Annotated in this window: 51 protein-coding genes, 1 pseudogene and 1 riboswitch (1 of these 53 only partly in view); of the genes and pseudogenes, 22 read left to right on the top strand and 30 right to left on the bottom strand. The window is 63.3% G+C overall.

Annotated features, from left to right (window positions below; genetic code table 11):
- Positions 1-567, top strand: partial view of a YajG family lipoprotein gene (locus tag ACT9T4_RS06860; protein ID WP_042555205.1) — the 3' portion only. It extends 18 nt beyond the left edge of the window; 567 of the gene's 585 nt are visible here — the last part of the coding sequence; its start codon lies off the left edge, out of view; the stop codon is at positions 565-567.
- Positions 568-640: 73 nt separating this feature from the next.
- Here ACT9T4_RS06860 and ACT9T4_RS06855 read toward each other — a convergent pair whose 3' ends face one another.
- A complete protein-coding gene (locus ACT9T4_RS06855; RefSeq protein ID WP_042555206.1) occupies positions 641-1,807 on the bottom strand; it encodes a 1-acyl-sn-glycerol-3-phosphate acyltransferase in 1,167 nt (388 codons plus the stop codon).
- A gap of 149 nt (positions 1,808-1,956) precedes the next feature.
- Between ACT9T4_RS06855 and ACT9T4_RS06850 the strand changes: the two genes are divergently transcribed.
- From ACT9T4_RS06850 to ACT9T4_RS06830, 5 genes are all read left to right on the top strand, one after another.
- Positions 1,957-2,139: a CPXCG motif-containing cysteine-rich protein gene (locus ACT9T4_RS06850; RefSeq protein ID WP_042555207.1), complete on the top strand. Its 183-nt coding sequence runs from the start codon at positions 1,957-1,959 to the stop codon at positions 2,137-2,139.
- Positions 2,139-2,399: a putative signal transducing protein gene (locus tag ACT9T4_RS06845; RefSeq protein ID WP_499116183.1), complete on the top strand. Its 261-nt coding sequence runs from the start codon at positions 2,139-2,141 to the stop codon at positions 2,397-2,399. Before ACT9T4_RS06850 ends, ACT9T4_RS06845 begins: the two co-directional genes overlap by 1 nt.
- A 37-nt stretch (positions 2,400-2,436) precedes the next feature.
- On the top strand, positions 2,437-3,054 hold the full coding sequence (locus ACT9T4_RS06840; protein ID WP_179537521.1) for an SOS response-associated peptidase: 618 nt from the start codon (positions 2,437-2,439) through the stop codon (positions 3,052-3,054).
- Positions 3,055-3,121: 67 nt separating this feature from the next.
- A complete protein-coding gene (locus tag ACT9T4_RS06835) occupies positions 3,122-3,937 on the top strand; it encodes a M48 family metallopeptidase (RefSeq protein WP_042555210.1) in 816 nt (271 codons plus the stop codon).
- Between the two features lie 60 nt (positions 3,938-3,997).
- Positions 3,998-4,996, top strand: a complete 999-nt coding sequence (locus ACT9T4_RS06830; protein WP_499116181.1) for an NAD-dependent epimerase/dehydratase family protein — start codon at positions 3,998-4,000, stop codon at positions 4,994-4,996.
- Positions 4,997-5,049: 53 nt separating this feature from the next.
- Here ACT9T4_RS06830 and ACT9T4_RS06825 read toward each other — a convergent pair whose 3' ends face one another.
- The 3 genes from ACT9T4_RS06825 to ACT9T4_RS06815 form a co-directional block, all read right to left on the bottom strand.
- The gene (locus ACT9T4_RS06825; protein ID WP_179540002.1) at positions 5,050-5,637 is read right to left on the bottom strand and encodes a TMEM165/GDT1 family protein; all 588 of its coding nucleotides are present in this window, start codon (positions 5,635-5,637) and stop codon (positions 5,050-5,052) included.
- Between the two features lie 90 nt (positions 5,638-5,727).
- A riboswitch (yybP-ykoY riboswitch) is annotated at positions 5,728-5,882 on the bottom strand.
- Between the two features lie 61 nt (positions 5,883-5,943).
- Complete coding sequence (locus ACT9T4_RS06820; RefSeq protein WP_042555213.1) at positions 5,944-6,942, bottom strand: methyltransferase; 999 nt, start codon at positions 6,940-6,942, stop codon at positions 5,944-5,946.
- 84 nt (positions 6,943-7,026) lie between these two features.
- Positions 7,027-7,992 carry a 2-hydroxyacid dehydrogenase gene (locus tag ACT9T4_RS06815; RefSeq protein ID WP_179537524.1) on the bottom strand — a complete coding sequence of 322 codons (966 nt, stop codon included), beginning with the start codon at positions 7,990-7,992 and terminating at the stop codon, positions 7,027-7,029.
- Positions 7,993-8,135: 143 nt separating this feature from the next.
- On the opposite strand from ACT9T4_RS06815, the gene ACT9T4_RS06810 reads away from it, so the two are divergent.
- Positions 8,136-8,765 (top strand): LysE family transporter, encoded by a 630-nt coding sequence (locus tag ACT9T4_RS06810; RefSeq protein ID WP_499116179.1) that lies wholly within the window; start codon positions 8,136-8,138, stop codon positions 8,763-8,765.
- Positions 8,766-8,797: 32 nt separating this feature from the next.
- On the opposite strand, the gene ACT9T4_RS06805 is transcribed toward ACT9T4_RS06810, so the two are convergent.
- Positions 8,798-9,973, bottom strand: a complete 1,176-nt coding sequence (locus ACT9T4_RS06805; RefSeq protein ID WP_499116177.1) for an acetyl-CoA C-acyltransferase — start codon at positions 9,971-9,973, stop codon at positions 8,798-8,800.
- A gap of 168 nt (positions 9,974-10,141) precedes the next feature.
- Between ACT9T4_RS06805 and ACT9T4_RS06800 the strand changes: the two genes are divergently transcribed.
- The 7 genes and pseudogenes from ACT9T4_RS06800 (at position 10,142) to ACT9T4_RS06770 (ending at position 21,360) form a co-directional block, all read left to right on the top strand.
- On the top strand, positions 10,142-11,824 hold the full coding sequence (locus ACT9T4_RS06800; protein ID WP_499116175.1) for a fatty acid--CoA ligase: 1,683 nt from the start codon (positions 10,142-10,144) through the stop codon (positions 11,822-11,824).
- A gap of 226 nt (positions 11,825-12,050) precedes the next feature.
- On the top strand, positions 12,051-14,021 hold the full coding sequence (locus ACT9T4_RS06795) for a DUF1302 domain-containing protein (RefSeq protein WP_042555218.1): 1,971 nt from the start codon (positions 12,051-12,053) through the stop codon (positions 14,019-14,021).
- A 28-nt stretch (positions 14,022-14,049) separates the two neighbouring features.
- Positions 14,050-15,417 (top strand): DUF1329 domain-containing protein, encoded by a 1,368-nt coding sequence (locus ACT9T4_RS06790; protein ID WP_179537528.1) that lies wholly within the window; start codon positions 14,050-14,052, stop codon positions 15,415-15,417.
- A gap of 213 nt (positions 15,418-15,630) precedes the next feature.
- A pseudogene (locus ACT9T4_RS06785) lies at positions 15,631-18,339 on the top strand (winged helix-turn-helix domain-containing protein).
- A 78-nt stretch (positions 18,340-18,417) separates the two neighbouring features.
- Positions 18,418-19,062, top strand: coding sequence for an MBL fold metallo-hydrolase (locus ACT9T4_RS06780; RefSeq protein ID WP_042555220.1), 645 nt, complete (start codon positions 18,418-18,420; stop codon positions 19,060-19,062).
- 126 nt (positions 19,063-19,188) lie between these two features.
- Positions 19,189-19,845, top strand: a complete 657-nt coding sequence (locus ACT9T4_RS06775; protein ID WP_042555221.1) for a YiaD family glycine zipper/OmpA-like lipoprotein — start codon at positions 19,189-19,191, stop codon at positions 19,843-19,845.
- A 192-nt stretch (positions 19,846-20,037) separates the two neighbouring features.
- A complete protein-coding gene (locus tag ACT9T4_RS06770; protein WP_231570200.1) occupies positions 20,038-21,360 on the top strand; it encodes a GGDEF domain-containing response regulator in 1,323 nt (440 codons plus the stop codon).
- A gap of 4 nt (positions 21,361-21,364) precedes the next feature.
- Here the strand turns inward: ACT9T4_RS06770 and yihG are convergent, their stop codons facing one another.
- The 4 genes from yihG to ACT9T4_RS06750 all read right to left on the bottom strand — a co-directional run bounded on the left by yihG (position 21,365) and on the right by ACT9T4_RS06750 (position 25,856).
- Positions 21,365-22,264, bottom strand: coding sequence for a 1-acylglycerol-3-phosphate O-acyltransferase, YihG family (gene yihG / locus ACT9T4_RS06765; RefSeq protein WP_499116171.1), 900 nt, complete (start codon positions 22,262-22,264; stop codon positions 21,365-21,367).
- A gap of 135 nt (positions 22,265-22,399) precedes the next feature.
- Entirely contained in the window at positions 22,400-24,493 is a 2,094-nt protein-coding gene (gene pta, locus ACT9T4_RS06760; protein WP_042555223.1) for a phosphate acetyltransferase, read from the bottom strand.
- A 13-nt stretch (positions 24,494-24,506) separates the two neighbouring features.
- Positions 24,507-25,691, bottom strand: a complete 1,185-nt coding sequence (locus ACT9T4_RS06755; RefSeq protein WP_042555224.1) for an acetate kinase — start codon at positions 25,689-25,691, stop codon at positions 24,507-24,509.
- On the bottom strand, positions 25,692-25,856 hold the full coding sequence (locus ACT9T4_RS06750) for a DUF3565 domain-containing protein (protein WP_413694640.1): 165 nt from the start codon (positions 25,854-25,856) through the stop codon (positions 25,692-25,694). It lies immediately after the preceding gene.
- A gap of 138 nt (positions 25,857-25,994) precedes the next feature.
- On the opposite strand from ACT9T4_RS06750, the gene ACT9T4_RS06745 reads away from it, so the two are divergent.
- Both ACT9T4_RS06745 and ACT9T4_RS06740 read left to right on the top strand, forming a co-directional pair.
- Positions 25,995-26,480, top strand: a complete 486-nt coding sequence (locus ACT9T4_RS06745; protein WP_042555353.1) for an FKBP-type peptidyl-prolyl cis-trans isomerase — start codon at positions 25,995-25,997, stop codon at positions 26,478-26,480.
- 137 nt (positions 26,481-26,617) lie between these two features.
- Entirely contained in the window at positions 26,618-27,100 is a 483-nt protein-coding gene (locus tag ACT9T4_RS06740; RefSeq protein WP_042555225.1) for a glutathione peroxidase, read from the top strand.
- A gap of 58 nt (positions 27,101-27,158) precedes the next feature.
- On the opposite strand, the gene ACT9T4_RS06735 is transcribed toward ACT9T4_RS06740, so the two are convergent.
- Together ACT9T4_RS06735 and cysZ are read right to left on the bottom strand one after the other, a co-directional pair.
- On the bottom strand, positions 27,159-28,364 hold the full coding sequence (locus ACT9T4_RS06735) for a glycosyltransferase family 4 protein (protein WP_499116170.1): 1,206 nt from the start codon (positions 28,362-28,364) through the stop codon (positions 27,159-27,161).
- A 39-nt stretch (positions 28,365-28,403) separates the two neighbouring features.
- Complete coding sequence (gene cysZ, locus ACT9T4_RS06730; protein WP_499116169.1) at positions 28,404-29,171, bottom strand: sulfate transporter CysZ; 768 nt, start codon at positions 29,169-29,171, stop codon at positions 28,404-28,406.
- A gap of 243 nt (positions 29,172-29,414) precedes the next feature.
- Here cysZ and trxB point away from each other — a divergent pair, with 243 nt between their 5' ends.
- A complete protein-coding gene (gene trxB / locus ACT9T4_RS06725; RefSeq protein WP_499116168.1) occupies positions 29,415-30,362 on the top strand; it encodes a thioredoxin-disulfide reductase in 948 nt (315 codons plus the stop codon).
- Between the two features lie 95 nt (positions 30,363-30,457).
- Here trxB and ACT9T4_RS06720 read toward each other — a convergent pair whose 3' ends face one another.
- The 5 genes from ACT9T4_RS06720 to metG all read right to left on the bottom strand — a co-directional run bounded on the left by ACT9T4_RS06720 (position 30,458) and on the right by metG (position 36,012).
- Positions 30,458-30,637 carry a PA3496 family putative envelope integrity protein gene (locus ACT9T4_RS06720; RefSeq protein ID WP_042555228.1) on the bottom strand — a complete coding sequence of 60 codons (180 nt, stop codon included), beginning with the start codon at positions 30,635-30,637 and terminating at the stop codon, positions 30,458-30,460.
- A gap of 107 nt (positions 30,638-30,744) precedes the next feature.
- The gene (gene nth / locus ACT9T4_RS06715; protein WP_042555229.1) at positions 30,745-31,383 is read right to left on the bottom strand and encodes an endonuclease III; all 639 of its coding nucleotides are present in this window, start codon (positions 31,381-31,383) and stop codon (positions 30,745-30,747) included.
- 31 nt (positions 31,384-31,414) lie between these two features.
- Positions 31,415-32,755, bottom strand: coding sequence for an RnfABCDGE type electron transport complex subunit B (locus ACT9T4_RS06710; protein WP_042555355.1), 1,341 nt, complete (start codon positions 32,753-32,755; stop codon positions 31,415-31,417).
- 166 nt (positions 32,756-32,921) lie between these two features.
- Positions 32,922-33,725: a DUF4349 domain-containing protein gene (locus ACT9T4_RS06705; RefSeq protein ID WP_042555230.1), complete on the bottom strand. Its 804-nt coding sequence runs from the start codon at positions 33,723-33,725 to the stop codon at positions 32,922-32,924.
- 244 nt (positions 33,726-33,969) lie between these two features.
- The gene (metG, locus tag ACT9T4_RS06700; protein WP_042555231.1) at positions 33,970-36,012 is read right to left on the bottom strand and encodes a methionine--tRNA ligase; all 2,043 of its coding nucleotides are present in this window, start codon (positions 36,010-36,012) and stop codon (positions 33,970-33,972) included.
- 152 nt (positions 36,013-36,164) lie between these two features.
- Here metG and ACT9T4_RS06695 point away from each other — a divergent pair, with 152 nt between their 5' ends.
- Both ACT9T4_RS06695 and apbC read left to right on the top strand, forming a co-directional pair.
- Positions 36,165-36,857, top strand: coding sequence for a YiaD family glycine zipper/OmpA-like lipoprotein (locus ACT9T4_RS06695; protein ID WP_499116166.1), 693 nt, complete (start codon positions 36,165-36,167; stop codon positions 36,855-36,857).
- A 94-nt stretch (positions 36,858-36,951) separates the two neighbouring features.
- On the top strand, positions 36,952-38,046 hold the full coding sequence (gene apbC, locus ACT9T4_RS06690; RefSeq protein ID WP_499116164.1) for an iron-sulfur cluster carrier protein ApbC: 1,095 nt from the start codon (positions 36,952-36,954) through the stop codon (positions 38,044-38,046).
- Between the two features lie 91 nt (positions 38,047-38,137).
- On the opposite strand, the gene ACT9T4_RS06685 is transcribed toward apbC, so the two are convergent.
- A complete protein-coding gene (locus ACT9T4_RS06685) occupies positions 38,138-38,347 on the bottom strand; it encodes a cold-shock protein (protein ID WP_042555234.1) in 210 nt (69 codons plus the stop codon).
- 328 nt (positions 38,348-38,675) lie between these two features.
- Here ACT9T4_RS06685 and dcd point away from each other — a divergent pair, with 328 nt between their 5' ends.
- The gene (gene dcd / locus ACT9T4_RS06680; RefSeq protein ID WP_042555235.1) at positions 38,676-39,242 is read left to right on the top strand and encodes a dCTP deaminase; all 567 of its coding nucleotides are present in this window, start codon (positions 38,676-38,678) and stop codon (positions 39,240-39,242) included.
- Positions 39,243-39,529: 287 nt separating this feature from the next.
- Positions 39,530-39,757 (top strand): hypothetical protein, encoded by a 228-nt coding sequence (locus ACT9T4_RS06675; protein WP_042555236.1) that lies wholly within the window; start codon positions 39,530-39,532, stop codon positions 39,755-39,757.
- Between the two features lie 18 nt (positions 39,758-39,775).
- Here ACT9T4_RS06675 and ACT9T4_RS06670 read toward each other — a convergent pair whose 3' ends face one another.
- The 11 genes from ACT9T4_RS06670 to ACT9T4_RS06620 all read right to left on the bottom strand — a co-directional run bounded on the left by ACT9T4_RS06670 (position 39,776) and on the right by ACT9T4_RS06620 (position 53,985).
- A complete protein-coding gene (locus tag ACT9T4_RS06670) occupies positions 39,776-40,630 on the bottom strand; it encodes an ABC transporter ATP-binding protein (RefSeq protein WP_499116161.1) in 855 nt (284 codons plus the stop codon).
- Positions 40,631-40,641: 11 nt separating this feature from the next.
- Complete coding sequence (gene ntrB / locus ACT9T4_RS06665) at positions 40,642-41,487, bottom strand: nitrate ABC transporter permease (RefSeq protein WP_042555238.1); 846 nt, start codon at positions 41,485-41,487, stop codon at positions 40,642-40,644.
- A gap of 15 nt (positions 41,488-41,502) precedes the next feature.
- A complete protein-coding gene (locus tag ACT9T4_RS06660; protein ID WP_179537538.1) occupies positions 41,503-42,834 on the bottom strand; it encodes a CmpA/NrtA family ABC transporter substrate-binding protein in 1,332 nt (443 codons plus the stop codon).
- 710 nt (positions 42,835-43,544) lie between these two features.
- The gene (locus ACT9T4_RS06655) at positions 43,545-44,852 is read right to left on the bottom strand and encodes a nitrate regulatory protein (RefSeq protein WP_042555240.1); all 1,308 of its coding nucleotides are present in this window, start codon (positions 44,850-44,852) and stop codon (positions 43,545-43,547) included.
- Between the two features lie 81 nt (positions 44,853-44,933).
- A complete protein-coding gene (gene cobA, locus ACT9T4_RS06650) occupies positions 44,934-45,680 on the bottom strand; it encodes a uroporphyrinogen-III C-methyltransferase (RefSeq protein WP_499116159.1) in 747 nt (248 codons plus the stop codon).
- A gap of 97 nt (positions 45,681-45,777) precedes the next feature.
- Complete coding sequence (locus ACT9T4_RS06645; RefSeq protein ID WP_499116158.1) at positions 45,778-48,531, bottom strand: nitrate reductase; 2,754 nt, start codon at positions 48,529-48,531, stop codon at positions 45,778-45,780.
- Positions 48,531-49,796, bottom strand: a complete 1,266-nt coding sequence (locus tag ACT9T4_RS06640) for an NAD(P)/FAD-dependent oxidoreductase (RefSeq protein ID WP_156152756.1) — start codon at positions 49,794-49,796, stop codon at positions 48,531-48,533. The genes ACT9T4_RS06645 and ACT9T4_RS06640 overlap by 1 nt, the downstream gene beginning before the upstream one ends.
- Positions 49,797-50,171: 375 nt before the next feature.
- Positions 50,172-52,703, bottom strand: coding sequence for a penicillin acylase family protein (locus tag ACT9T4_RS06635; RefSeq protein WP_499116156.1), 2,532 nt, complete (start codon positions 52,701-52,703; stop codon positions 50,172-50,174).
- Between the two features lie 129 nt (positions 52,704-52,832).
- A complete protein-coding gene (locus tag ACT9T4_RS06630; protein ID WP_499116155.1) occupies positions 52,833-53,285 on the bottom strand; it encodes a DUF2489 domain-containing protein in 453 nt (150 codons plus the stop codon).
- A complete protein-coding gene (locus tag ACT9T4_RS06625) occupies positions 53,275-53,481 on the bottom strand; it encodes an SEC-C metal-binding domain-containing protein (protein ID WP_042555245.1) in 207 nt (68 codons plus the stop codon). Before ACT9T4_RS06625 ends, ACT9T4_RS06630 begins: the two co-directional genes overlap by 11 nt.
- Before the next feature lie 6 nt (positions 53,482-53,487).
- Complete coding sequence (locus tag ACT9T4_RS06620; protein ID WP_042555246.1) at positions 53,488-53,985, bottom strand: LEA/WHy family protein; 498 nt, start codon at positions 53,983-53,985, stop codon at positions 53,488-53,490.
- A 276-nt stretch (positions 53,986-54,261) separates the two neighbouring features.
- On the opposite strand from ACT9T4_RS06620, the gene ACT9T4_RS06615 reads away from it, so the two are divergent.
- Positions 54,262-54,807: a hypothetical protein gene (locus ACT9T4_RS06615; protein ID WP_042555247.1), complete on the top strand. Its 546-nt coding sequence runs from the start codon at positions 54,262-54,264 to the stop codon at positions 54,805-54,807.
- Between the two features lie 8 nt (positions 54,808-54,815).
- On the opposite strand, the gene ACT9T4_RS06610 is transcribed toward ACT9T4_RS06615, so the two are convergent.
- Together ACT9T4_RS06610 and ACT9T4_RS06605 are read right to left on the bottom strand one after the other, a co-directional pair.
- Complete coding sequence (locus ACT9T4_RS06610) at positions 54,816-55,298, bottom strand: YchJ family protein (protein WP_042555248.1); 483 nt, start codon at positions 55,296-55,298, stop codon at positions 54,816-54,818.
- A 2-nt stretch (positions 55,299-55,300) separates the two neighbouring features.
- Positions 55,301-55,798 carry a DUF6231 family protein gene (locus ACT9T4_RS06605; RefSeq protein ID WP_042555249.1) on the bottom strand — a complete coding sequence of 166 codons (498 nt, stop codon included), beginning with the start codon at positions 55,796-55,798 and terminating at the stop codon, positions 55,301-55,303.
- Positions 55,799-55,936 lie beyond the last annotated feature (138 nt).

The raw sequence follows: 55,936 nt of genomic DNA, 5'->3' as shown, positions 1-55,936 counted from the left end.
GGTCTGGTTGCCGCTCTCAGTCTGGCTCTTGTCGGTTGTGCCCACAGCCCGCAGCAAATCAGCCCGCAACCCAAGCTCATCGGATCATTGACCCCCGTTGGCCAGGGCCAGCCCGTGGTCGTACGCGTCGTTGACGGCCGTCCATCCCCGGTTCTGGGGACCCGTGGCGGTCTTTACCCGGAAACCAGCGCCATCAGCGTCGCTGGCCAGGACGTACTGCCCAAGCTGCAGGCTCAAGCCGAAGCCGCAGTGCGTTTGCTGGGCTTCACGCCTTCGGCCAACGCCTATAACGCGCCGCAACTGACCCTGACCCTGGCCGAGCTGAAGTATCAGTCGCCCAAGGAAGGTCTGTACGTCACCGAAGCCGACATGACCGCCACCTTCCGCGCCGACGTGCAGAACAGCAATCGCCGTTACAGCGGCCGCTACGGTGCTTCTCTCAACCAGCGCTTCGGCATGGCGCCGAATCAGGAAACCAACACCAAGCTGGTCAGTGACGTGTTGAGCGATGCCCTGACCCGCACCTTCAAGGATCCGACGCTGTCGCAGATTCTCAGCGGTCAGTAGATCGATCACGCAGTACGAAGAAGCCCCGACATGTCGGGGCTTCTTCATTTCTGAGCTAGCAGATTCTGCGTTATCAGAGTGGCAGGCCAGCCTTGATGCGGTACTGGTTGCGCACCGGCATGGCGTACTGCTGCACCAGATAGGGCTGCTGCTCGCTCGGGCATTTGCCCAGGCGCTGTTGCCATTGCTCCCTGGCGGCGGCCAGCTCGGCGGCGTCGAACAGCGTCTCGGCCGCGGGAACATCGAGCTGTGCATCGCGCTCGTTCCACATCGCATACGCCAGGTAGTGCACGGGAAACAGGCGATAGCCGGTGAGGATGTGCGCATCGGTGATGGCGGCCAACTGCTTGGCGTCTTCGAAGCCGCTGGTTAGCGGGTCGCCGAAATGCACGTGTACGCGCCCTTTGTAGCCGGTGATGCCCAAGGCGATGCTCTTGTCGTCTTCACCCGGCTGTTTGGTGTAGCTGCCGGTCGTCGCACGGGTATAGAGCTCACGGGCCTTGGCGAGGTCGCAGGGATCATATTCATAGCTGATCGACACCGGAGTCAGCTTGAGGCTGCCGATGACCTCGGCGAACGGCTCGTCCTTGCGGCTCATGTGAAACATCTTGAGGATCGCCGAATCGGTACGGTCGTCGCCGTCTTTCGCGCGACCTTCGGCCTGGGCGATCCAGATCGATTCGCCGTCGTGGCGAATCGAGTGGCTGATATAGGCCGACAGCAATTGGTAGGCTGCCAGCTTCTCGCGGCGGCCGCTGATCGAGCGGTGTACGATGAAGCTCTTGTTCAGGCGCATCAGATCGCTGACGAAGGGCTTCTGCAGCAGGTTGTCGCCGATGGCGATACGTGGCGTCTGCAGCCCGGCGTGGTACACCGCGTAATTGACGAAGGCCGGATCCATGACGATGTCACGGTGGTTGGCCAGGAACAGATAGGCGCTGCCTGCCTTGAGGGTTTCCACCCCGGAGTAGGTCACGCCATCGGTGGCTTTCTCGACGGTGCGGTCGACGTAGGGCTCGATGGTGTCCTGCAGGGCTCTCACCGAATCGATGCCTCGCAACCGCGAACGCAGTCGGTGAGCTATAAGAGGTTTGAGCAGCCAGCCGAATGGCCCCGCAAGACGCGGGAAACGAAACTGGGTAAGGATGTCGAGGAACGCATCGTCGGCCAACAGGCGCGCCAGAACCGCTGGAATTTCCGCGTCGGCGTAGGGTCGGATGCTATCGAATTCGCCCATCATGATCTCTTGTGATTGTCGCTGCGATTGAGAGGTTGAGCGCCCCGTCGAGGAGAGCCGCCGCCGTTCGGGCCCGCGAGCACGACGACAGCCGACCCGAGAGGCAGCAATAGACCGCCCATTATACCCTGCAAGTCACATGGAGGCGCCCCATGCTGGAAACCCAGGACTATCAATGCCCGTATTGCGGTGAGCCGGTCGAGGCCGTGCTGGACCTGTCGGCCGGTGATCAGCAGTACATCGAGGACTGCCCAGTGTGCTGCCGGCCAATCGTGTTTTCGCTCAATACCGATGGTGTGGAGTGGCAACTGGACGTAAGGGGGGAGAATGACTGATGAAGCGGATCTACGAGCCCCAGGACCTTATGGAGGGTGAGTTGTTGAAAGGCATGCTCGCCAGCGAGGGCATTCAGGCGCATCTGGTCGGTAGCCACCTGGTTGGCGCGGTGGGCGAGCTGCCGGCCTGTGGTCTGCTGGGTATGCTGGTCGAGGATGATGATTGCGAGCGCGCCCGCCAGTTGATCGCCGAGTACAATGGTGCGCAACCGCTGCCCGGTGACGAGCCGGATAACTTCCAGGGTGTGTTGCTGTGCTGATGCAGCCGCGCGTCCCTCCCTCCTGATCGGGTCACCCATGAGTGGACGCTTCGCCCTGTTTCGCTGGACGCCTGCTTTTACGGCGCTGGCCGGTTTTCCCGCTGATCAACAGCCTCACTGGAATCTGGCGCCCGGCGCTCAGGTGCTCCTGCAGCGTGCCGATGGCGAGCAGCGTTCGCTGGCGCGGGCGCGCTGGGGGCTGACACCGCCCTGGCTCACCGACCTGTCGAAGACGCCAGCCCACGCGCGTGCCGAGACGCTGGTCGATCAGCCCATGTTTCGCGACGGCTTTCGCCTGCGGCGCGGGTTGATCCCGGCCAACGGTTTCTACGAGTGGCGCGGTGCCGCCCGCAAACGCCCCTACTGGTTGAGCGGCCAGGACTCGCTCCTTTACTTCGCGGCCATCTGGGAAGCCTATCCGGTCGACGGGCATGTCTACCTCAGCACTGCCATGGTCACTCAGGCCGCTGCCACGCTGCGTCGCCCGCTGATTCTGAATGCGCAGGATCAGCAGCGCTGGCTGGCTGCGGATACACCGCTGGAGGAGCTGAAGGCGCTGCTCGTCGGGGCACCGCAGCCCCTGCGGGAACGGGTATTGAGCAACCTGGTCAATGATCCGAAGCTCGACGGGCCGGAGTGTCTGACCCCCGCCTGACCGCTCGGCTTGCGAGCACCTCTAACAGCCCCTAGCATACGTCGCTCAGTTCTCAGGGAGATCCAGCATGAAATCGTCGTTGTCTTTCACCACTCTGGCAGCGGCATTGCTGTTGGCAGGATGCCAGGCCGTCAATACCACCAGCGGTGGAGCGGTCGGCGTCGAGCGCAAACAGTACATGTTCAGTGCGCTGTCGACCGATGAAGTCAACCAGATGTATGCCCAGTCCTATCAGGCAACGCTCAAGGAAGCCTCCACCAAGGGCGTGCTGGACAAGAACAGCGCGGATGCCAAGCGCCTGCAGCGTATCGCCGACCGGTTGATCAAGCAGGCGCCACTGTTCCGGCCCGATGCCGCTCAGTGGCAGTGGGAGGTCAACCTGATCGACAGCCCGGAACTGAACGCCAACTGCGGCCCGGGCGGCAAGATCATTTTTTACACCGGCATCATCCAGAAACTGAAACTCACCGATGACGAAATCGCCGCGGTAATGGGCCACGAAATCGCCCACGCCCTGCGCGAGCATGGCCGTGAGGCGATGTCCAAGGCCTATGGCGTGAACCTGGCCAAGCAGGGCGCCGCTGCGCTGTTGGGTGTGACACCGGACAAGATGGCCCTGGCCGATGCCGCGGTGAACTACGGCATGACCCTGCCCAACAGCCGCAGCAACGAGAACGAAGCCGACCTGATCGGTCTGGAGCTCTCGGCACGTGGCGGTTTCAACCCGAATGCGGCGGTTACCCTGTGGGAGAAAATGGCCAAGGCCAGCGAGGGTTCGCCACCTGAGTTCATGAGCACTCACCCCGCGTCTTCGAGCCGCATCGCATCCCTGCAGGCCGCCATTCCGAAGGTGATGCCGCTGTATCAGCAAGCGAAGAAGTGATCTGGACAGCGTGCGTGATCGTCCTGGGCTAGCCGTTTTTCGGCTGCGCGGGAGTCGTTCGTGAAAATTGCCGTCGTCGGCGCGTCGGGCCTGCTCGGTCATCACGCGGCGCGCGCGGTCAAGGCTGCCGGGCATCAGCTGGTACTGGTCCATCGTCTGTCTTCGCGCATCGAGCGCCTGGCCTATCTCGGTGCAGAATGCCGGGCAGCCGAGCTGCTCGATCAGCGGGCTCTGACCAGGGCCCTGCAGGGCGTAGACGGCGTGATTTTCTGCGCTGGCTATTATCCGCAGCGGCCCCGCCACTGGCAGGACGAGGTCGCCAGCGCGCTCGATCAGACCCAGCGTTTCTACAACGCCTGCCAGGCTGCCGAGGTGACGCGCAACGTCTACGTCGGCTCGGCCATCGCGCTGCCTCGGCACCCATCGGGGCAGCCTGGGCATGAGGGGCTGTTCTACGACGAAATGCCGCGCTCGCGTAATGCCTACCTTCTGTCCAAATGGGCGCTGGACCAGCAGGCCCGTGAGCAGGCGCGTGCCGGGCTGCCGGTGGTGATCGCGATTCCCGGCCTGTGTATCGGTGAGCTGGATGCCGGGCCAAGCAGCGGGCGGCTGATCACTGCCATCGACAGTGGCGAGATGCGCGGCTACGTGCCGGGTCAACGCAATCTGATCGATGCCAGCGAAGCGGGGCGTGGCTTGCTGTTGGCTCTGGAGCATGGCCGTGTGGGGGAACGCTACCTGATCACCGGCGAGAACATTCCGATGGCCGATCTGGTCGGGCGTATCGCCGAGCGGCTGGGTGTCGCCGTGCCGGCAGAGTTGTCACTGAACAAGGCCAACGGTCTGGCGGCATGGGGCAGGCTGCGTCATCGCCTCACCGGCGCCTGGCCGTGGCTCGATGAGACGGCCATCGCGCTGATGTCCGGAAGCCAGTTCCTCGACGGGCGCAAGGCCCGTGAAGAACTGGGTTTCGTTGCCCGCCAGTCGGTGGACGATACCTTGCAGCGCAGCATTCAGTGGTTCGCCGAGAACGGCTATCTGCGCCGTCGCCCGGCTTAGCGGCTGTTGACCTTTCGGCGCCGCCGCGGTGAAGCGTCAGCAGGCCTCGGCGATCACTTGCCGACGAGGCCGCTCAGCAGCAGTGCCTGATAGGCCGCATAGAGCGCCAGCGCCGCGAAGGCGGTGGCGGCCAGCCGACGGATCAGGGTGAGGGGCAGGCGATCAGCGGCGAAGTTGCCAGCCAGTACCACCGGCACGTTGGCGATCAGCATGCCCAGGGTGGTGCCGATGACCACCATGATGAAGTGTGGGTACTGGGCGGCGAGCATCACGGTGGCTACCTGGGTCTTGTCGCCCATTTCGGCCAGGAAGAAGGCGATCAGGGTGGTCAGGAATGGGCCGTAGCGTCTCAGGTTGGAGCTTTCGTCATCGTCGAGCTTGTCCGGAATCAGCGTCCACAGCGCCACGATGATGAACGAGGCGGCGAGTATCCAGCTGAGCAGCGCGGGCGAGAGCAGCCCCGCTACCCAGTTACCGACCGCGCCAGCCACCAGGTGGTTGGCCAGCGTGGCAACCACCATGCCCCAGATGATCGGCCACGGCCTGCGGAAGCGCGCGGCCAGCAGCAACGCGAGCAGCTGCGTCTTATCGCCGATTTCCGCCAGGGCGACGATCAGGGTGGGAACGAAAAGAGATTCCAGCATCAGGTTTCCTAAAGGGGCGGGTAGACACGGCTATGACACGTACAACCTTCCCGCCCCGGGTAAGGTGTTCGTGTCATAGGTCTTGTCAAACCCTGCGCGGCACTCGTGCTTGCTGTGGCCGAGTTGCGCAGACCCGTCTTGGCGGGTCTTGGGTCGCACGCACCATGGTCAACCGACCAAGTATGTTGATGCATGCCGGGCGAGCTGGCGCTCGCGGGAGACTACTCCCCTAGGACGCGCGCATTCTGCCCAAGTGGGGCGCTTTGGGCAAGGCCTGCGCCGTTGTGCCGCAGGCCCGATGCGTCAGCGGCTGAGCGCCTGGTAGATGCGGAAGCCCTCGGCATCGGCCAGGGTGTGGCAGGTGCCGATATGCTGTTCGATCAGGGGCGGGTATTTGAGGAAACGGTTGGCCACCAGGCGAATCTGCCCACCCTTGCGCAGATGCTTGCCGGCCTGGCGCAACAAGTCCTCGCTGGCCTGATAGTGGGTGTGCACGCCCTGGTGGAAGGGCGGGTTGCTGAGGATCGCGCTCAACTCCGAGGGCGCCGCGGCGATGCCATCACCGCTGATGACGTCGGCTTCCAGGCCGTTCGCGGCAAGGGTCAGGCGGCTGCTGGCGACGGCGAACGCATCGACGTCCAGCAGGGTGACGTGGCTGTGCGGATAGCGGCGCTTGAGCACCGCGCCGAGTACGCCGGCGCCACAGCCGAAGTCCAGCAGATGACCGCTCGGCAGCTCCCCCAGATGGTCGAGCAGCAGGGCGCTGCCGATATCCAGCCGGCCGTGACTGAACACGCCTGGAAGGGTGATCACCTCGAGCGGGCCGTCATCGAGCGGCAGTGTGTAGCGCTGCGCCAGTGCGCAGAGGTCCGGGGTGGCAGGGGCCTGATCCACGCGCACTTGCCAGAGCTGGCAATGACGTGCGCTGTCGAGCTTGCGCGGCGTGCCATAAGCGGCCATCTGTTTGGCCGCACGCTCGACACCTGCGCGCTTCTCACCGACCAGATAGAGCACGCCGCCTGGCAGGCGGGCCGCCAGAGCGTCGAGCAGGTAACCGGTCAGCTCGCGGGACTTGGGCAGAAACAGCACGGCAGAGTCGAAGCTGGCCTGCGGCGGGGCCACGCCAAACGAGCTGCGTTCGGCGAAGCGCGCTTCGAGTCGGCCGTGGTCGCCAGCGTGCCAACTCCAGCCAAGGGCGTGTGGCAGTTGTCCGAGCAGGTCGTCGGCCGGGAGCCCCGCGAGCAGCATCGGGCCGTTGAACAGCTCGGCCTGACGCAGCAGCACTTCACTTCGCGGATCCATGAGATCTCCCCCGGCAAAAGCGCGAAGGGTAGGGGCGCCAGCTTCAAGCTGCAAGCCCAAAGCCGACGGAGAACGGAAGAGCCCTCAGTTCACCTGACGTATTGCCTGGCCTGACAGAAAGCCTGCGGCATTTTCCGCCAGTTGCCCGACGATCCGCTGGCGCGCCTCGCGACTGCCCCAGGCGCTGTGCGGGGTGACGATCAGGCGAGGAATGTCGGCAGCCAGCAGCGGGTTGCCATCGCGGGGTGGTTCCTGGGTCAGCACATCGGTGGCCGCGCCGCCGAGCTTGCCGGCACGCAGGGCATCGGCCAGGGCCTGCTCGTCGATGAGGCCCCCACGCGCGGTATTGATCACGAAAGCGCCGGGCTTGAGCAGGCCCAGTTCGCGGGCGGTGATCAGGTTGCGGGTCTGCTCGGTCAGCGGGCAATGCAGGGTCAGTGCGTCGACCTGGGGCAGCAGCTCATCGAGCGGCAGGCGATCCGCCCGCGGTGGGCGGCCTGGCAGTTGCCCGTAGAGCACGCGCATGCCGAAGGCTTCGGCCAGCCGGGCGACGGCGCCCCCCAGTTCACCGTGGCCGAGCATACCCAGGGTCTTGCCTTCGAGCTCGACGATCGGGTGGTCGAGCAGGCAGAACATCGGCGATTGCTGCCAGCGACCGGCGCGGATGTCACGCTGGTACTCCGCCAGGCTGGTGGCCAGGGCGAGTAGCAGGGTGAGGGTGTGCTGCGCGACCGAGGGGGTGCCGTAGCCCTGGCAGTTGCAGACGGCGACGCCACGGCTGCGGGCGGCATCCAGGTCGACATTGTTGGTGCCGGTGGCGCTTACCAGTACCAGTTGGAGATCCGGGCAGGCGCCGAGCACCGAGGCGTCGATCACTGCCTTGTTGACGATGGCCACGCGGGCGCCCTGCAGTCGTTCGATGACCTGTTCCGAGGTACTCCGCTCGTGGAGCACCAGCTCGGCGAACTGCTCGTGCAGTGGAGTCATGTCCAGGTCGCCCAGATCGAGGGAGCGATAGTCGAGAAATACTGCGCGGCCGGTTTTACTCATCAGCTGTACCTTTCTGGCGTTCTTGTCGGGAGGTAAAGTGCAGCCTATCAGAACCTCTACGCCACTGGCGGCGGCTTGACCCGCGAGGGCCACGACCGGACCGCCGAGTGCCGAACACCGTTTGAAGCCGATGCGGAGCCGTTATGTACTGGATGGAATTCTTCACCGTTGCCCTGATCCACCTGCTGGCAGTGGCCAGCCCCGGGCCGGACTTCGCCATCGTGGTGCGCGAGAGCGTCGCGCACGGACGCCGCACGGGTGTGTTCTGCGCGCTGGGCGTGGGCATGGGGATCTTCGTTCACGTGGCATATTCGCTGCTGGGTATCGGCCTGATCGTTTCCCAGTCCATCGTACTGTTCAATGCCTTGAAGTGGCTGGCAGCCGCCTATCTGCTGTACATCGGCTTCAAGGCACTGCGCGCCAGGCCGGCCACTGCGGCTGCTGCCCGGAACCAGGCTCCAGCGCTTGCGCGCACGCGCCGCGGGGCCTTCGTCACGGGCTTCGTCACCAATGGCCTGAACCCCAAGGCAACGCTGTTCTTCCTGTCGCTGTTCACCTTGGTGATCAACCCCCACACGCCGCTGCTGGTTCAGGGCGGTTACGGCGTTTACCTGGCAGTGGCAACCGCATCGTGGTTCTGCCTGGTGGCCATGCTCTTCAGCCATCAGCGGGTGCGTGATGGTTTTGCCCGCATGGGGCACTGGTTCGATCGCCTGATGGGCGCGGTGCTGGTCGGCCTGGGTATCAAGCTGGCCTTCACCGAGCTGAAGTGAGGAGCACGGGAGTGCTCCTGCTTCACTGAGCGTCAGATGATTTCCACGGCGATTGCCGTCGCCTCGCCACCGCCAATGCACAGCGAGGCGATGCCACGCGTGCCGCCGGTCTGGCGCAGCGCGTTGATCAGCGTGATGATGATCCGCGAGCCGGTCGAACCCACCGGGTGACCCTGGGCGCAGGCGCCGCCGTATATGTTCACCTTGTCGTGATCGAGGCCGTGTTCGCGGATGGCCAGCATGCTGACCATGGCGAAGGCTTCGTTGATTTCGAACAGATCGACCTCATCCTTGTGCCAGCCGACCTTGCGCAGCAGGTTGCCGATGGCGCCGATCGGGGCAAGGGTGAACTCGCTGGGATCCTGGCTCTGCGTGGCGTGCGCGACGATTCGTGCCAACGGTTTGAGGCCGCGCGCCGTGGCCTGTTCGGCACTCATCAGCAGCAGCGCGCTGGCACCGTCGGAGATCGAACTGGCGTTGGCCGCGGTAATGCTGCCGTCCTTGCCAAAGGCTGGCTTAAGAGCAGGAATACGCTCGATCCTGGCACTCAGGGGCTGCTCGTCTTCACTCACCAGTACGTCGCCCTGGCGGGTGCTCAGGGTGACGGGCACGATCTCGTCGGCCAGCAGCCCTGTGGCCATGGCATGCTGCGCGCGGCGCAGCGATTCGATGGCATAGGCATCCATGGCTTCGCGGGTAATGCCATGGCTGTCTGCGGTTTCCTGAGCGAAAGAGCCCATCAGACGGCCCGTGCGGGCATCCTCCAGGCCATCGAAGAACATGTGGTCCTTGACCTCGCCATGGCCCATGCGCAGGCCTCCACGGGCCTTCGGCAGGAGGTACGGGGCGTTGGACATGCTTTCCATGCCGCCGGCGATCATCACCTCGTTGCTGCCAGCCTTGATCAGATCGTGGGCCAGCATCACGGCTTTCATGCCCGAGCCACAAAGCTTGTTGAGGGTGGTGCAGCCTGTGGCACTGGGCAGCCCGGCGGCCAGGGATGCCTGGCGGGCCGGCCCCTGCTTGAGCCCCGCGGGCAGAACGCAGCCCATGATCACTTCCTGCACATCGGCCGGCGCTATACCTGCCTTGGCTACCGCGGCGCGAATCGCCGCAGCCCCCAGTTCAACGGCGCTGAGTGTCGACAGGCTGCCCTGAAAACCACCCATGGGCGTACGAGCGCCGCTGACGATGACGATCTCTGACATGCTCTACCTCGTTCTAGTTGGTTATGGCGAAACCTGCATGGCGGTTCCAGCATGACGGCAGAATCATCCTTTCGGCTGATTGAACGGGCGCGCGCCCGCGCTACCGTCGGCCAGAGTGCCAAGACACTCAGGCTTCGCTACCAACAATAGTCCAGAACAGGTGAGCCCATGCTGCAGACCCGCATCATTCCTCCCGCTGCCAATGCCCATCAATACCCACTGCTGATCAAGCACCTGCTGCTCTCCGGCTGTCGCTACGAGAAAACCCGCGAGATCGTCTACCGGGACACCCTGCGCTACAGCTACGCGACCTTCGCCGAGCGGGTGGCTCGCCTGGCCAACGTGCTTGCTCAGGCGGGGGTCAAGGCCGGGGACACGGTGGCGGTCATGGACTGGGACAGCCATCGTTATCTGGAGTGCATGTTCGCGGTGCCGATGATCGGTGCGGTGCTGCATACCATCAACATCCGTCTGTCACCCGAGCAGATCCTTTACACCATGAACCACGCCGATGACCGCTTCGTGCTGGTCAACAGTGATTTCGTGGCGCTTTATCAGGGCATTGCCGATCAGCTCACCGGTGTCACCGGTACGCTGCTGCTGACCGACGCTGGCGATTGCCGTGCAGCGCTTCCCAACCTGCTCGGCGAGTACGAGAGCCTGCTCGCGGCAGCCAGCCCGGTATACGAGTTCGCCGACTTCGACGAGAACTCCGTGGCCACCACCTTCTACACCACGGGGACCACCGGCAACCCCAAGGGCGTGTATTTCACCCATCGGCAACTGGTGCTGCACACCCTGTCCATGGCCTGCACGGTCGGCAGCCTGGACAGCATCCGCCTGATGGGCAGCGACGATGTCTACATGCCGATCACGCCGATGTTCCACGTGCATGCCTGGGGCGTGCCCTATGTCGCCACCCTGCTGGGGGTCAAGCAGGTCTATCCGGGGCGTTACGAGCCGGAAATGCTCTGCAAGCTGATCAAGGGTGAGCGGGTGACCTTCTCCCACTGCGTGCCGACCATCCTGCAGATGCTGCTCGGCGCCCCGGGTGCCCAGGGATACGATTTCAAGGGGTTGAAGATCATCATCGGGGGCAGCGCCCTGAATCGCACCCTCTACGATGCGGCCAAGGCCAGCGGCATCCAGCTCACGGCAGCCTATGGCATGTCGGAAACCTGCCCGCTGATTTCCTGTGGTTACCTCAACGAGGAGTTGCTGGCGGGCAGTGAGGACGAGCGCATCACCTACCGCATCAAGGCGGGTATTCCAGTCCCACTGGTCGAGGCGGCGATCATGGACGCCGACGGCCAGCAGTTACCAGCCGATGGCGAAACCCAGGGTGAACTGGTGTTGCGCTCCCCCTGGCTGACCCAGGGCTATTACCGCGAACCGGACAAGAGCGAGGAGCTGTGGGCTCATGGCTGGCTGCACACCGGCGATGTGGCGACTCTGGACGCCATGGGCTTCATCGAGATTCGTGACCGCATCAAGGATGTGATCAAGACCGGTGGCGAGTGGATATCTTCCCTGGAACTGGAAGACCTGATCAGCCGTCATCCCGCAGTGCGTGAAGTCGCGGTGGTTGGCGTGGCCGATCCGCAGTGGGGCGAGCGCCCGTTCGCGTTGGTGGTGGCGAAGGAGGGGCAGGAGATGGACGCGAGGATTCTCAAGGAGCACCTCAAGCCTTTCGTCGAGCAGGGCCACATCAACAAGTGGGCCATTCCCACTCAGATCGCCCTTGTTACCGAAGTTCCCAAGACCAGTGTGGGCAAGCTGGACAAAAAGCGCATTCGCGTCGACATCGCGCAGTGGCAGGCGGCAGGAAGTGGGTTTCTGTCGACCCTGTAAGGCACGAATTTCAACGGCGAAAATGTGACTGATCAGTCAAACAAGCGTTTGGCTTGCTAATTGCTGGATTCGAGCCATTCTTGGCTTGTCACGGATGGGACTGATCCGTCGAAACCTGCGAGCCAGAGTGTCTCGAGCACTGTAAATCACTCTTTCGGGTGATCACCCGGCAAGGCTCGCTGGCTATAGTCAATCAGCCATAACAAAAACAAATGGAGTAGCGTCGATGACCAACACAACAAGGCCGTTCTGGCGTCTGGCAAAACTGCCGCTGGCCGTCAGCCTCGCATCAGCTCTCGCCAGCCCGGCATTCGCCGTCAATTTCAATATCGGGGAGATCGAAGGACAATTCGATTCGTCGCTGTCGGTAGGGGCCAGTTGGTCGACGTCCAAAGCTGACAAGAATCTGATCGGTGTCAACAACGGTGGTTACGGGCTTTCGCAAACCACTGACGATGGCCGGTTGAACTTCAAGCGTGGCGAGACCTTCTCGAAGATCTTCAAAGGTATCCACGATCTCGAACTCAAGTATGGGGATACTGGTGTTTTCGTACGTGGCAAGTATTGGTACGACTTCGAACTCAAGGACGAGGGTCGCGAGTTCAAGGACATCAGTGATTCCAACCGCAAGGAAGGCGCCAAGTCTTCTGGCGGCGAGCTGCTCGATGCATTCGTCTACCACAATTACAGCATTGCCGATCAGCCCGGTACCGTGCGTCTGGGCAAGCAGGTAGTCAGCTGGGGCGAAAGTACCTTCATCCAGAACAGCATCAATGCGATCAACCCGGTAGACGTCGCTGCGTTCCGCCGTCCCGGTGCCGAGGTCAAGGAGGGGCTGATTCCGGTCAACATGTTCTACGTGTCGCAAAGCCTGACCGATAATCTGTCTGCGGAGTTCTTCTATCAGCTGGAGTGGGACCAGACCGTCGTCGACAACTGCGGCACCTTCTTCTCGCAGCCTGACGTTTACGCGGATGGCTGTAGCGACAATCTGGCCGTTCTCAGTCCTGCCCTCGGGGCGCTGTCAGGGTTCGGTGCCGCGGCTGGCGCAGGCTATCGCACCACCTCCGAAGGGGTGATCGTTCCTCGCGGTGCCGACAGAGATGCCCGTGACGATGGTCAGTTCGGCCTCGCGCTGCGTTGGTACGCGCAGGAGCTGGATACCGAGTTCGGTGCCTATTTCATGAATTATCACAGCCGTGCGCCGATCTTCAGCGGACAGGCAGCTTCCGCAGCAACAGTAGCTGCTGCACGGTCAGCGCCTACCGGGCTGGCTACTTCATTGATATCGGCCCGCTGTGCGACGCTCGGGGCTACATGCGCTACGCCAGGAGGGTTGGCCGCGGTCAGGAATGCCGTGCTTTCCAGCGCCCAATTCCAGACTGCCGCTACAGGTCTGGCGTCTGCTGCGATTGCGGGCAATAGCCGTTACTTCATCGAATATCCTGAAGATATCCGTCTTTATGGGTTGAGCTTCTCCACCACGTTGCCGACAGGCACCGCTTGGAGTGGTGAAATCAGTTACCGGCCGAATGCCCCCGTACAAATCAACTCGACCGACATTCTCTTTGGTGGTTTGACCCTTATCGACCCATCCGTGTCGCCGATCCAGGCAGTCGCGGGGCAGGACAGTCACGGTTACCGCCGCAAGGAAATCACCCAGCTGCAAACCACGTTCACTCACTTCTTCGACCAGGTCATGGGTGCAGCCCGTATGACCGTCGTCGGTGAAGTGGGCTGGACGCACGTCGGCGGCCTGGAGAGTGTTTCGGAAATCCGCTACGGCCGCGATCCCGTATTCGGCCCAGGCCCATTGGCGGGCGGGCGTTGCCAGTCGCTCAACGCTAGCACCATCGGTGCAGGCGATGCGCGGAACGTCAGCCGCTACTGCGAAAACGATGGTTTCACCACCTCCGATTCGTGGGGCTATCGCATGCGGGCCATCTGGGATTACAACGATGCATTCGCCGGCGTGAACCTCAAGCCCAACGTGGCCTGGTCCCATGACGTGAAGGGTTATTCCCCAGGCCCAGGTGCCAACTTCGAAGAAGGCCGCAAGGCCGTCAGCCTGGGCGTCGATGCCGAGTACCAGAACACCTACACGGCCAGCCTCGCCTACACCAACTTCTTCGGTGGTGACTATAGCGTGCAGGACGATCGCGACTTCGTCGCCCTCAGCTTCGGCATGAACTTCTAAGCGCCCGTATTCATAGGAAAATGCATTTATGAACACAACGAAAAGACTGTTGCAGACCGGCGCTCTGACCTTGTCGCTGCTGGCCTGCAGCGTGATGGCGGCGGTATCTTCGGATGAGGCCGCCAAGCTGGGTAATACCCTGACGCCGATTGGTGCGGAGAAAGCAGGCAATGCCGATGGCAGCATTCCAGCATGGACCGGTGGTTTGCCGATCAATGCCGGGGCTGTGGATGGTGGTGGTTTCCTGGCCGATCCATTCCCCAACGAGAAGCCGCTGTTCACCATCACCGCGCAGAACGTCGAGCAGTACAAGGACAAGCTCACGCCGGGCCAGTACGCGATGTTCAAGCGTTACCCGGAAACCTACCGGATGCCGGTATTCCCAACCCACCGTACGGCGAATCTGCCGGATAACATCATTGCGGCAGCCAAACTCAATGCCACCAACACCAAGCTGATTCAGGGTGGTGAAGGCCTGGAGAATTTCCAGCTGGCCAACCCCTTCCCGATTCCCAAGGACGGTCTGGAAGCGATCTGGAACCACATCACCCGCTACCGTGGCGCCAGCGTTCGACGCCACGTCGTACAGGTGACGCCGCAGGCCAATGGCTCGTTCAGCCCGGTCAGCCTGGAAGAGGAGTTCGCCTTCCGCGGGATGATGAAGGACGTCGATACCAGCAAACCCAGCAATATCCTGTTCTACTTCAAGCAGCGGGTAACGGCGCCTTCGCGCCTGGCCGGCAACGTGCTGCTGGTGCATGAGACGATCGATCAGGTGAAGGAGCCGCGCATGGCGTGGTTGTACAACGCCGGTCAGCGCCGCGTGCGTCGTGCGCCGCAGGTGTCCTACGATGGCCCGGGTACCGCAGCCGATGGCCTGCGTACCTCGGATAACCTGGACATGTACAACGGTTCGCCGGATCGCTATGACTGGCAGTTGCTGGGCAAGAAGGAAATCTACATCCCCTACAACAGCTACCGCATCGATTCGCCGAAACTGAAGTACAGCGATATCGTCAAGGCTGGGCACTTGAACCCGGATCTGACCCGTTATGAGCTGCACCGCGTCTGGCACGTGACCGCTACCCTCAAGCAGGGCGAGCGTCACATCTATGCCAAGCGTGACTTCTATCTCGACGAGGATACCTGGCAGGCCTCTGCCATCGACCACTACGACGGTCGCGGTACCCTGTGGCGTGTAGCCGAAGCCCACGCGCAGTACTACTACGACAAGCAGGTACCTTGGTACGCGGTGGAAGTCATCCACGACCTGCTGTCCGGTCGTTACCTCGCTCTGGGTCTGAAGAACGAAGAGAAGCGTGCTTACGAGTTCGACTATCCGGCCAAGGAAAGCGATTACACCCCGGCAGCCCTGCGTCAGTCCGGCGTTCGCTGATCAGCGCATGGAGGAGAGAGAACCGGCCTCAGGGCCGGTTTTTTCTTGCCTGTAGAAACGCTCGATCGTATTCGGGGGAGACCTGCGAGCCTGTGCATGCCGGACGCATCCTGAATCATCCAGAGCGGTTATGGAGGCTTCTAAAGCGCCGGGTTACCGACTAGGCTCACCAGTCACTCTGCCCACTTCGCTGCGCCGTTCAAGATTCTGCTGATGATCGACCCTTCTCCTTCACTGCGTGCCGCTCCCATCGTCGTATCGGGCGAGGGCTGCGGGCATTTCTTTCGGCCACCTCTGCCGCAGGGCTACATAAAACGGCCACGTCTCTGTGAGCGGCTGCTGCACGGCCTGGGCGGGCGTCTGCTGTTCATCGGCGCACCTGCCGGTTTCGGCAAGAGCTCCTTGGCCATCGAGTTCTGCGAAGGCCTGCCGGCAGGCTGGCAGAGCCTGTGGCTGGGGTTGGCCAGCCGCGACAGCGATCCTGGCCGCTTTCTGGAGCGGCTTCTGGCCGGGCTGCAATCCTGTTATCCCGGCCTGGCGAGCGAGGCTGCCGGCGTGCTCAAGCTGCGCCAACGTCACCAACCGTTCGCCTTCGAAGCCTGGCTGGGCGAGCTGCTCGACGAACTGGGTGAGCGCCTGGATACCGCCAGGCCGTTACTCGTCGTCCTCGACGACTACCACTTGGCGCAGGGCGCGGTACTCGACGGTTGCCTGCAGTTCCTGCTCAATCACTTGCCTGCTGGGTTGATACTTCTGGTCACCAGCCGTCAGCGCCCTGACTGGCATCTCGCGCGTCTTCGTTTGTCACGGCAACTGCTGGAACTGCAGGAGCAGGACTTGCGTCTCGACGAGCGAGAGGTCGAGACGCTGCTGCGTGAGCGGGGTGTGAGGCTGACTGCCGCCGAGCTGGCGGAATTGCGCCTGCGCAGCGAGGGCTGGGTGGCCGGTCTGCGTCTCTGGCTACTGGCGGCCGAAGAGGGTGGGGCGGTGCGTGGGCAGGCAGGTCTGCAGGGCGCTCAGGGGTTGATTCGCGACTATCTGCTCGAAGAGGTGATCGGCCGCTAGCCACAAGCGGTACAGGCATTTCTCTACGAGACGGCAGGCCAGGAACGTATCTGTGCAGAGCTGTGCGATGCCCTGCGCGATGCACGGGACAGCAGCGAAATTCTCCGTCACCTGCAGGCCCATCAGGTCTTTCTGGTGCCCCTCGACAGCCAGGGCCGCTGGTTTCGTTATCACCATCTTTTCTCCGATCTGTTGCGTGCCCGCTCTGAGCCGGCCCTGGCCAATGGTCGACATCTGCGTGCCAGCAACTGGTTCGCTGCCCAGGGTTTGATCGGCGAGGCGGTCGAGCATGCCCTGCGTGCCGGGCAGCCAGGCGTTGCCGCACAACTGGTTCAGAACCTCTCCGAGGAACAACTGCTCGGTGAGCAGGACTTCGCCGCCTTGCTGCGCTGGAAAGCCAACCTGCCGGACAGCCTGCTGGTCAGTACGCCACGGTTGATAGCCCTGTACGGCTGGGCACTGGTGCTGGCCTGCCAGCTGGATGCCGCCGAAGATCTGATCGGGCAACTGCAGCGCTTTCTGCCAGCGCCAGATGCCGAACAGCAGCGCAACCTGATCGCGCAATGGCTGGCGCTCAGCGGGGTCATCGCGCGTGGGCGGGGTGACAGTGACAGGGCCCGACGTCACTGCGAGGCGGCTTTGCAGGATCTGCCCCTGGAACGTTATGGGCAGCGGCTGCTGTGCCTGTCCACGCTGGGCAATCTGGCCATTAGTCAGAACGACATCTGGCAGGCTCGAGCGATCAACCGCAACGCCCTGGAGCTGGCGCAGCGGGTCGGCAATCCATTGTTCGAGGCCCTGGTGCATCACGACCGGGCGCGCAGCCTGCAGGCCCGCGGCGAAGTGTCCCGGGCGCTTGGCGAAGTCGAGATCGGCCTTGCCAGGTTGCGCGGCTTGCCGGGGGACGCGTACGCCACCCGGGCACGTTTACGGCTTTATGGCGGGTATCTGCTGACCGTGCGCCTGCAGCCACAGGATGCCCGTGAGCAGTTGCGCGCCGGTGTCAGCGAGGCGCGTGCCTGTCGTGACCTGGGCGTGCTGCTCGGGCATTGCTGCCTGGCCGCGCTGGACGGCCGAGAAGGCCGCTTCGCCGAAGCATTCGCCGAACTGGCCGAGGCCGAGCGGCTGATGCACATGTGGGATGTGCCGGCGGTGTATTACCTGGCGATCATCACCCTGAGCAAATGCGAACTCTGGCTGCTTCAGGGCCAGACCGAGCTGGCTGCGGTCTGGCTGCAGCGCCTGGCCGAAACCTACGGTGGAGAACAGGCTGCGGCAGCGCCGGAGTTCCAGCCTCAGTTGCACCTGCACATCGCCTTGCTGCAAGGCGTTCTGGCGACCACCCAGGGCCGTGCAGAGGCGGCCGAGCGATTCTTTTCCGGGCTGGCGAAAACCGGCATCGATAGCCTGCCAGGGACGACGGCACGGGTGCAGATGATCCTGCTGTTGCGGCGTGCCGGCCGCGAGCATGAGGCACGCATGCAACTGCGAGGTTGTGTGCAGGCATTGGCAGGTGGTGCGCTGCTGCCGTTTCGGCAACTGCTGGAACAGGAACCGCAATGGCTTGGCGAGCGCCTGCGCGAGTACCCGAACTGCCCGCTGTGCCTGTCGCTGCTGGAGCAGTTGCCCGCTGCGGTGGTTCTGCCCACCGCGGGTTGCGAAGGGCTGAGCACTCGCGAGCTGGCGGTACTGCAACTGATCGCGCAGGGGTGTTCCAACCAGCAGATCAGCGAGCGGCTGTTCATTTCCCTGCACACGGTGAAAACCCACGCACGCCATATCAATGGCAAGCTCAACGTGCAGCGCCGCACCGAGGCCGTGGCCCGAGCACAGGTGCTGGGGCTGCTGAATTCCTGACCACCGGCTGCAAGCGTGAAGCCCCGCTTTACGGCTAGAATCCGCCCTTGGCCCGCCACCTGCTTTACAGGAACGCCCATGCAAGCTTCACGACCTAGCCTGATCCGCGAAACCTTTCCCGTCGGCCCGTTGCAGTGCAACTGCACGATCATCGGTGATCCTTTGACCGGCAAGGCCATCGTCGTCGATCCGGGCGGCAATCCGGAGTTGATCATGGCGCGCCTGGAGGTGCTGGGCCTGAAAGTGGTGAGCATCATCCATACCCATGCGCACCTCGATCACTTTCTCGCCTCCGGACAGATGAAAGAAAAGACCGGTGCAACCCTGCACCTGCACAAGGACGATCAGTTTCTCTGGGACAACCTGGAGATGCAGTGCCAGATGTTCGGCGTGCCCTACACGCCCGTACCTGCGCCTGACCAGTGGCTGGCCGATGACGAGGCGCTCGCCTGCGGCTGTGGCGTGGCGCTGCATACGCCGGGTCATACACCGGGTTCGATGAGCTTCTGGTTCCCGGAGGCCAAGTTGCTGATTGCCGGCGATACGCTGTTTCGCCGGGGCATCGGGCGGACCGATCTGTGGGGCGGTGACTACGCCACCATCGAACGCTCGATCAAGCAGCGATTGTATCGCCTGGACGAGGAAGCGACCGTGGTCACCGGCCATGGCGCGGACACCCGGCTGGGCGATGAGATGCGCGAGAACCCCTTCGTGCGGGCTTGAAAAACAAGTCGTTACAGATTTTTCCCTTTGCAGTTGTTAGGCTGCGTCAGGAACTTGGCGCTTTTTCGTGGTTCGAAGCCGCGGGCCAAGCCTGACATCTACACGCAACGACACAAGGGAATCATCATGAACAACTGCCGCTCTCTGATGGCTGCTATCGCTGTATTGGCCATTCTCTCCGGCTGTACGGCCAACCCCTATACCGGCGAAAGCCAGGCCGGCAAGGCTGGGATCTATGGCGGCGTTGGTGCCCTGGCAGGTGCGGCTGTCGGTGCCGCGACCTCGAGCAAGAAGGATCGCAAGAAAGGTGCGCTGATCGGAGCTGCCGTCGGTGGCGCGGCGGGCGGTGGCTACGGTTACTACGTCGATACTCAGGAAGCCAAGCTGCGTCAGCAGCTGCAAGGCACGGGCGTTCAGGTGCAGCGCAACGGCAACGACCTGACGCTGATCATGCCGGGCAATATCACGTTCGCCAGCAACTCGGCGGACATTTCCAGCAGCTTCTACCCGACGCTGAATTCGCTGGTGCTGACCTTCAAGGAATTCAACAAGAACGGCGTGAATATCGTCGGTCATACCGATAGCACCGGTTCTGCCGATCTCAACCAGAACCTGTCTACCCGCCGTGCCCAGAGCGTTGCCTCGTACCTGTCGGCCAATGGTGTCGACTCGTCGCGCATCTCCTCTTACGGAGCCGGCCCCAACCAGCCTATCGCCAGCAATGCCAATGAAGCTGGCCGCGCGCAGAATCGCCGGGTGGAGATCAATCTGCGTCCGCTGTAAGAATCCAAGGCTCATCAGAAACCCCGCCCCGGCGGGGTTTTTTGATGCCTGTGATTCTGCAGGCTGGCACGTGGCTATGTGGCCGGGCAAGGCTAGACTGGTGAGAGGAATGGTCGAACCCGGCGCGAGCTTGTCGATGCCGTCAGGCGTCGAAGCTCGCTGCGGGACGCAGTCATGGGCATGGAGGTAGGTGTGCAGGATCAGGATAAGACGCTGGGAATCCTCGTCGTCGATGACCGCTGGGACAACCTGGAGGACATGCAGGAGCTGCTGGAGGATATTGGCCGGCCGGTGCACTGCCTCGACTCCGGCGCCAAGGCCCTGGAATTTCTGGCACAGGGGCAGGTGGGGCTGGTGCTGCTCGATGTGCAAATGCCACGCATGGACGGTTTCGAGGTGGCGCGACGCATGCGCGATGATCCGCGTACGCGCTTCACGCCGATCATCTTCATCTCCGGGATGATCCAGACCGATGACGTCCTCAGTCAGGGCTACGGCGCCGGTGCGGTGGATTTCATTTCCAAGCCGGTGCAGCCGGCGATCCTGCTGCACAAGGTGCGTGCGCTGCTCGAGCGTGAACAGTATCGCAGCGGCCTGTTGCGCCTCAGCCAGCAACTGGAGCGCGAGCGCGCCTTCAATGCTTCGATTCTCGACAACACCGCCGAAGGCATCATGGTGGTGGGCGACGATGGGCGCGTGCGCTTCGCCAACCCGGCGATCGCCAGAATGCTCGGTTGTCAGGACGCCGAGCTGGCCGGCAGCGAGCTGCTGACCTGGATCGATACGCCCCGCGAGGAACGCTGGCAAGCGTCGAGCTTCTACCAGCATTGGCTGCGTCGGGAGAACCTGCGTCTGCACGATGCCAACCTGCGTACCCGGGATGGACAGCGTGTGCCGGTAGCGCTGTCTTGCTCGCCGCTGCCCGATGAGCAGAACGCGATGATTCTGCTTGCGCTGGACATGTCGGTGGTTCGCGACCTGCATCAACAGCTCGAGTCGCTGGCCATCACGGATGCGCTGACGGGGTTACTCAACCGGCGCGGTTTTCTTCAGGAGCTGCAGGCTGCGATCTCGCGCAACGAGCGCACCGGTCAGAAGGCCGCGTTGCTCTACCTCGATCTGGATGGCTTCAAGCACATCAACGACACCCTGGGGCACGAGATGGGCGATCAGGTACTGCGCTGGGTCAGTGTGCAGCTCAAGACCTGCCTGAGGCCCTACGACCATCTGGCGCGCATCGGGGGCGACGAGTTCACGGTGATCATCGACAGCCTGGGCAGTCCGGCCGATGCCGCGTCAGTGGCGGAGAAACTGATCGAGCAGGTCTCCAGTGAGCAGCGTTTCCAGGGCGAGTCGTTCAGTCTGGGCGTCAGCATCGGTATCGCCTTGCTGCCCGCCGATGGCAAGACCATCGAAGAGGTGCTGCGCGCCGCCGATACCGCGATGTACGCGGCCAAGCGCGGCGGGCGGCGGCAGTTCTGCTTTTACGGTGCCGAGCTGCAGCCGCTGAGCTGACGGCTCAGGGATGCTGCTGGTGCAGCCGTTCCAGCTGGACGTCCTTGTCGTGCCAGAGCGCGTTGATCCATTGCTGGAATTCCTTGCGATAGGCTTCGTCCTGATCATAGGCGCGACCGATGAAGTGCGTGGGGATCGGTAGCTGCTCGATGAGTACCACCACTTCTTCCAGCTGGCCACTCAGCAGCGCCCAGAATCCTGGGCTGCCCTTGGGATAATGCAGGGTGACGTTGATGATGCCGTGCAGTTGCTCGCCCATGGCATCGAGTACGAAGGCCAGGCCACCCGCCTTGGGCTTCAACAGATAACGGTAGGGGGACTGCTGTTCTCGGTGCTTGGCCGGCGTCAGCCGCGTGCCTTCGACGAAGTTGAAGATGCCGACAGGGTTGTGTCGGAATTTGGCGCAGGTACGCCGGGTGGTCTGCAGGTCCTTGCCTTTCTTCTCCGGGTGCCTGGCCAGGTACTCCTTGGAGTAGCGCTTCATGAACGGGAAACCCAGCGCCCACCAGCACAGCCCGATTACCGGTACCCAGATCAACTCCTGCTTGAGGAAGAACTTCAGCGGGCGGATTCGTCTGTTGAACAGGTACTGCAGCACCAGAATATCCACCCAGCTCTGATGGTTGCTGGTCACCAGGTAGGAGTGCTGATAGTCGAAACCCTGTGCCCCCTCGACGTGCCAGCGAGTGTTGCCCAGCACCTGCATCCAGACCTTGTTGCAGCTGATCCAGCCTTCCTGGATGAAGGCCATCGACCGGTCGCAGGCCCGCTGCACGACAGCCAATGGCAGGAGGATGCGCAGCAGGGTGACGGCAAACAAAGGCCAGCACCAGAACAGCGTGTTGACGGCTAGCAGGACACTGCCCAGCAGACCGAGCAGGGGGGCAGGCAGAAAATGCAGCATGGATGCGCGGACCTCGTGCAGGTTGAGCCGCGGCCATGGCTCGGCGGCAATTGCCGCACAGGTTAACGATTGGTGATGGAACTGCAAGCCGATCCGAGCGCGAACCGCATTGGCTGCGCTCGAACTGGCGGAGCCTCACTGGCGCATGTTGGCGGCCTGAATCGCGGTGAGCGCGATGGTGAAGACGATATCGTCGACCAGCGCTCCGCGGGACAGGTCGTTCACCGGCTTGCGCAGGCCCTGCAGCATGGGGCCGACGCTGATGCAGTCGGCGCTGCGTTGCACGGCCTTGTAAGTGGTGTTGCCGGTATTCAGGTCCGGGAATATGAACACCGTGGCGCGGCCGGCCACCGGACTGTTGGGCGCCTTCTGCCGGCCCACGCTTTCGATGGCGGCGGCGTCGTACTGCAAGGGGCCATCGAGGAGCAGATCCGGGTTGGCCTTGCGCGCCAGACGGGTCGCCTCGCGGACCTTCTCCACTTCCTCACCGCTGCCGGAGTCGCCGGTGGAGTAGCTGAGCATGGCCACGCGCGGTGGAATACCGAAGGCCTGTGCCGAACTGGCGCTCTGCAGGGCGATTTCGGCCAGTTGTTCTGCGTTGGGGTCCGGATTGACCGCGCAATCACCGTAGACCAGAACCTGATCAGGCAGCAGCATGAAGAACACCGAAGACACCAAGTTGTAGCCCGGTGCGGTCTTGATCAACTGCAGCGCCGGGCGGATGGTATTGGCCGTTGTGTGCACCGCGCCGGACACCAGGCCGTCGACCTCGTCCAGGGCCAGCATCATGGTACCTAGCACCACGGTGTCTTCGAGCTGAGCGCTGGCCATGGGGGCGTTGAGGCCCTTGCCCTTACGCAGCTCGACCATCGGCTCGACATAACGCTCGCGGATCAGATCCGGGTCGAGAATCTCCAGGCCCGGTGGCAGCTCGATGCCCTGAGCCTGCGCCACTGCATGCACTTCTTCGGGTTTGGCCAGCAGCACGCAGCGGGCGATGCCGCGTGCCTGACAGATGGCCGCGGCCTGCACGGTGCGCGGCTCGGCGCCTTCGGGCAGGACGATGCGCTTGTTGGCTGCCTTGGCCTGTTGCACCAGCTGGTAGCGAAACGCGGGGGGCGACAGGCGCAGTTCACGGGGGCTGCCGCAGCGGGCGGCAAGCCAGTCGTGGTCGAGGTGGCTGGCTACGAAGTCGGCGACCTTCTCGGCACGCTCCTTGTCGTCGACCGGAATTTCCTTGTTCAGCCGGTTGAGGTTGGTGGCGGTATCGTAGGAGCCGGTACTTACGGTCATCACCGGCAGGCCGCTCTGCAGCGCGCCACGGCATAGCTCCATGATGCGCGGGTCAGGGGCGAAGTCACTGCACAGCAACAGGCCGGCCAGTGGCATGCCGTTCATGGCCGCCAGGCTGGCCGCGAGAATGATGTCGTCGCGATCGCCTGGCGTCACCACCAGCGTGCCGGGCTTGAGCAACTGTACGGTGTTGGCCACGGCGCGGGCGCAGAGCACGATTTTCAGCATGCGGCGCTGTTCGTAGTCACCGGCGTTCAGCACACGGGCGCCGAGCAGTTCGGCGATATCGCGGGTGCGCGGTGCATTCAATTCGTCGAGCCAGGGAATGCAGCCGAGCAGGCGGAATTCCGGATGACGCAGCAGCGAGGAGTGCTCGCGCAGGCGTGCAGCGAACGCTTCCAGACCGTCGTCACTGCGGATCTTGTTGAGGATCACCCCGAGTACTTTGGGGTCTTTCGGCCCGCCGAACTGCTGGGCCTGGATTTCCACGCGGTCGCACAGCTCGCTGAGGCTTTCCTGCTCTGGGGCGGAGACCAGAATCACGTCGGCATCCAGGCTCTTGGCCAGATGGAAGTTGACCCGTGCCGCGTAGCTGGCCTGGCGGGTTGGCACCATGCCTTCGACGATCACCACGTCCTTGTCCTTGGCGGCCTCCTGATAGAGGCTGATGATTTCCTCGAGCAACTCGTCCAGGTCGCCATCGCCCAGGCGGCGCTCGACGTGAGCGAGCGCCAGCGGCTTGGGCGAGTGCAGGCCATGGGTGCGGGCGACCAGTTCGCTGGAGCGCTCGGGACCGGCGTCGCCCTGGTGTGGCTGGGCGATCGGCTTGAAGAAACCGACCTTGAGACCGGCCCTTTCCAGGGCGCCTACCAGGCCCAGGCTGATGGAGGTGAGGCCGACCCCGAAGCCGGTCGGGGAAATGAAGAAGGTGTGCATGGGGTTCTCCGTGTCAGTCGAGCAGCGCCAGTGTGTCGAGGGCGATCTGTCGCTCTTCGTTGGTGGGCACCACCAGCACCCGAATATGGTCTTGCGCATGGATAGGCCCGCTGACGCCACGCAGGCAGCGCGCGTTGGCCGTGGCGTCCAGTTTCAGGCCGAGCAGGCTCAGGTGGGCGACCGTCTTGCTGCGGATCAGTGGCGAGTTTTCGCCGATGCCGCCGGTGAAGATCAGCCCGTCCAGACGCGGCAGGGCGCAGCTCATGGCCGCTAGGGATTTGGCCAGCCGGTAGCAGAACACCTCGATGGCCAGGGTCGCGCCGGCATGCCCTTCTTCACGGGCCTGTTCGAGGCTGCGCATGTCGTTGGAGAGGCCGGACAGACCGAGCAGGCCGCTGTCGTGGTTGAGCATGCGATCGATCTGCTCCAGGCTCCAGCCCAGGGTGCGCGAGAGGTGGCTGTGCAGGTTGGGGTCAACGTCACCGCTGCGGGTGCCCATCACCAGCCCCTCCAGTGGGGTCAGCCCCATGCTGGTATCGCGGCTCTGGCCGTTGACCACGGCGCAGGTCGAACAGCCATTGCCCAGGTGGGCGACCAGCCATGCGCTGTCGTCGATGGGCAGGCCGGTCAGCTCGGCAGCGCGGGCGCTGACGAAGCGGTGGCTGGTGCCGTGGAAACCGTAGCGGCGTACGCCGTGGTCGCGGTACAGATGTTCCGGCACGGCGTAGCGGTAGGCATGCTCGGGCAGGCTCTGGTGAAAGGCGGTGTCGAACACCGCGACCTGAGGCAGTTGTGGGTACAGCGCCAGCGCGGCTTCGATGCCTAGCAGGCCCGCAGGGTTGTGCAGTGGCGCCAGGGGTGCCACCGCACGGATCGCCGCGATCACTTCATCGTCCAAGCGCTGGGCGCTGGTGAAGTGTTCGCCACCATGCACCACCCGGTGGCCGATGCCATGCAGATGGCCGCCGGTGGCTTCCTGCACCCGCGCAAGCAGGTGGGCGAGGGCTGCACGGTGATCGTCACCGGCAATCGCCTGACTGTGCTTGATGCCATCGCGCTGCCAGTGCAGAACGGCATCTGCGCTACCGAGACGTTCGGCCAGGCCGCTGATGGCGAACTGGGTCTGGTCGGGATCGACCAGCGCGAACTTGATGGAGGAGCTACCGCAGTTGATCACCAGAATATTGCGTGCGGGCATTCAGAAGTCCTTAGGCGTTTCGGCTAGCGCTGCGACACACCAGCCACAGGTGAAGTTCGTGCCGATACGTGTGCGCCGTTGCACGGCATCGAGCACCCAGGCGCGATTTTGCCAGGGAGGCTGATGGCGCAGGTGTTGAGTATGGCCACAAGATAAGACAGCCACCCAGTGACCGTCATGATCCTGCTCAAAACCGACCAGGGTAATGCCCGATGCGGCCCGCCCGTCTGGGGTTGGGTCGCTTTCGCATCGTCCCTTGGTTACAATCTCACGTTCATTTTCCTCGAGCAAAAGGTTCGCCCCATGCAGATCGCCGCCAACAAGGCCGTTTCCATCGACTATACCCTGACCAACGATGCCGGTGAGGTAATCGATAGTTCCGCTGGCGGCGCGCCGCTGGTTTACCTGCACGGCGCTGGCAACATCATCGTCGGTCTCGAGAAGGCACTGGTCGGCAAGCAGGCCGGGGACGAAGTCAATGTCTCCGTCGAGCCGGAAGAAGCCTACGGCGAATACAGCGCTGAGCTGGTCGCCACCCTGAACCGCTCGATGTTCGAAGGCGTCGACGAACTGGAGGTCGGCATGCAGTTCCACGCATCCGGCCCGGACGGCGGCATGCAGATCGTCACCATCCGTGAGCTGGACGGCGACGACGTGATCGTCGACGGCAACCACCCGCTGGCCGGCCAGCGCCTGACCTTCGCGGTCAAGGTCGTCGACGTGCGTGATGCCAGCGCCGAAGAAGTCGCCCACGGTCACGTGCACGGCGAAGGTGGTCACCACCACTGATCCGTATGTCGGCAGTCGATCTTTCGCTGCTGGCCGCTGGTCACCCCTGACTGCTAAGCTGCAGTCACGAAAAGGCGCCTTTTTCGGCGCCTTTTTCGTCTCTTCTTCATCCGTATTAGCGTTACCCGGAGCACACCATGAGCGCCTTTCACGACCTGACACTGCACGCACTGGATGGCCAGGAGCTGCCTTTGGCTCCGCTCAAGGGCAAAGTCGTGCTGGTGGTCAATGTGGCCTCGAAGTGCGGGCTTACGCCGCAGTATGCGGGGCTGGAGCGCTTGCAGCAGGCGTATGCAGCCCAGGGTTTCAGTGTACTGGGTGTGCCGTGCAATCAGTTCGCGGGCCAGGAGCCGGACAGTGAGTCGGCGATCGCGCAGTTCTGCAGCCTGAACTACGGGGTCACCTTCCCGCTGAGCAGCAAGCTCGAAGTCAACGGCAGTAGCCGCCATCCCCTGTATCGACTGCTGGCCGGCGAGGGCGCCGAGTTTCCCGGTGACATCACCTGGAACTTCGAGAAGTTTCTGGTCGGCCAGGATGGTCGCGTGCTGGCGCGCTTCTCGCCGCGCACCGCTCCGGATGATCCTGCCCTGATCCAGGCCATCGAGAAAGCGCTGGCCTGAATGACACAGGCCGCCGATCAGGCGGCCTGTCTCGTATGCGGCCCCAGCTTGGGCTGGCTTAATGCGCCCGCTTCGTCTCGATCGCTACCGCGGCGGTACGCGCAGCGCTTTGCCTGTCGTTGCCATGGATCGCGCCGTGCAGGTGGTTTTCGAACTCTTCGATGATCGATGCCCAGCTCTGTCTGGCCGCGTGCCGGCGCGCATTGAGACGCACCCGGCGCAGGTTCTCCCTGTCTTCGATCAACCAATTGGCGGCTTCGATGAAGGTACGCTGGTCATCGGCGCTGGCCAGCATGCCGGAGTGGCCGTGCTCGACGTGTTGAGCGGCTGCCGCTTGATCGAAGGCGACTACCCCCAGCCCTGCTGCCATGGCCTCGAGCAACACATTGCCGAACGTCTCGGAGAGGCTGGGAAACAGGAACAGATCGCCGCTGGCGTAGTGCTCGGCCAGGGTTTCGCCACGCTGTATGCCGCAGAACAGCGCATCCGGCAGTTGCCGCTGCAGGCTGTCGCGCTGCGGGCCGTCACCCACCACGATCAGCTTGAGCCGCTGCCCTGCACGTTGTCGCTGCAGGGCCTGGAAGGTGCTCACCAGCAGATCCAGATTCTTTTCCGCAGCCAGCCGGCCGACGTGCAGCACGGCGATATCCTGCTCATCGAGGCCCCAGCTGCGGCGTAATTCGTCACTGCGCCGGGCCGGGTTGAACAGGTGGGCATCGACGCCACGGGCAAGCAGCTCCAGGCGCTCGAAACCGCGACGCTGCAGTTCGCAGCGCTGGCTGAGGCTAGGCACCAGGGTCATGCGTGAGGCGTTGTGAAACCAGCGCAGGTAGTTGGTCAGCAGCCGGGTCAGCAAGGTGATGCCGTAATGCCCGGTGTATTGCTGAAAGTTGGTGTGAAAGCCGCTGATCACCGGGATGCGCAGGCGCCGAGCGGCTCTCAGGGCGGACAGGCCCAGCGGCCCTTCGGTGGCGATGTAGAGCACATCCGGGCGCTGCCTGCGCCACAGGCGCAGCAGCTTGTGACGTGCCGACTGGCCCCATTGCAGGCCCCGGTAGCCGGGTAGCGGCCAGCCGCGGGTGAGCAGCAGGTCGTCATCGTTGATCGCGGTTGCATCGGCGGCCTGTCGGGGCCGGATCAGTTGCAGGCGATGACCGCGCGCGCGCAGCCCGGTGACCAGATGGCCGAGGGTATTGGCCACCCCATTGATTTCCGGGCTGAAGGTTTCGCTGACCAGGGCGATGAATAGCGGGGGAGTGCTCATGACAGCAGTCTGGGCCGCTGTCATGTAGCGTTTGTGACATCAGTGTGGCGTTTTCGTGACAGCCCGCGCGCCATCGCTGACGCCGCCCTCGCGCACCCAGAACAGGGTCGCGCCTGCAACAGCGGCGGGCATCATCAGGATATTGACGAAGGGAATCAGCAGCGCGGCATAGGTGATGCCACCGAAACCCAGTGACTGCCAGCGTTTTTCACGCAGCCAGGCGAGCATGTCCTGCCAGCTCACCTTGTTGTTGTCCGCCGGGTAATCGATGTACTGGATGGCCATCATCCACACGCCGAACAGCAGCCACAGCGGCGCGGCCACCAGGTTGACCACCGGGATGAAGGAGAGGACCAGCAGGCCCAGCGCCCGGGGCAGGAAGTACGCCAGCTTGCGCGCCTCGCGGCCCAGGGTGCGCGGTACCATGGCAAGCAGCTCGGCCCAACTGAACGGCGGGAAATTGTCCTCGCCACGTACCACCACCTCGACCTTCTCGGCGAGAAAGCCATTGAACGGTGCCGCGACGATATTGGCCAGCATGGTGAAGGTGAAGAACACCATCAGCACCACCAGAACCACGAACAGCGGCCAGAGAATGTACTGCAGGAAGCTCAGCCAGTTGGGCAGGCTCGGCATGAAGGCGTCTACCCAGCCGCTGAACTGCTGAATGGCGAAGCCGATCATCAGGCTGAACAGGATTAGGTTGATCGCCAGGGGCAGCAGCACGAACAGTCGCAGGCCGGGGCTCAATACCAGCTTCAGGCCCTCGCTGAGGTATTGCGGGCCGGACAGCACGGGGGCGCGCATGACAATGTCTCCAGAAAATGAACGTCGCGCGACCTTACCCATTTTGCCGCCCCTGGGAAAGCGCGACGGCGTTACCACCGGCGTCATAGGCCACGGCTATGCGCGGGATTGGCAAAGGACATTTCCGTCCCTGTCCAGGTGGCCCGTAGTCTTCTCGCATCCCTTTGCGGAGCCACTTCTGGCAGATTCCTGCCCGTTGCCGAAGGCTCCCTTTCCCGGCAGATGTGCCGTGAGGAGTTTGCGATGTCCAGTGTGCGCCATGCGCGTGTGATCATTCTCGGGTCCGGCCCTGCCGGCTACAGCGCGGCGGTGTATGCTGCACGTGCCAATCTCAGGCCACTGCTGATCACCGGGTTGCAGGCCGGCGGCCAACTGACCACTACCACGGAAGTGGACAACTGGCCCGGCGATGCCCATGGCCTGACCGGTCCAGATCTGATGCAGCGCATGCAGATCCACGCCGAGCGGTTCGAGACCGAAGTCGTCTACGACCATATCCAGGCAGTTGATCTGGCTGCGCGACCTTTCACCCTGGTTGGCGACAGCGTGTCCTACACGTGCGATGCACTGATCATCGCTACGGGAGCGAGCGCCCGTTATCTGGGGCTGGCCAGCGAGCAGGCGTTCATGGGCAAGGGCGTATCCGCCTGTGCCACGTGCGACGGTTTCTTCTACCGCAATCGCGAGGTCGCGGTGGTCGGCGGTGGCAATACGGCCGTGGAGGAAGCGTTGTACCTGGCCAATATCGCCAGTCGGGTGACGCTGATTCACCGGCGCGACGGCTTCCGGGCGGAAAAGATCCTGCAGGACAAACTGCAGGCTCGGGTTGCCGAGGGGCGCATCGTGCTGGCACTGAATGCCGAGGTGGATGAGGTGCTCGGTGATGCGTCGGGCGTTACCGGGGTGCGCTTGCGCGAGCGCGAAGGTGGCAGCCGGGACTTGCAGGTGGACGGGCTGTTCGTGGCCATAGGGCACACGCCGAACACCGCACTCTTCGACGGTCAGTTGGCGCTCCGAGAGGGGTATCTGCAGGTCAATGGCGGCCGTGACGGCAATGTCACCGCCACCAGCATCGCTGGGGTATTCGCCGCCGGTGACGTAGCGGACAGCGTTTACCGGCAGGCCATTACCTCGGCGGGGGCTGGTTGCATGGCGGCTCTGGACGTGGAACGCTATCTGGATGGGCTCTGATCGTCGAAACTAGGCCGCATCGCTCCGGACGAGTGCTGAACGAAAATGCCCGTATCGATCGATACGGGCATCTTTTATCCGGCTCCGATACAGGTTTACAGATCGAAATCGTATTCGGCCAACTGCTTGTGCAGGCGTCGCTCCTCGAGAAAGTTGTCGATGATGCGTCGCTTGGTCAGGTTGGTTTTCGCCACTTCCACGGGCGCTTCGCTGTTGTCCGTTTCGTCACTGACGAAGTCGTCTTCCAGTTCCAGGTCTTCTTTGCCGTTGCTCATGCGCTTCACTCCCGGCTACAGGGGCCATTTGCCGACCTTATAAGGGCAAACGTGAAGCGAGTAAAAAAGATTTTTTCAATCGACTCATACAAGAACTGTATGAAGCCTCAATCGTCGGAGGTTTTCAGTTTGTATTCGCACAGGTCCTCGATCCGGCAACTGCCGCAGCGCGGCTTGCGCGCCTGGCAAACGTAGCGTCCGTGCAGGATCAACCAGTGGTGGGCATCGAGGAGGAAATCCCTGGGTACGAACTTCAGCAGTTTCTTCTCCACCTCCACCACATTCTTGCCTGGAGCGATGCCGGTGCGATTGCTGACCCGGAAAATGTGCGTGTCCACCGCCATGGTCAACTGTCGAAAAGCGGTATTGAGCACCACGTTGGCGGTCTTGCGACCGACGCCTGGCAGCGCCTCCAGCGCTTCACGGGATTGCGGAACCTGGCTGCCGTGCAGCTCGACGAGCATGCGGCAGGTCTCGATGACGTTTTTGGCCTTGCTGTTGTACAGGCCGATGGTCTTGATGTATTCGCTGAGCCCTTCGACGCCCAGGGCCAGAATCGCTTCCGGGGTATTGGCCACCGGATAGAGTTTGGCGGTGGCCTTGTTGACCCCGACATCGGTGGCCTGAGCGGACAGAATCACCGCGATCAGCAGTTCGAAGGGTGTGCTGTAGGCCAGCTCGGTCTTCGGCTCCGGGTTGTCTTCGTGCAGGCGGCGGAAGATTTCAAGGCGTTTGGCGGCGTTCATCGTCAGGGCGGTTCACGGTAGTCGGCGCGCTCTAGGTGGCGCTGATATGCGCTTGCAGCCGGCGTTCGGCGACGGCAAGGCGTTCGAGTGCTGCATTCAGGGTGTCGCTTTCGGTGTCAGCGCTGCGTTGCAGTCTGCTCAGGTCGGCACGGGCGTAGGCCAGGTCGGTTTTCAGCTGGCGCAGTTCGGCGCTCACGCCGGCCTTGTCGACCAGTACGCGCTGGGGCGCGGGTTTGCCACAGCGCTGCTCGGCATCGTGCAGCGCCTGTTGCGCCGCGGCGTAGTCTGCCCGCAAGGTACTCAGCAGGGCGTCATCGACGCCTCGACGTTCGCCGGACTGCAGCGCTGCGCGGCGGTTGGCGACTTCGATCTTGGCCTGTTTCAGCGCCTGCTCCCCGGCATCGGATGTCTTGTCGGAGGGGGTGGGCAGTCGCTCGTCCAACTGCCGTTGTGCCTTCTCGGCTGCCTGGCGCAGTGTATCGAGCTGTCGTCGCTGGTGGGCATCGGGCGCTTCGCCAAAGGCCTTGAGTGCTTTCTGCAACTGCGCACGGCTCATCGCCGCATCGATCTTCGCCCGTTTCAACGCGCCATCGTCGCTGGCTGCCGCGACTGTGAGCGCTGATGGCACGGCGTGCTGAGCGACCTGGAGTGCCGCTGCGGCTTGCTCGCTGGCATGTTGCAGGGCATCGAGCTGCGCCGTGAACGGTGAGTCGGGGTGCATGGCCACCTGCTTGCGGATCTTCTCGTAGGCGACCTTGGCCATCGACGCTTCGATTTTCAGACGCTTGAGGCGTGCGGCCTGATCGTCATCGCTGGTGGCACGGCTAACCGCAGTTTCCGCCTGGGCGCGCGCGACCGGTGTGCTGCGTGCCGCGCGGCGGCGGGCATCGTCGCGGGCCTGGCGGGCCAGGCGTGCCTGATGGCGAGCACGAAACTGGTCGGCACGTTCGCGCTGAATGCTCGCCTGCGGCGCAGTCAGGGTGATCAGGTCGATGCAGTCCACCGGGCAGGGCGCGATGCACAGTTCGCAACCCGTGCATTCGTCGCTGATCACCGTATGCATCAGCTTGGCGGCGCCGACGATGGCATCCACCGGGCAGGCCTGGATGCATTTGGTGCAGCCGATGCACTCGGCTTCGCGGATCACCGCGATCTGCGCGGGTGTCGCCGGTAGCGCCAGTGGCAATTCCGGAACCTGCAGCAGGTTGGCCAGTGCGTGGATGGTGGCGGTGCCACCTGGCGGACACTTGTTGATCGCTTCGCCTGCAGCGATGCCCTCGGCATAGGGCTGGCAGCCCGGGTGGCCGCATTTACCGCATTGCGTCTGCGGTAGCAGGGCGTCTATGGCCGCGATGCGCAGGGCGTTGCTCATGGTCGAGGCACGCGGCGTCGCTCGCACGGGGTCGGCCCGTGGGAGCGCATGCAGGAAAGGTCGCGAGATTCGATCATGGGTGTTGCTGGTCTGGCTGAAACGTTGGCCGTGCATTATCCGGCATGCGCCGCGCCCGGTACAGCAGCACGGCGTCGCCTGGGCTCACTCAGACCTTGTTGCGGGCGCGGCTGGCCTTGCGCCACAGCCAGCGGACCAGCAGGGCCAGCGGGAACAGGATGATCACGAAGGGAATGCCGTAGCCGAGCAGCTTGAGGGCTTCCGTAGCGCCTTCGGTGGCGTTGTCGAGCATGCCGCCAGCGGCTTCGCCAATACGTGCCAGGCGGCCGATCGGTTCGCCCTCGGTACTGAAACTCAGGGTCAGCAGGTTGGTGGTAAGACGGCGCTGCTGCTGGGCAGACTGCTGGGCCGCGCCCGCCAGCTGCACCTCCACCTCGGCCAGTTCCCGGGCCAGGGCGAGCATGTCGCTGACGCTGAGGTCTCCACGGGCCTGATACTGCAGCAGGGTTTTCTGCTGGCGTTCCAGGCGCTGGCGTTGCTGCTCGGTATCGCTGACGGCCTGGGCGAGGTCCTCGGCCCGGGTGTGACGGCTCTGCAGCTCGCCGCCTTCGCCGGCAAAGCCAACCAGCGGCTCGACGCCCGCCGGAGCGATGCGCACGGTAATGCTGGCTGCCTGGTAGTGGCCCTGGCTCTGCTCGATGGCCAGCAGGTCGCACTGGCCGAAGCGCTGGCTGCTGCACGCTTCACGCACGGCCGCCAGGCGCGGTTCGACCTGCTCGACGGGGAGGCGAATGCCCACGCTGTGCTCGTAGGCGAGGAACGCGCCCAGCTGCGCGGTTTCACCCAATAGCGCCGCGCCAGCGGGCGAGCGGCTGTCGCCGGACGGCGAGCAACCGCCGAACAACAGCAGCGAGGCGAAGAGGGCGAGCAGTGGGGGACGATTGAGAAACATCCTTGTACCTCGAGAGCTGTTGACGGTGTTGCTCCGCGCCTGCCAGGGCAGCATCAAGGCGGAGGTGGGGCGCATTCCGATCGTTGCTCACGCTCTGCGTGGCAATGCCTCTCGGATGCACTATGTCCGATACTCAGTACATAAGGTGGATCGTGGCGCGTAGCTGAGGCTTTACCCAGCCACAATCTCGCGGTCAAAGCGGTGGATGAAAAGAGCGTCATCCACCCTACGGCCACTAATGCGCTTACTTGACGCGCTGACCCGGCTTGGCGCCGCTGTCCGGGCTGAGCAGGTAGATTTCTTCGCCGCCAGGGCCTGCAGCCAGCACCATGCCTTCCGACACGCCGAACTTCATCTTGCGTGCGGCCAGGTTGGCCACGTACAGCGTCAGGCGACCTTCGAGCTTGCTTGGGTCCGGATAAGCGCTCTTGATGCCGGAAAACACGTTGCGCTTCTCGTCACCGATATCCAGGGTGAGGCGCAGCAGCTTGTCGGCACCTTCCACGAACTCGCACTTCTCGATCAGCGCGATACGCAGGTCGACCGCCGCGAAGGCGTCGAAGGCGATTTCGGCGGCCAGCGGATCCTTCGTCAGTTCGCCATTGCCTCGGGGAGCGTCCTGCTGGGCGGCGGCGGCCAGGTCTTCCTTGGAGGCTTCGACCATGGCGTCGACCTTGGCCGCTTCGATGCGGCTGAGCAGTGGGGTGAACGGATTCAACTGATGATCGGCCAGTGGCGTGGCCAGGTCATCCCAGGCCAGCGGTGCGACGTTGAGGAAGGCTTCGGCATCGCGCGCCAAATGCGGCAGCACCGGCTTGAGGAAGATCACCAGTTGACGGAACAGGTTGACGCCCAAAGAACAGACCGCCTGCACCTCGTCGGCCTTGCCTTCCTGCTTGGCCAGCGACCATGGCGCCTTGTCGGCGATCCAGGCATTGGCCCGGTCGGCCAGGGCCATGATTTCACGCATGGCGCGAGCGAAGTCGCGGCTCTCGTAGGCTTCGGCGATGCTCGGTGCGGCGCTCTGGAAAGCATTCCACAGCTCAGGTTCGGGGTTGGCCGCCAGCAGCACGCCGGCATTGCCCTTGTGGATGAAACCGGCGCAACGGCTGGCGATGTTGACCACCTTGCCGACCAGGTCCGAATTGACCTTCTGGATGAAGTCCTCGAGGTTCAGGTCGAGGTCATCGACGCCACGCCCGAGCTTGGCCGCGTAGTAGTAGCGCAGATATTCCGGGTTGAGGTGATCCAGATAGGTGCGCGCCTTGATGAAGGTGCCGCGCGACTTGGACATCTTCTGTCCGTTCACGGTCAGGTAGCCGTGCACGTTGATGGCGGTCGGTTTGCGGTAGCCGGCACCTTCGAGCATGGCAGGCCAGAACAGGGCGTGGAAGTTGACGATGTCCTTGCCGATGAAGTGATACACCTCGGCGTTGGAATCCTTCTTCCAGAACGCGTCGAAATCCAGTTCCGGGCGACGTGCGCAGAGGTTCTTGAAGCTGGCCATGTAGCCGATCGGCGCATCCAGCCAGACGTAGAAATACTTGCCCGGCTCGTCGGGAATCTCGAAGCCGAAGTAGGGTGCATCACGGCTGATGTCCCACTCGTGCAGGCCGCCATCGAGCCATTCGGCGAGCTTGTTGGCGACCGAGTCCTGCAGCGTGCCGCTACGCGTCCATTTCTGCAGCATGTCCTGGAACTGCGGCAGCTTGAAGAAGAAATGCTTGGAGTCCTTGAGCACCGGCACCGCACCGGAAATAGCCGAACGCGGGTCTTTCAGTTCGGTGGGCTCGTAGGTGGCCCCGCATTTTTCGCAGTTGTCGCCGTACTGGTCGGGTGTCGCGCATTTCGGGCAGGTGCCCTTGATGAAACGGTCGGCCAGGAACATGCCTTTTTCCGGGTCGAAATACTGGGTCACCGAGCGAGTGGCAATGTGGCCATTGTCACGCAGCGCCTTGTAGATCGACTCCGACAGCTCGCGGTTTTCCGGCGAGTGGGTGGAGTGGAAGTTGTCGAACTCCACCAGGAAGTCGGCGAAGTCACCGCTGTGCTCGGCCTTGACGCCGTCGATCAGCTGTTCGGCGGTGATGCCTTCCTTTTCTGCACGCAGCATGATGGCCGAGCCGTGGGCATCGTCCGCGCAGACGTAGATGCACTGGTTGCCGCGCAGTTTCTGGTAGCGCACCCACATGTCGGTCTGGATGTACTCGAGCATGTGGCCAAGGTGGATCGAACCGTTGGCGTAGGGCAGGGCGCTGGTAACGAGAATCTGGCGAGCTTGGGACATTGTCAGGCTGTCATCGGGTGAAGGGAGGTCGGTCACTATAAAGTAACCGGGCGCGTTCCGGCCAGCGGGCAAATAGCGCTGACATCGACTTGAATTTAGAGGCGTAAGCGGGTTCCAACGGGAACCTTCCGCTCCCAGCAAGGAGATGAACCATGCCTGCAGTTTTACGTCCGCTCGCCTGTGCCACCGCTCTGGCTCTGTTGGTTGGCTGTGCCTCGAACAACCCCTACGACAACGCCGGTGGTGGCGCAGCCAGCGGCGGTGGCCACCGTACTGCCACCTACGGCGGCCTGGCGGCGCTTGCCGGTGCGGCGGTCGGCGCTGCAATCAGCCACGATGACCGCGGCAAGGGCGCTGCAATCGGTGCCGTGCTCGCCGGCGCTGCGGGTGCCGGCTACGGCTACTACGCCGACCGTCAGGAGGCCGAGCTGCGCCGCAGCATGGAGGGCACTGGTGTCGAGGTGCAGCGTCAGGGGGATGACATCAAGCTGATCATGCCCGGCAATATCACCTTCGCCACCGACTCCGCGGATATCGCGCCCAGCTTCTATGCACCGCTGAACAACCTGGCGACCTCGTTCCAGCAGTTCCAGAACAACAGCATCGAGATCGTCGGTTACACCGACAGCACCGGTTCACGTCAGCACAACATGGCGCTGTCCCAGCGTCGTGCGCAGAGCGTGACCAGCTACCTGACCGCCCAGGGCATCGACGGCAGCCGCCTGTCCAGCCGCGGTGCCGGCCCGGACCAGCCGATCGCCGACAACGCCACTGCCGATGGGCGTGCGCAAAACCGTCGCGTCGAGGTGAATCTCAAGCCGCTGCCCGGTCAGCCCGTGCAATGAGCATCGCAGGCTGGGGGCCTGCGGGTCTCCGGTCTGCATCTGGCTTGTAGCTCGGGTAGGATAGGCGTCTTTCCTGCCATCTCCGGAGCCAAGCATGAGCGCTGATATCCGCGCCGCGGTCGAAGCCGTGTTGCGCCAGTACACCGATCCCCATCTCGATCAGGATCCGCTCAGCGCCGGTTGCGTGCGCGCCATCGACGTCATGGGCGACCAGGTCAGCGTGAAGCTCGAACTGGGCTACGCTGCTGCGCTGTTCAAGCAGGGCTGGGCGCAGTTGCTGCAACTCGCCATCGAGAATATCAAAGGTGTACGCAGCGCCAGCGTAACGGTGAACTGCGTGATCGCCGCCCACAAGGCGCAGGCTCAGGTGCCGGCCCTGGCCAACGTCAAGAACGTCATCGCCGTGGCGTCCGGCAAGGGTGGGGTGGGCAAGTCCACCACCGCTGCCAACCTGGCCCTGGCATTGGCCCGCGAGGGCGCACGGGTGGGCATTCTCGATGCGGATATCTATGGGCCCAGCCAGGGCATCATGTTCGGCATTGCCGAAGGCACGCGGCCTCAGGTCCGTGAGCAGAAGTGGTTCGTGCCGCTCGAAGCCCATGGCGTGCAGGTGATGTCCATGGCTTTTCTCACCGACGACAACACCCCGGTGGTGTGGCGCGGGCCGATGGTCTCTGGCGCGTTGCTGCAGTTGGTCACCCAGACGGCCTGGGATGACCTCGATTATCTGATCATCGACATGCCGCCCGGCACTGGAGATATCCACCTGACCCTGGCGCAGAAAGTCCCGGTGGCGGGGGCGGTCATCGTCACCACGCCGCAGGATCTGGCCCTGCTCGACGCCCGCAAGGGCGTCGAGATGTTCCGCAAGGTGAACATTCCGGTGCTGGGCGTCGTGGAGAACATGGCCGTGCACATCTGTTCCAGCTGCGGCCATGCCGAGCATCTATTCGGTGAAGGGGGGGGCGAGAAGCTGGCTGCCCAGTTCGGCGTCGATCTGCTGGCCTCCATGCCACTGTCCATGGCCATTCGCATGCAGGCCGACGGCGGCAAACCGACGACCATCGCCGATCCGGAAAGCCAGATCGCCATGCTCTATCAGCAGGTGGCCCGTCAGGTCGGTGCGCGTATCGCCTCGAGTGCGGCGACGGCGCAGGTTATGCCGACCATCGTCATCGCTGACGATTGAAAACCGCTGCGCGCCCGCCTGGCGGGCGCGCAGGTAAATCGCAGGCATAAAAAAACCCCGCCGAAGCGGGGTTTTTTATAGAAAGAGCAGGTTAGATAACCTGAACTTCCTCAGCTTGCATGCCTTTCTGACCACGGGTGGCCACGAAGGAAACTTGCTGGCCTTCTTTCAGGCTCTTGAAGCCATCGCTCTGGATAGCTTTGAAGTGTACGAACAGGTCGTCACCGGATTGCGGAGTGATGAAGCCGTAGCCTTTCTCATCGTTGAACCACTTAACGGTGCCATTCTGACGATTGGACATGTGATGTCTCCTAATATCTAAATAAATAACAGCCCTGGAATAGGACCAGGCCGGGACTGAGTGCAACGAGTACTAGGAGTCGGACGATGTTTGGATCGAAATCTAGGCATCATGTAGCGATTCGCGGTGACACATGCAGCACAGTGGGGTCACCATACCCGCTTTTTTCGGGAAGTGCGAATGGTCTGTAAGTCTTTCTGCGATTTCCTTGCATTCTCCTCGTTGGCTTATAGCCGAAACGCTGTGTCAAGAGGCTTTGAACCCGAACCTTCAGCCCGGTAAGATGCGCTCACTTTTTCACCGAACAGACCTTCAGGACGGCCCCGCCATGAGCATCAAATCAGACAAGTGGATTCGCCGCATGGCCCAGGAACACGGCATGATCGAGCCGTTCGTCGAGCGCCAGGTGCGTAGCGAAGGCGGTCAGCAACTGATCTCCTACGGTGTGTCGAGCTACGGCTACGACGTGCGCTGCGCCGATGAATTCAAGGTCTTCACGAATATCAACTCCGCCACCGTCGACCCGAAGAATTTCGATGAGAAAAGCTTCGTCGATATCAAGAGTGACGTGTGCATCATCCCGCCGAACTCGTTCGCCCTGGCTCGTACCGTGGAGTTCTTCCGTATTCCTCGCAACGTGCTGACCATCTGCCTGGGCAAGAGCACCTACGCGCGCTGCGGCATCATCGTCAACGTCACGCCGCTGGAGCCGGAATGGGAAGGGCACGTGACCCTGGAGTTTTCCAACACCACCACACTGCCCGCGAAGATCTATGCCAACGAGGGCGTTGCGCAGATGCTGTTCCTCGAGTCCGACGAGGCCTGTGAGGTGTCGTACAAGGACCGTGGCGGCAAGTATCAGGGGCAGCGCGGGGTCACCCTGCCCAGGGCCTGATACGGCCTCTGCGGCGCACTGCCAAGAAACCGGGATTTTCCCGGTTTTTTTGTGCGCAGCGTTTACTCGATGCTCAAGATCTTGACGGCGTGGGGTCAAATCGCAGGCAAAAAAATGGGCGCTTCATGCGCCCGGAGAAATCAATCGATGCCTAGTTTCTGAGTGGATGCGCCCTATGAAGTTCCAAAGGATTTATAGGGCGAACTGTTCACGGGTGGCAGGTCTACATGGTTATCAAGGCGCGCGACTTCGCGTGCCAGCAACAATGCCACCGCTGGAGACACACTATGAGTCAATGGAATATCGCCTACAGCAGAGATGAGGCGGCAGAAGTCCTCAAGGTCAAATCGAAAGACAAACCCAGTCTGGAACAAGCCGTGATCTGGCTGCTGGAGTGGGCCGAAGAGAATCTGGAGCGCCTCGAACCGAAGGAGCAGCCCCGTGAGGAGCAGACTCCCGCAGTTCGCCTGGAGGAGCGCTTCGGCATCACCATCACCGGCATCGCCCGAGACTGACGACCAAGCGGCTCGGGCTCAGGCGCGAGCGCGCTCCTTGCTCGCCGGCTCTGCAACGGCGGCGGAGCGGCGTGCATTCATGGGTTCGACCTTGCGCTGCTTCTCGTGCAGGAAACTCAGCACCGCATGGCGATAGGCGTTGTAACGCGGATCGTCCGCCAGTGCGATGCGATCACGGGGCCGCGGCAGATCGATGGTGAGGATCTCGCCGATGGTCGCCGACGGGCCGTTGGTCATCATCACGATGCGATCGGAGAGCAGCACCGCCTCGTCGACGTCGTGGGTGATCATCATCACCGTATTGTGCAACTCGCTCTGGATACGCATCACCTCGTCCTGCAGATGGGCGCGGGTCAACGCATCGAGTGCGCCGAAGGGTTCATCGAGCAGCAACACCTTGGGTTCCATGGCCAGCGCGCGGGCGATGCCGACGCGCTGTTTCATGCCACCGGAAATTTCGTTGGGCCGCTTGTGTAGGGCGTGGCCCATGCTTACCAGTTCCAGGTGATGCAGCGTCCAGTCACGGCGCTCGGCCTTGCTCTTGGTGCGCTTGAAGACCTTGTCGACCGCCAGGGCGACGTTTTCCTGCACCGTCAGCCAGGGCAGCAGCGAGTGGTTCTGGAACACCAGGCTACGATCCGGGCCGGGGCCGCGAACTTCTCTGCCATCCAGAATCACCGCACCGCTGCTGGAGTCGGTCAGGCCGGCGACGATGTTCAGCACCGTCGACTTGCCGCAACCGGAGTGGCCGATGATGGAGATGTACTCGCCGCGCTCGACGTTGAGGTTGATCTGGTTCAGCACATGGGACGTGACGCCGTCACGCTCGAAGTACTTTTCCACGTTTTCGATGCTCAGGTAGTGCTTGCTCATATCCGTATTCCTCAGGCCGATGTGCCGCGAGTGATGCGATTGCCGACGAACAGCACCAGGCGATCGAGCAGGAAGCCGACCACGCCGACGTAGACCAGGGCGAGAATGATGTCGCTGATGCGCGAGGCGTTCCACGCGTCCCAGATGAAGAAGCCGATACCCACGCCCCCGATCAGCATCTCTGCAGCGATGATCGCCAGCCAGGACAGCCCCACGCCGATGCGCAGCCCGGAGAAGATGTAGGGCGCGGCGGCGGGCAACATGATCTTCTGGAAGTACTCCACGCCATTGAGGCGCAGCACCTTGGCGACGTTGCGGTAGTCCTCGGGGATATTGCGGATGCCCACCGAGGTATTGATGATGATCGGCCAGATGGCGGTGATGAAAATCACGAACAGGGCCGACGGGTGACTGTCCTTGAAACCGGCCAGCGAAAGCGGCAACCAGGCCAGCGGCGGGACGGTACGCAGGATCTGGAACAGCGGATCGAGGCCGCGCATGGCCCAGGTCGACTGGCCGACCAGCACCCCCAGGGCGACACCGACGACCACCGCCAGGGCATAGCCGTAGGCTACGCGCTCGAGGCTGGCGAGCAACTGCCAGGCCATGCCGACGTCGGTGCCGCCATTGTCATAGAACGGATTGACGATCAGCTCCCAAGTGTCTTCGATGACCTGGCTGGGCGGTGGCAGCGAAGCATTGGCGCCGCTGCATAGCAATTGCCAGATCAGCAGCAGTGCCGCGGTGATCACCAGAGGCGGCAGCACCGATTGCATCAGCGTGGTCGACAGCCGTTTCAGCCAGCTTGGAGCGATGACACCAGCCGGCAGGGCCAGCGATTTTACGGGCGCATTCATGGGGCGGTTCTCCGGTTAGGCCTTCAGGGACAGGCTGTCGAGATAGGCTTGCGGGTTCTGCGGGTCGAAGGTCTTGCCGTCGAAGAAGGTCTCGACGCCGCGCGATTTGGATGGCGGAATCTGCTCGGCAGGCACCGCGAGCTCGGCGGCGGCCTGGCGCCAGATGTCTTCGCGATTGACGGTGTCGATCAGTGCCTGGCTGTCGAAATCCTTCGGCAGGTAGCCCCAGCGTTTGTTTTCGGTCAGGAACCACAGGTCGTGGCTCTGGAAAGGATAGGAGGCGAACTCGCTCCAGAAGCGCATCACGTGCGGGCTGTTTTCCACCACGCGGCCGTTGCCGTAGTCGATGTTGCCTTGCAGGCGTGCCAGCAGATCCTTGGCAGGAGCGCCGATCCAGCGGCGCTTGGCGCAGATCTCGGCGACCTGCTCCTTGTTCTCCGCCGCTTCGCAGAACATCTGCGCTTCCATCACCGCCTTGAGCAGCGCACGGGTAGCGTTGGGGTTGGCGTCGACGTAATCGGCGCGCAGCGACAGGGCCTTTTCCGGGTGATTGGCCCACAGTTCGCCAGTGGTGACCGCGCTGTAGCCGATGCCCTGGTTGATCAGCTGCGCGTTCCAAGGCTCACCGACGCAGAAGGCGTCCATGCTGCCGACCTTCATGTTGGCGACCATTTGCGGTGGCGGGATCACCACCGTCGGCAGATCCTTGTTGGGCTCGATGCCGCCGGCTGCCATCCAGTAGCGCAACCACAGGTCGTGGGTGCCGCCGGGAAAGGTCATGGCCGCGGCGATTTTCTGGCCCTTGGCAAGTTTGGCGGCGACGGCCTGCTTGAAGGCGCTGGCGTCGGTGCCGAGTTTGAGGTCCTGGTATTCCTTGCTGATGGAAATGCCCTGACCGTTGAGGTTCAGGCGCGCCAGCACATACATCGGCAATGGGGTGTTGTTGGTGGTGACCTTGCCAGCGGCCATCAGATAGGGCATCGGCGTGAGGATATGGGCACCATCGATGCCACCACTGCCGGCGCCAAGCACCAGATTGTCGCGAGTGGTGCCCCACGACGATTGCTTGAGCACTTCCACGCCGGTCATCCCGTGCTTGGCGAACAGGCCCAGTTCATCGGCCACGAACAGCGGTGCGGCGTCGGTCAGGGCGATGAAGCCGAGCTTGGCCTTGGTGGTCTCCAGACCATCGCTGCCGGCAGCCCATACCGCGCTGCTCAGCCCCGCCGGCAGCAGGCTCATCAGCGCACCGCCACCAAGCAGACCCATGGACTGCTTGAGAAAGGTACGGCGCGGCTGGCTGGTGCTGTCGTCGATGCTCGGCAATGTACGTGGCTTGTCGTCCATATCGTTTTCCCCAAAAGGCACGCATAAAAAAACGGCGTCACTCTCATGGCAGCGCTCGGGCTGCAACGAGGGTGGACGCCGTTGTCCAGGATTCGGATTGTGGAGGGGCAGTGCCTGCCTCACTCATGATGGACTTAGCAGGTTGCATGCCAGACATCCTGTCGCCTGATTCGACGGCGAGGCGATCGCCGCCGTGCAGCACACATCGATGCGTTAACTGCTTGAGCAGGAAGGCTTTTCGAAGCGCGTCCGACACGCGTCGACCATCCGCGAGCCAAGCGGGCGACATTTGCCACCGCACAGCAGCAGGGCGCGATGTCCCTTCAGTGCGCGGAGCAGGTGCATGGCGAGTTCGTTTTTGGGCATCGGGAGACTGCGGTCGAGCGAGGCGATACTGAGGGTGGAGTTCGAACTGGGTGCTGGCGGTACAGCGTCAACTGCTTTCACGGGCGGGAATCGCTGCGCTATCTCTATGTATCAAAAACGCTTGTTCCGATGGGTCGACATCAAAAGCAGACATTGTTGCCTTACCTGGGGGAACGGGCCATGCCCGTAATTTTTTTCGCGGGCATGGACTGGGCGTCCCCGCCCGCTCCCACAGAGACTGCACCGATGATCGCTGCAGCCATTGCACATGGCTGCAGCGTCGAAAGATCGTGAATAGATTCGAGCAGGGATGGCGAGCGATGCCTGGCAGGCAAGCGCTCCACTCAGCCGCGCTTGCCCTTGTCTGCGCGCGGATTTTCCTGGGCCTTGCGGGCGGCGAAGGCGAGCAGGCTCTGGGCCACGTCGACCAGCCGCATGCTGCGTTCCATGGCGGATTGGCGCAGGCGTGCGTAGGCATCTTCTTCACTGAGCCGGTAATCGTTCATCAGCAGCTTCTTGGCACGCTCGATCAGCTTGCGCTCGTTGAGGGTCTCGCGGGTTTCCTTGAGCTCGTCGCTGACCCGCTGCAGACGCTGGTTCTGCTCGTGCAGCAGGTCGAGCACCGAGCGCGCCAGGTGGTTGCCCACCGAATCCTGAGGCGCACTGTCCAGCGTGCTGCTGTGCACGCTGAACAGCAGCGCCTGATCGCTGCCGACATCCATCTGCGCCAGGCGCTTGAGCAGCGTGCGATGGTTGTCCAGGTCTGCATGGGCCTCGGCGATACTGCTACGGCAATGCTCCAGCAGGCGATTGGCGAGGTGGTTTTCCACCTCCTTCATGGCATCGATGCGCCGGGTATTGAGTTCGAACCACAGCTCACAGAGGCTTGGATCCACCGTGGCATTGGCCGACGTACGCTTGGCGATGCCGCGCAGGCTGATCACCTGAGCGACGGTGTCGCCACCGTGAATCTGCTGCCAGAGCGCCACTGCTTCGGTATCGGCGAACTCGCCGAACACATCGAAGCAGCGCTCCTGGCCGTCTTCGAGATGCTGCAGACGCTCCTGCAACTCGGCATCGAAATGCCCGCGCGAGAAGCCTTCGACGCCGGCGGCGCGCTCCTGGCCGGCCAGCTCCTTGCCCTGCATGAAGTTGAACATGGCCACCAGCAGCCGGGTGATGCCTGGATCGACAGCGGTATCGGCGGCTTCGAAGACCACGGCCAGCAAGCCGCCGATCAGCCGTGTGAAGGCCTGGGTGGCCAGGCGTGGCGTGGGCTCCAGTTCACGGATACGACGCCGCAACCCGGGCAGTTCGTCCAGGCCATGCAATACATAGGCGATGCGGTTGAACAGGCGGGCACGGTCCGCGGCATTGGCCTGGGCGGTATCCATGGCCATGAAGCATTCGTGTACCTGGCGCTCTACGGCGGCTGATTCGGCACTGTGTGCATCAAGTTGGTGCAGGTAATGGCTCGACTGGTTGCCGAGATAGATGTTGGAGTAGCCCCGTTCCTTCTGCAGGTGGTGCACCAACTGGCTGATATGGGTCACCAGTTGGCAGGTGAAGGACAGGCTTTCCAGGCCCTGCAGCTCGCAACGGCGGGCGGCGAGCATGAAACGCAGGGCGGCAGGCATGGTGGTGTCAGGCATGAGGGCAGTCTTTCAGGCAGTACGGTTGAACTAAAACAGTGCAAATAGCAGTCCAGTTGCCTTTGCCGGACTGCTTTTGGCTCAGGCGCTGCGCATCTCCAGTTCTCTGGCGGCGTCCATGGCGGCGCCGACCACGTCGCCAATCACCAGAATGGCCGGGCTTTTCAGCTTGAACGCCAAGGCGGCGTCGGCCATCTCCAGCAGGGTGCTGCGGCATTCGCGTTGATCCGGCAGCGAGGCGTTCTCGATCATCGCCACGGCGGTATGCGCCGCCATGCCTGCCTCGAGCAGATGCTGGCGGGTATCGGCCAGGGTGGCGATGCCCATGTACACCACCAGCGTCGTGCCGCTGTCGGCCAGCGCCTGCCAGTTGGGCGAGCTGCCATCCTGAGTGTGTGCGGTCACCAGGGTGACGCCGCGGGCGACACCGCGCAGCGTCAGGGAGATACCGCAGCGGGTCGCCGCGGCCAGGCCGGCGGTGATGCCGTTGACGATCTCGCAGTGCACGCCGCGGGCGGCCAGCCAGTCGGCCTCTTCGCCACCACGACCGAAGATGCACGGGTCACCCCCCTTGAGGCGTGCGACCACCTTGCCCTGGCGGGCATAGCGCAGCATCAGGCGATGGATGAAGGCCTGGGGCGTTGAGCGGCAGCCTCCGCGCTTGCCCACGCGGATCACCCGGGCACCGGGGCAGTGCTCCAGCACCTGCGGGTTGACCAGGTCATCGATCAGCACCACGTCGGCCAGGCCGAGGGCACGCACCGCCTTGAGGGTGAGCAGTTCCGGGTCGCCTGGGCCGGCGCCGATCAGCCAAACGCTTGGGGTCATCACGGTAATCCTTCTCTGTAGGGTCTGTTGACGTTTCCGCACGGCAACGCGGCTCGCGCTGAAACGTCAACAGACCCTAGGTTCAACCCAGTCTTCGCTAGGCTTCGATGGTCTGTAGCGCCAGCAGACGCTTGATTTCAGGTACGCAGGAGCCGCACTGGGTGCCGCAGCCGAGATTCTGTTTGAGCGCGATCAGGTCGCAGCCGCGCTCGATGCCCTCGCGCACTGCCGCCTCGCTGACGTTCATGCAGGTGCACAGGGTCTTGCCGGTCTGCGGGCGAGTCTGGCCGGGCGGGCTCTGCACTGGCGCCAGCAGCCAGCGGCGCAGCCCCAGGCCGCTGTCGTCATCGAGCGAGGTCTGGTTTTGCCAGAGGTCGCGCAGCCAGCCACGAGCCAGGGTTTCACCGCTCAGGGAGAAGCCTGTCAGGCGACCGCCGTTGATACGCACGCGCTTGTGAATGGGCTGGCGGCCAGGGTCGCCACGAGGGTCGTCGTAGCGGATCACCGGTCCTTTGGCCAGGCCCAGTTGTTCCTGAAGCAGCTCGAGCAGCCCGGCATCGGGCGCATGATGGTGGGCGACGCGCATCACCAGTGCCGAGTTCTCGCGGCCGGCCAGGCCGAAGCTGGCGTAGGCGAAGGTTTCGCACAGCGGGTGCAGGGCTTGCAGGCGTTGCTGAACATCACCTTCGATCAGCGCGTGGAAGCTCCAGGGCAGGTCGATGGGCTGCACGTCGATGCCGGCGTGTTTCAGCTCTGGCTGCTTCGATAGCGGATCGAACGCTGGCAGGGTCAGGGCATTGACGCCCAGGCCCTTGAGAAAGCGATCTCCCCAGTGCATGGGTAGGAACGCCTGGCCCTGTTGCAGACTGGCGTCGGTCTGTACGCGCACCACCAGTGTGCCGCGGCGGCTGCGCACTTCGACCAGTTGGCCGTTCTCCAGGTGTCGTTGCGCCATGTCGTGCGGGTGCAGATCGAGCAGCGGTTCCTCGACATGGGCGAATAGCCGTGCCGCGGTGCCGGTACGGCTCATGCCGTGCCACTGATCGCGCAGGCGCCCGGTGTTGAGCGTCAGCGGGTAGTGCCTGTCGCGTTGCTCTTTGGCCGGCTGGTAAGCCTCGGCGATGAAGCGTGCGCGGCCGTTGGCGCTCGGAAAACGGCCGTCGCCGTAGAGGCGCGGCGTACCGATTTGCGCGCCCTCCGGAAAGGGCCATTGTTGCGGGCCGCGTGCTTCCAGCAGCGCGTAGTCGAGGCCGCAGAGATCCAGATCTCGACCGCGGGTCAGGACCTTGTATTCCTCGAACAGCTGCTCGCACTTCTCGAAGGCGAAATGCCCGGACGGCACGCCCGGCAGGCGGGTTTCCAGGCGCCTGGCGAAGTCGCAGGTGATCGACCAGTCGGCCCGCGCCTCACCAGGTGCCGGTACGGCACGGCGCACGCGACTGACGCGGCGCTCGGAGTTGGTCACCGTGCCCTCCTTCTCGCCCCAGCTGGCGGCGGGCAACAGCAGGTCGGCGTAGCGGCAGGTTTCGGTGGTGAAGAACGCCTCCTGCACGACCACGAAAGGGCAGTCGCTCAGGGCCTTGTGAATGCTGTGCTGGTCCGGCATGGACTGGGCCGGGTTGGTGCAGGCGATCCACAGCGCCTTGATCTTGCCGCTGCCCACTGCCTCGAACAGCTCGATAGCGCTGAGGCCAGGGGTTTCCGGCAGAGCGTCGACGCCCCAGTAAGCGGCCACTTCGGCGCGGTGCTCCGGGTTGGCGGCTTCACGGTGACCGGGCAGCAGATTGGACAGGCTACCGGTTTCCCGACCGCCCATGGCATTGGGCTGGCCGGTGAGGGAAAAGGGCCCGCTGCCGATCTTGCCGATCTGCCCGGTGGCCAGGTGCAGGTTGATGATCGCGGCGTTCTTTGCGGTGCCGGCGGTGGACTGATTGACGCCCATGCACCACAGCGACAGAAAACGCGGCGAGCTGCCGATCCAGTCCGCACAGCGGCGCAAATCCGCTTCGCTGATTGCGCAGAGCTGGGCGACGCGCGCAGGCTCGTAGTCGGCGACCAACGCGTGTAGCGCCTCGAAGCCTTCGGTGTGCGCCTCGATGAAAGCGTGGTCGAGACGCCCCTGTTCCAGCAGCAGGTGCAGCACGCCGTGCAGGAGCGCCACATCGCTGCCAGGCGCGATGGCCAGGTGCAGGTCGGCGAGGTCGCAGGTGTCGGTGCGCCGCGGGTCGACGACGATCACCTTCATCTGCGGGTTTGCTGCCTTGGCCGCCTCCAGACGGCGAAACAGGATCGGGTGGGCATAGGCCATGTTGCTGCCGATGATCAGTAGCGTGTCGGCCTGCTCGATGTCTTCGTACGAGCAGGGCGGCGCATCGGCACCCAGGCTGCGCTTGTAGCCGACCACGGCCGACGACATGCACAGGCGTGAATTGCTGTCGATATTGTTGGTGCCGACCAGCGCGCGGGCCAGCTTGTTGAAGGCGTAGTAGTCCTCGGTCAGCAACTGCCCGGAGATATAGAACGCGACGCTGTCCGGGCCGTGCTGGCGAATCGTTTCGGCGAATACATCGGCAGCATGATCGAGGGCGCTGTCCCAGTCGGTACGAACACGACCCAGCCCTTTGCCGAGGCGCAGTTCGGGGTACAGGGCACGGGCGGCGAGATCGCCGGTCAGGTGCAGCGAGGCGCCCTTGCTGCACAGCTTGCCGAAGTTCGCCGGGTGCGCGGGATCGCCGCTGACGCCAAGAATGCGCTCGCCGTCGTGCTCGATCAGCACGCCGCAGCCGACGCCGCAATAACAGCAGGTCGATGCGCTGGTGCGTGTCACGCCGCTGAGTTCCTGAACACCCATCAGGCCGCTCCCTGCAGGAGAATCGGATCGGTGCTGCAGGTGGATGACAGGCTGCTCACCGCATCCTCGCCGAACATCAGCATGTCGCGGATATCCGCCACCTGGCGACCTTCGCGGATCAGTTGCAGATACCAGGCGCCATCGGCGGTATCGCCATACAGGCAGGCGCCGACCAGCACGTCGTTCTTCAGCACCAGTTTGCGATAGCTGCCAGTGATCGGGTCATCGAGAACGATACTCTGCGTCCCTGGGCCGCCAGCGAAGTCACCTGCGGAGAACAGATCGATACCGGTGACCTTTAGCTTGGTGGCGGTCAGCGAGCCGAGATAGCGGCGAAAGCCCTGCATGGCCAGGTGGCTGGCACATACTCGCGCCTGTTCGAACAATGGTGCCACCAGGCCGTAGGCCACGCCGCGGTGGCTGACGCACTCGCCGACGGCGTAGACCCGGGGGTCGAAGCTCTGCAGCGTATCGTTGACCAGAATACCGCGCGCGCAGGGCAGGCCTGCGTGCTGGGCCAGTTCGATGTTGGGGCGAATACCGGCGGCCATCACCACCAGGTCGGCGGGCAGTTGTTCACCATCGCTGAAGCGCACGGCGCTGACCCGGCCGCTGTCGGTGCCGATCAGCTCGGCGGTCTGCTTGCCCAGGGCGAAGTGCAGGCCGCGTCGTTCCAAGGCGCTCTGCAGCAGCCTGCCAGCACGCTCGTCGAGCTGGCGTTCCAGCAGGGTAGCGCCGTTGTGTACCACGCTCACATCCATGCCACGCAGCTTGAGGCCATGTGCCGCCTCCAGACCGAGCAGGCCGCCGCCGATGACCACCGCACGACGGTGCAGGTTGGCGCTGTCGAGCATGCAGCGGGTGTCGGCGATATCCCGGTAGCCGATCACGCCTGCCAGACCATTGCCCGGTATCGGCAGGATGAATGGTCGCGAGCCGGTGGCGATCAACAGTCGGTCATAATCGGCACTGCTGCCATCATCGGCGATCACCCGGCGATGCACCCGGTCGATTTCCACCACCTTGCGGCCCAGCAGCAGATGGATGCCGTGCTCGGTGTACCAGCTCAATTCGTTGAGCACGATGTCATCGAAGGTCTGTTCGCCCGCCAGCACCGGTGAGAGCAGGATGCGGTTGTAGTTGGGGTGCGGCTCGGCGCCGAACACGGTGATGTCGTAGAGGTCGGGAGCGATCTTGAGCAGTTCTTCCAGCGTGCGTACGCCGGCCATGCCATTGCCGATCATCACCAGTTTCAATCGTTTCATCCGCTACCTCCGTGGCCCTGAGTGAATCGCGGCAAACAAAAAAAGGCGTCCTGCACCGTAGTGCAAGGACGCCTTTGTCCGATCCCGATTCGTTTCGGGGAGCCCTGCCGGCTACCGGCGTGCTCTATGTCTGCAGGGACATGAGCAGGGAGTGTGCCAATTGCCCGGGAACGGCGCGGCAGAGTCGTACCGCAAGCAGAAAATGGCTCCGTCAGTCAGCGGCGCGAAGCCGCAACCCCGCGTCGCCCAGTTCCTGGCCGTGATTGGGCGGGGCAGGGCGCAGCCAGCATCCTGTCCCGCTGGCTACGCCTGATCGACCCTATGGTGAGGGCTATCTCTGCGCGTTGTTGGTGCGTTGCGCACCTGGTTTGTGCGTCAAGGCGTCAGCAGCAGGCGTTTGCTGCCGTAGGTCTTCTCCAGATTCTGCTGCTGCACGGGGAAACTCAGGTACTTGGCCCGCCGCCAGGCATCGATGCCGTCGGCATAGTGCGGGCTGGCCGGGTTGCCCGATTGCCCGGAGCTGTTCAGGCCGATCATCGGTTCCTCGCGACCGAAGTCGACGATCATCCGCATGCTCGGGATCAGCCAGGTATCGAAGTCCTGACCCCAGTTGTAGGCCGAGACGTTCAACGTGCTGTGATCACCGCCGGCCGGGTAGGGGCCGCGGTCCAGATAGCCTTTCAGGGAGCCGATGCTGGCGCGCTGACCGGCGCCGAGGTAGGGCGCCATCTGCGTGCTACCGCTCAGCCACTCGTAAGTGTGCAGCTTGCCCCATTGCCAGGCGGTGCGTTCAGCGCCCAGGCGCTGCTCGAGCAGCTCGATGCTGGCCGCCAGGCTGCGGGCGAGAATCGCCGGTTTGTCTTCCTTCTGCGGGGTACGCACGTCGTCCCAGAACGGGCTGTCTTCACGGCCGAGCAGGTGATCGGCCTGGGCCGAATAGGAGAGGTTGGCGGTATCGACCAGCGCCTTCCAGGCCTTCGAGGTTTCCGGGCCGAGCTCGTCGAGGAAGATCTGCCGCGCGCTTTCGTGCAGGAAGGCGCCATACACGGCTGCGTCCGCGGAGGTCGCGGAGAGCTTGCCGTCGAAGGCCATCAAGCGGCTCAAGGCTTCACGGGCCTTGCCACGCTGTGCCTCCGGCAGGCGGTCGATGGCCTGGCGCAGTGGTGCGGCCATGTTCTGCGCTTCGAACATGTTCTGCAGCTTGGCGACGAAAGGCGAGGTCTGATCGTATTGCATGGCAATCATGCTTTGCGTGTCATGGCGACCGCTGCCGGCCAACTGCGCGATGCGCTCATAGCGCTCCGGGGCGTACCAGGAGTTGGAAAGCTGCATGCCATAACCGCGAGGCACGCTGCGCTGATTGGCGCTACCCAGCCAGCCTTGCTGCGGGTCCTGGTCGTAAGGATGGAGCATCGGGTCGGCGAAGCCATCCCACTCGTAGCGGCTTTCCCAGCCCGGCGATGGCACCAGGCCCTGGCCGCCGCGGCGGTTGGGGAAGCGCCCGGTGACCTGCCAGCCGATGTGCTCGGCATCGGCGAACACCAGGTTCAGTGGCATGGCACGGATTTCCCGGGCTGCCTCGAAGGCCTGTTCCACCGACTGCGCGCGCGACAGATCGAAGAAGGCGTCGAGGCTGGCGTCGTCTTCGAACTGGGTGGTCTGTAGCGCCAGGCCGTAACCACTCTGCAACTGCAGGGGTTGCAGCGGATGCTTGCGCTCGCCCAGCACGCTGTTGAGCAGCGCGCCGTGACGGGTTTCGTAGAGCGTTTCGCGAATCGGTTTCTGACCCTTGATGAAGAAGGTTTCCTGGCGCTCCTGAGCTGGCTGCCATTTGCCATCGGCGAGATACAGAAGGCGATTGCCTTCACGCTTGACCTGTTCGAGGAACAGGTCCTGGTTGTCGCCCATCACCATGGTCATGCCCCAGGCGAGCTTGCCGTTGAAACCGGCAACCACGGCGGGTATGCCCGCGACCGTCACGCCCGATGCCTGGAATTTCGGCGCACGAATCTGCACGAAGCTCCATACCGAGGGCAGCTCGATCGGCAGATGGGTGTCGTTGGCCAGCAGGCTCTTGCCGCTGCGACTGCGCGAGGGCGCGATGGCCCAGTTGTTCGAGGCGGCGACGCCGAGCATGTGCCGCTCGGACACCTGAGCGGCAGCGCTCTTCACCGCCTGAAGGCCGGGAATGTTGCCGCCGAGAGCAAGGCCCTTGAGTTTTTCGGCTTCCTCGAACGGTAATGGCTCGTCCGGGTAGGTCGGCAGCAGCCAGGCCAGTTTGTCCGCGCCGACTTTCTGGGTCAGGGTCAGGGCCGCGATCTCTTCCTGCAGGTTCACCGAGAGGCCGAAGTTGAGCAGGCAGAAGATCATCACCGAATCTTCGGGCTTCCAGTAAGGCGGCCGGTAGCCGGCTTCGGCCAGGTCCATCGGCAGCTTGTCACGATAGCGGAACAGGTAGGCGTTGACGCCACGGGCATAGACTTCGAAGAACGCCTTCATCCGCGGCGAGGCATTCTTGTAGAGCACCTCGGCGCTCTTCTTGAGGTTCACCGCGCGCATGAAACGGTCCATTTCCAGCACGCCAGGGCCGGCCATTTCCGCCAGGCGACCCTCGGCCATCAGACGCAGACTGACCATCTGGCTGAGGCGATCGCTGGCGTGTACGTAGCCGAGGGTGAACAGGGCGTCGTGAAAGGTATGGGTCTCGATCAGCGGCATGCCCAGCGGGTTGCGGCGTACCGAGGCGGTTTGCGCCAGCCCCTGGACACGGAAGGAACCCTGATCCGGGTGCACGCTGTTGCGGTAGCGGCTATCGAGCAGAGACTGGCAGCCGCTCAGCGCGACCAGGCCGGTAACGAGGCCGGCGAGGCCAAAGGTGGCGAGAGGACGGAAAGCGCGCGGCAGCATGCGGCGGACTCCTGGCGGAAAATGGCGGTGGTGGGCGGGTGCCCGGATGCGAATGGCGCTAAAGGTAGAGAGCGGCATGGCGCCTGGCAAGTGGCGCCGTGATCGGAGCGACGGTCGTCGCCCCATGGGTTATGGGCGCGTGCTCAGTCCGTCGTCGAGCAGCCAGCGGGCAGCCTCTCGGGCTTGCTGGTCGTGAGCCTGGGCCAGCTCGGCGAAACGGCTCTCGTGCTGGCGCCGTCCGGCCCGACTCAGGGCTTTCCAGTCGGCGTGGGTGGGCACGTGTGCAGTCGCCTGGTAAAGCTGCTGAAAGACTTGGGTCTGGGGCGTCAGGCTCAGTGTGGAGTCGTAATTGTCGAGCAGCACCTTGATGCGAATCGCGCCTTCTATCAGCGGCACCTGCCCGTCGAGCAGACAACTGGCCAGCACCCGTAAATCATCGTGCAGACGCTGGCGCTGGGCGTGGCGAGCATCGCTCTGCAGGCGTTGCCTGGCCCAGACCCGACGCCACAGATGGGCGGCGTACAGCGTCAGGGCGACGACGATCAGCGTCGCGAACAGGATCAGCAGGTGATCAGGCCCCATGGCACTTCTTGAATTTTTTTTCGCTGCCGCACGGGCAGGGATCGTTGCGACCAACGTCCTTCAGGGTGTTGCGTACCGGCTCCTGAGGTGCGTGGTTGCAGTGCGGGCCGTGCACATGGCCGTGATGATCGTGGCCATGATCATGGTCGTGATCGTGGTTGCAGTCAGGGCCGTGGACGTGGGGTTGCTGGGTCATGCGAGGTTACTCCGGAAGATATTCACCGGGAATTATCTCGCCATTGCGTGCCATGTGCACGCGGCGCCCGAAGAATAATCCGGTTTTCACTTCACCCTGCAGGCGATAGCTGATGGGCTGGTCCGGCTGTTCGAGCAACTTGACCACCTGACGCACGTGGCGCCACAGGTTGGTACGTACGGGAACGTCGAATTCGGTATGACCATTGGCGGGCACGGTGAACCAGACTTCCGATTCACCCTCGGCGAGCTTCACGTCGTTGAGGTGCACCACGTAGTTGAGGCCACGCACTGGCAGGCTGACGTCGTTGGGGTTGTCGATCCGGAAGCGCAGGACGAAGCGCTGCTCCAGCAGCTTGGCCCTTACCACGTCGACATTCACGAGACGAACGTCGGGATCTTCGAAATCGTCCGAAAGCCAGGTCGAGCAACCGCTCAAGACCGAGCACAGACCAAGAAACACCAGTAGGCTAAGAATTCTTATCATTTGCGCCTGAGAAAACATTTCATACTCCGTTCGAGGCCTCAGTGTAACAAGAGACGGCTTGGCTGCCCTAGGGGCTGTTAACATTTCCGCGCAACCTGGGTGGCCCCAGGCCGAAGCGCCAAGCAGACGCTCGCCGCCGTCATCGCATTTCGAGCGCTTTGCCGGGAGCGCAGTGAGGAAATGCCGACGGACTCTCGTGTGCTCGCAAAAAGCTGCGTCATACTGGCCTGCATGCATTTAGGTTTTATTGCTGTGGCCAAAGCGGCACACGAAATGACAAAAAGGAGCGTGGTGATGGCGCGATACGAAGTCGCATTTTCCGGTGAGCTGGTGCCCGGTGCCCAGCTGGAAACCGTACAGGCCAACCTGGCCAAGCTGTTCCAGGCCGATGCCCAGCGTATCGCTCAGCTGTTTTCCGGGCGGCGGGTGGTGATCAAGAACAATCTGGACGAAGCCGCTGCCGAGAAGTACCGCAGTACCCTGGAGCGCGCCGGGGCGCGTGTCGAAGTGATCGATACCGAGCCGGAAATCATCGAAGAGATCGAACTGGCGCCGCCACCACCGGCCCAGCCGATCACTGCGCCAGCCAGTCAGCCGCAGCCGGGGCGCCTGCAGGTGGCGCCGCGTGATGAATACATGGCGGCCTTTGCCGATGTCGATGCGCCGGATTTCGGCGTTGCCGCGTTGGGTGCGGATCTACAGGATGCGCCAGTCGAGGTGGCCGAGCCCGTGCTGGACTTGTCGCAATTCAGCCTCGCGCCGGTGGGCAGCGACATGGGCCAGGCGAAGGCTCAGCCCGCAGCAGCGGCGCCGGATACCTCGCACCTCAAGCTGGTGTGAAGTCGTAGCTATAGATAGCCCGCGCAGCACTTCTTGAACTTCTGCCCACTGGCGCATGGGCAGGGGTCGTTGCGCCCGGCCTGCAGGCCTACGGTCGGGTCGATGAAGTACCAGCGGCCCTGATTCTGCACGAAAGCGGAGCGTTCACGGTGGCTGTGCTCGCCGGCTGCGTCGTGCCAGCGGGCGATGAAGGTCACCCTGGCATGTTCGGGCTGACCACCCAGCAACTCCGAGTGCTCGACCTCCAGGCCCAGCCAGGTGCTTTGCAGGCTCCAGGCGCGGATGCCTTCGACGTCGAGTTTCGCCTGCTGGGCGGGCAGCGAAGTCGCCACCAGATAATCGATATTGCCAAGCACGTAAGCGCTGTAACGCGAGCGCATCAGGCTCTGCGCGCAGGGAGCAGGCACGCCGTCGTGATAACGGCCGCAGCAATCCAGCAGAGAGTCGCCGCTACCGCAGGGGCAGCCAGTTTGCGGGGCTCCGGTTTCCATACTTACCACCAGTACTTGCCGAAATTTTCCGGATTGGCCCAGAACTTGGCGTTCAGCCAGTCGGGTGCCTGTTTGTACTCGAGCAGGTCATAGGTGAACAGACTGAGAACCTGCTCTTCCCTCGCGAAGCGCTCGCTGACATGCAGGGCGAGGGCGAAGAAGTCGGTGTCTTTCCAGCCGCTGGCCTGCAGGTCGACCAGCACCGCCATGCGGCTGGCATTCAAATTGCGTATGCCACCGAGCAGTTGTAGGCCATCGCGTTTGGGCATGTGCTCAAGGCAATCGACGATGACGGCGAGATCGAAACGCTGTCCGGCCAGCTCCGCTGGCAGGGCGCCGGTGGCGGAATGGGCGATCAGGCTCTGGGGATGCGCTTGTCGAAAGGCATTCACGGCAGGTTGCTCGCTGGCACCGATCAGCAGCAGGCGTTCGGGCGCATAACGTTGAAGTAGAGCTGCCAGCGATTGTTGCGGCGTGCGTGTAGAAATGATGTGGCTCATCGAAAACCTCGAAGGAATCACAAAAGACTACCCCGCGCGGATGCAATCAACTAGAACTGTTCGTTCTGCTCGGCTGTCGTAACGCTGTCTGGCAGATTTTAAAACGGGCGTCTTTAATCCAGAGTGTCGGTTTTTGCA

The sequence above is a fragment of the Pseudomonas sp. SZ40 genome (genome assembly GCF_052958135.1).
Note: the sequence above shows the minus strand (reverse complement) of the source record. Positions and strands in the feature narration are given on the sequence as shown.

What these genes read in the sequence shown, in the direction of transcription:
- ACT9T4_RS06855 (WP_042555206.1), bottom strand. Translation starts at nt 1,807, where the DNA reads ATGATGGGCGAATTCGATAGCATCCGACCCTACGCCGACGCGGAAATT.
- ACT9T4_RS06850 (WP_042555207.1), top strand. Translation starts at nt 1,957, where the DNA reads ATGCTGGAAACCCAGGACTATCAATGCCCGTATTGCGGTGAGCCGGTC.
- ACT9T4_RS06845 (WP_499116183.1), top strand. Translation starts at nt 2,139, where the DNA reads ATGAAGCGGATCTACGAGCCCCAGGACCTTATGGAGGGTGAGTTGTTG.
- ACT9T4_RS06840 (WP_179537521.1), top strand. Translation starts at nt 2,437, where the DNA reads ATGAGTGGACGCTTCGCCCTGTTTCGCTGGACGCCTGCTTTTACGGCG.
- ACT9T4_RS06835 (WP_042555210.1), top strand. Translation starts at nt 3,122, where the DNA reads ATGAAATCGTCGTTGTCTTTCACCACTCTGGCAGCGGCATTGCTGTTG.
- ACT9T4_RS06820 (WP_042555213.1), bottom strand. Translation starts at nt 6,942, where the DNA reads ATGGATCCGCGAAGTGAAGTGCTGCTGCGTCAGGCCGAGCTGTTCAAC.
- ACT9T4_RS06815 (WP_179537524.1), bottom strand. Translation starts at nt 7,992, where the DNA reads ATGAGTAAAACCGGCCGCGCAGTATTTCTCGACTATCGCTCCCTCGAT.
- ACT9T4_RS06810 (WP_499116179.1), top strand. Translation starts at nt 8,136, where the DNA reads ATGTACTGGATGGAATTCTTCACCGTTGCCCTGATCCACCTGCTGGCA.
- ACT9T4_RS06805 (WP_499116177.1), bottom strand. Translation starts at nt 9,973, where the DNA reads ATGTCAGAGATCGTCATCGTCAGCGGCGCTCGTACGCCCATGGGTGGT.
- ACT9T4_RS06800 (WP_499116175.1), top strand. Translation starts at nt 10,142, where the DNA reads ATGCTGCAGACCCGCATCATTCCTCCCGCTGCCAATGCCCATCAATAC.
- ACT9T4_RS06795 (WP_042555218.1), top strand. Translation starts at nt 12,051, where the DNA reads ATGACCAACACAACAAGGCCGTTCTGGCGTCTGGCAAAACTGCCGCTG.
- ACT9T4_RS06790 (WP_179537528.1), top strand. Translation starts at nt 14,050, where the DNA reads ATGAACACAACGAAAAGACTGTTGCAGACCGGCGCTCTGACCTTGTCG.
- ACT9T4_RS06780 (WP_042555220.1), top strand. Translation starts at nt 18,418, where the DNA reads ATGCAAGCTTCACGACCTAGCCTGATCCGCGAAACCTTTCCCGTCGGC.
- ACT9T4_RS06775 (WP_042555221.1), top strand. Translation starts at nt 19,189, where the DNA reads ATGAACAACTGCCGCTCTCTGATGGCTGCTATCGCTGTATTGGCCATT.
- yihG (WP_499116171.1), bottom strand. Translation starts at nt 22,264, where the DNA reads ATGCTGCATTTTCTGCCTGCCCCCCTGCTCGGTCTGCTGGGCAGTGTC.
- pta (WP_042555223.1), bottom strand. Translation starts at nt 24,493, where the DNA reads ATGCACACCTTCTTCATTTCCCCGACCGGCTTCGGGGTCGGCCTCACC.
- ACT9T4_RS06755 (WP_042555224.1), bottom strand. Translation starts at nt 25,691, where the DNA reads ATGCCCGCACGCAATATTCTGGTGATCAACTGCGGTAGCTCCTCCATC.
- ACT9T4_RS06745 (WP_042555353.1), top strand. Translation starts at nt 25,995, where the DNA reads ATGCAGATCGCCGCCAACAAGGCCGTTTCCATCGACTATACCCTGACC.
- ACT9T4_RS06740 (WP_042555225.1), top strand. Translation starts at nt 26,618, where the DNA reads ATGAGCGCCTTTCACGACCTGACACTGCACGCACTGGATGGCCAGGAG.
- ACT9T4_RS06735 (WP_499116170.1), bottom strand. Translation starts at nt 28,364, where the DNA reads ATGAGCACTCCCCCGCTATTCATCGCCCTGGTCAGCGAAACCTTCAGC.
- cysZ (WP_499116169.1), bottom strand. Translation starts at nt 29,171, where the DNA reads ATGCGCGCCCCCGTGCTGTCCGGCCCGCAATACCTCAGCGAGGGCCTG.
- trxB (WP_499116168.1), top strand. Translation starts at nt 29,415, where the DNA reads ATGTCCAGTGTGCGCCATGCGCGTGTGATCATTCTCGGGTCCGGCCCT.
- ACT9T4_RS06720 (WP_042555228.1), bottom strand. Translation starts at nt 30,637, where the DNA reads ATGAGCAACGGCAAAGAAGACCTGGAACTGGAAGACGACTTCGTCAGT.
- nth (WP_042555229.1), bottom strand. Translation starts at nt 31,383, where the DNA reads ATGAACGCCGCCAAACGCCTTGAAATCTTCCGCCGCCTGCACGAAGAC.
- ACT9T4_RS06710 (WP_042555355.1), bottom strand. Translation starts at nt 32,755, where the DNA reads ATGAGCAACGCCCTGCGCATCGCGGCCATAGACGCCCTGCTACCGCAG.
- ACT9T4_RS06705 (WP_042555230.1), bottom strand. Translation starts at nt 33,725, where the DNA reads ATGTTTCTCAATCGTCCCCCACTGCTCGCCCTCTTCGCCTCGCTGCTG.
- metG (WP_042555231.1), bottom strand. Translation starts at nt 36,012, where the DNA reads ATGTCCCAAGCTCGCCAGATTCTCGTTACCAGCGCCCTGCCCTACGCC.
- ACT9T4_RS06695 (WP_499116166.1), top strand. Translation starts at nt 36,165, where the DNA reads ATGCCTGCAGTTTTACGTCCGCTCGCCTGTGCCACCGCTCTGGCTCTG.
- apbC (WP_499116164.1), top strand. Translation starts at nt 36,952, where the DNA reads ATGAGCGCTGATATCCGCGCCGCGGTCGAAGCCGTGTTGCGCCAGTAC.
- ACT9T4_RS06685 (WP_042555234.1), bottom strand. Translation starts at nt 38,347, where the DNA reads ATGTCCAATCGTCAGAATGGCACCGTTAAGTGGTTCAACGATGAGAAA.
- dcd (WP_042555235.1), top strand. Translation starts at nt 38,676, where the DNA reads ATGAGCATCAAATCAGACAAGTGGATTCGCCGCATGGCCCAGGAACAC.
- ACT9T4_RS06675 (WP_042555236.1), top strand. Translation starts at nt 39,530, where the DNA reads ATGAGTCAATGGAATATCGCCTACAGCAGAGATGAGGCGGCAGAAGTC.
- ACT9T4_RS06670 (WP_499116161.1), bottom strand. Translation starts at nt 40,630, where the DNA reads ATGAGCAAGCACTACCTGAGCATCGAAAACGTGGAAAAGTACTTCGAG.
- ntrB (WP_042555238.1), bottom strand. Translation starts at nt 41,487, where the DNA reads ATGAATGCGCCCGTAAAATCGCTGGCCCTGCCGGCTGGTGTCATCGCT.
- ACT9T4_RS06660 (WP_179537538.1), bottom strand. Translation starts at nt 42,834, where the DNA reads ATGGACGACAAGCCACGTACATTGCCGAGCATCGACGACAGCACCAGC.
- ACT9T4_RS06655 (WP_042555240.1), bottom strand. Translation starts at nt 44,852, where the DNA reads ATGCCTGACACCACCATGCCTGCCGCCCTGCGTTTCATGCTCGCCGCC.
- cobA (WP_499116159.1), bottom strand. Translation starts at nt 45,680, where the DNA reads ATGACCCCAAGCGTTTGGCTGATCGGCGCCGGCCCAGGCGACCCGGAA.
- ACT9T4_RS06645 (WP_499116158.1), bottom strand. Translation starts at nt 48,531, where the DNA reads ATGGGTGTTCAGGAACTCAGCGGCGTGACACGCACCAGCGCATCGACC.
- ACT9T4_RS06640 (WP_156152756.1), bottom strand. Translation starts at nt 49,796, where the DNA reads ATGAAACGATTGAAACTGGTGATGATCGGCAATGGCATGGCCGGCGTA.
- ACT9T4_RS06635 (WP_499116156.1), bottom strand. Translation starts at nt 52,703, where the DNA reads ATGCTGCCGCGCGCTTTCCGTCCTCTCGCCACCTTTGGCCTCGCCGGC.
- ACT9T4_RS06630 (WP_499116155.1), bottom strand. Translation starts at nt 53,285, where the DNA reads ATGGGGCCTGATCACCTGCTGATCCTGTTCGCGACGCTGATCGTCGTC.
- ACT9T4_RS06625 (WP_042555245.1), bottom strand. Translation starts at nt 53,481, where the DNA reads ATGACCCAGCAACCCCACGTCCACGGCCCTGACTGCAACCACGATCAC.
- ACT9T4_RS06620 (WP_042555246.1), bottom strand. Translation starts at nt 53,985, where the DNA reads ATGTTTTCTCAGGCGCAAATGATAAGAATTCTTAGCCTACTGGTGTTT.
- ACT9T4_RS06615 (WP_042555247.1), top strand. Translation starts at nt 54,262, where the DNA reads ATGGCGCGATACGAAGTCGCATTTTCCGGTGAGCTGGTGCCCGGTGCC.
- ACT9T4_RS06610 (WP_042555248.1), bottom strand. Translation starts at nt 55,298, where the DNA reads ATGGAAACCGGAGCCCCGCAAACTGGCTGCCCCTGCGGTAGCGGCGAC.
- ACT9T4_RS06605 (WP_042555249.1), bottom strand. Translation starts at nt 55,798, where the DNA reads ATGAGCCACATCATTTCTACACGCACGCCGCAACAATCGCTGGCAGCT.